A 56,064-nucleotide genomic window follows, 5' to 3' on the forward strand; every position below is an offset into this window, starting at 1 on the left:
GGGTTGGTCACCGGTGACCACGACACTGCGACGATCGGGGCCTGACCGGCGTAGAGCTGCTCGCTGGCCTGCCGCATCTTCTCCCCGCCACTTCGGGCCAGCAGCTCGATGACCTGATCGTCGCGGGCCTCCTCGGCGGCGTAAACGGCGATCGGGTCGGCGAATACCGCGAAGCCGACCTTCGACGGCAGGTCCTCCGGGCGGGGCGCGAACGCGGGCATGGACGGGTGCGCGGCGTTGAGCAGCGCGCACAGGTCCTCGTCGACGTACCACAGGTCCCCGTCGCGCAGCCGGGTCGTCTCCGCGGCGGCGAGAAGGTGCGCGACCTTGTCCGGAGGGCCGGGCGGACGGATCGGCTGCCGGCCGAGCTGGATGGCCTGCAGGTAGAAGTTCACGCCCTGCGCGCTGCCGTACCAGTCAGCCAGCCCTCGGCGCAGGGCCGGCACATCGGTGGCGTCGTAGCGGGCACGTCCGGTGTCGGTTGCGGGGCTCATGTGTGGCGCGTTCCCTTCGGTCGACGGGGGCGGGTGATGGCCCGGTGGCAGTGTCCGGCTCTACCGCAGAGGACGATCACTCCCTCGTGACGGTGAGAACCCGGCCGATGGCCAGTGCGGCGGCGGCGGCCTGGGCGACGTCGTCGGCGACGATCCGCACCCTGATCACGGCCCGGCCACCAGGTCGACGAATGCCTGCGCCCGCGCGTACTTCGCCGTGGTGCTGTGCCCGTCCCAGCCGGCCGGGTGGGCGGGCAGGTGCCAGGACACCTGGCCGGTGGGCAGCTCCAGGTAGACCACGACCGGGCGGGGGTCGGTCGGGTCGTGGCCGACGCCGGCCAAAACGCCGGCCTCGTGAGCGAGTGCGAGGGCGGTCCAGATCAGGGCGTTGCGCTGCGCGTAGACGGCAGTGATCTCCGGGGTGTCCGGCCCGGCGTGGCCGTGTCGGGACGGGTCGAGCGCGGCGATCGCGGCCAGGGTGCGGGCGAGGCGAACCTCGGCCGGCTCGGCGGCACGCAGCGCGGTGTGGAGGTGATCGAGCTGGGCGCCCCCTGGAGTCAGCCGGCCGAGTCGACGTCGTCGACAGGCGGCGGACTCACTTCTACGACGTCGAAGTCCTCGGGCTTGATCGCCAGGGGCACTCCCGAGCTTTCGAGCGCGTCAACGATCTGCTCCACGAGGCGGTCCTCCAGGGCCCACCGGCGCTCGCGCTCTTCGCCTTCCAACTGTTCGGTGACTCGGGCGGCCAGCACCTCACGCAGGACCGTTACCTCGGGGGACAACTCCAGCCATCCGCCGGCGCGGCGTTCCGCCCACCCGACCTGCATACCGGCGTCCTGGGCCGCCTTGACGGCGAACGCGAGTTGAATCAGTGCGTCCATCTGCGCGGCGGCGGCGGCCCGGGTTTGCTCGGCCAACTCGTGCGCTCGGCGCCGCCACCGATCGAGCGTCGTCGCGGCGTCGAACGTGGCGGGCTTGGTGGTCAGCTCGGTCCAGCTCCACAGATCGAGCGCGGCGCCGATGGCGACGGCCTCGGTGAGTTTGGGCTCGCGGTGACCCTGCTCCAGCTTCCAGATCGTCGCCTGGGTGCAGGAGTGGCCGAGGTCCTTGATCCGCTGCGCCAGCTCGGCTTGGGACAGACCCTTCTCTTCACGGATCTTGCGCAGGTTGATCGCGAAGTACTCCCCGACCGACCTGTCAGCGTCCAGCGTCGCCACACACGCCCCCTTCTTCTCGCCGACTCCCAAAGCGAGTCGTCCACGACTTCGAACCATAGTGTACGGTGCCGTGGAGTCAAGACCCAATCCGAATTGGAGTCAAACGTGGCGAAGGAGTCGCGGACCGTCGGGCGTCCGTATCTGCTCAGCGTGCGGGCGAGTCTCGTCCTGGCGCTGAGCGTTCTGGTCGGCGGCGTGACTGCCGGGCTGACTGTCGCGTCTGGCGGTGGCTGGGCGAGCGCCTTGCTCGCCGGTGGCGCGGCGGCCGGTGGGGCGATCGCGTTGTTCAACCAGATCATCGACGACAGCGATGGTGCTCGGTGACGCGCGCGTTGACCCGGAGGCGGGCCGGCCGACGCAGGTCGCGCCGGCCGGCAATCCACCCCTGGTCGGTCAGCTCTCGTACCAGCGGGTCACCGAAAAGCGCCCGGGGCGTCGGCCGGCGCCAGCTCCAGGCACCACTCCTGCTCCGGGCCGGCGACGATGTCGCCGGTGCTGGCCGCGCACGACCCACCGGTGCCGCCACTCCCGGCCGCCCCGGTCGGCCTCGGAGTCTCGGTCGGCGCTCAAGGCGCGGCGCAGCCGGGCCATCCGCACTTCGCGGGGCGGCAGGCCGGCGCGTTCGGTCCGGCGGCGCCCGGCCATCGGCCAGTAGCCCTGCGGCTGGCCCGGCGATGTTCTGCCCCTGAGCTATCGCAGCATCTGACGGTGCAGCAGATTAGCCGGTGCAGCCCCGACAAACACACCGACCCCGGCCGCTGCCCGTGGAACCTGCGCCGCCGGAGGTGCTCAGCGCACTCCCCGACCTTCTCACCGCACCAGGGTCCTTTCCACCAGGGGTCAATCGATCAAGATCAGTTAGAATCTACTCGTGCGTCCTCCCCTCCATCATCTACGTTGCGGCGAGGAGGCGTTGGTTCGTTTCACCCGGGGGCCGTACCTGGGAGAGGCCCGGCCCACCAGGGTGATTGCCGCCTCTGGCTCGACGGTCATGGTCTGGGTAGCACCTGAGACACCAGTCATGCGCAGCAAGGCGCACGACGGCAGATCCGGACACCAGATCCCACTGGCAGAGCGCGACGAGCTCAGCTTCGAGATAGTTCCCGACACTTGGCGTGGGCCGGGAATCGTAATGATGCTTCAGGCTCGAGCCACGTCATCCACCTGGTGGTTCTATCGCGGTGACGGGTCCTTCTCACACTGGTACATCAACCTTCAGACACCGCCGGTGTGGTGGCGAGATGGAACGATCCTGGGAGCTGACATCGAGGACCACTGCCTCGACGTAGTGGTCGCTCCTGACCGCAGTTGGCAGCTCAAGGACGAGCAGGAGTTCAACGAGCGGATCGGGCACCGGCTCTACTGGAGCCCCGACCAGGCCCGGGAAATCCGAGCTGAAGCAGATCGAATGACACAGCTTGTGAGGGAGGGGCATTTTCCGTTCGACGGCTCCTGGTGCAGCTTCAGGCCCGACGCCTCGTGGGCCGTTCCGCAGATCCCCACCGGGTGGGACCGCCCATCGGCCACCGCTAGTGACGAGAACAGGGTGAGGTTCGTATGAATCCTGCTGACATGAAGCGATCGCCTGAGCAAATGGCGACGGACCTGGCTCAGCTTCGGAGCATGAACTGGACCGAGGTTTGGGCCGGCGACGGCAACTCTTCGACGGCACAAGACTGGGCCCAGTCCCTGGGTTGGTGCCTCACGGACCTCGACCCGGATAACAACCCCACCATCGCTCTTCCCAGCGGTGGCTCACTGACACTGTTCCGCCGCCAGTACGGCACGCAGTTCGAGCAGGCCCTCACCGTGGCCTGGAAGATGCGCGCGCGCCGCGCCACCGAGAACTCGGCCGTCATTGAACAGGCGCTCGCCGCGTGGACGGGCTACTACAAGGCGGCAGTCGGGGTCCTGGGCTCCCCCGAACGTGAGCCCCGCGTCGACGCGGTCGGCGATACCGGACCGGTGGCGCTGTTCAAGCTCGCGGACATTTCGGCTCTGTTCGAGCTGCGGGTCAACCTTGCCTCAAGCATGACCGAGGGCACGCATCCGGGCAGCGCTTCCATACGAATGCTGATCTACCCCGCATGACGTTCTCGAACCGGCCCGCTGTGCCGATTACCGCTCAGATCTGGGACCGCGCGGCAGAGCTTCAACGCGAGCGAGAGGCACGGAGGCCGGACGACGCTGGCATTCGCCGTTGCGCCGAACGATTGTATGAACTCGCCGGCGAGATGGACGTGCTGGAGTATCTGCGTCAACGCGTGGAGGAAATGGACCTCACCTCACCCCCCGGTGGGTCGACCCTGTGGGCTTGGCGAATCCAGCATCCGGCCACCGGTGAATTCGTAGGAAACCGATACCTCGCGCACGCCTGGGCCGAAGCCGTCAACCGTACGACTCCTGAGGATTCGGTCACGGTTATCCACCTGACCCCCGGCGGGTCCGAAATGGACCTGCACTGGCTCAATGACCGTAGAACTGTAGCCGCGCTGGACCTTGACCCCGACGACGTGAAGACCATCTGGAAGCGCCTCTCGGAACGCTACGCCGAGCACATCACCGGCGAGACGCTCGTCTTCTCGGACATGGGACACAGCCAGGCACTCCTGCACACGACCGAGCTACCTGTCGTACGTCAATCGCCCGAGGCCAGCGTCAACAAGATCCGCTTCGTGCATCCGCCCGCGCCGCACCTGCCCGAGGCGGTACGCCGCCTCCTCTACCCAGACGCCGTCCGGGCCCGGGTCCAGATCGACGACTCGAATCGGCCTCACTACCTCGACACCACAACCCTCCTCAAGCTGTCGCCACCGAAGCAGGCCACCTACATCAAGCAGGTGCTTGACCAAGTCGATCTTGACGACCGGAACTCGGCACGGCCCCAGTCCCCTACAGCGGGCCCGCCCATTCCCTCGCCGTGGGGTCCTTCAACCGTGCCAGGAACGGAGGCGGCACGCCGAGCCGCACTGGCGTTCCCGGTGAACACCGCGAGAGCCGTACACGGGGGAAGTATGGGCAAGCCTTCATCCCAGCGCCCACCATCTCAGCAGGGCCACAGCGAAGACCGCGGTCATGGCCGCTAGACGCCGGCGTGAGTGCTTTCCAGGTTGCCGTTCGGTCCGAAACGAACGGCAACCTGGTTATCGGGTGACTCGGGCCGATGAGGGGCCTTTGCCGCGTCGCCAGTCGGATGGCTTCTGCGAGGCGAAGGTTTCGCCGCGCAGGATCCGGTCGCGTTCGCGGACCGCGGCGGCGCAGGCCGCGTGCGCCCAGCCAGCGAGCACCTTGCCGAGCGGCGTTCCGGACCGGTAGCCGCGTTCGCACGCCACGCAGGTACCCGCGAAGCTGGCCGTGACGCCGGCGGGCTTGCTCGCGCGCGGCTGGGCACCGCCTCGGCGTTTCCCGGCGGCTGCGATCGTCTTGCCGGTGCTCTTCTTCGGGCGGGACTTGCGCGAGGGCTTGCCGGAGCCGGAGGCGCCCGTGGCACCGGCTAAGCCGAGCTGCATGGGCACCTCACCGCTCTTTGGCTGGTTGCGCGCCTTGCGGTACGTGGTGTCGGCAGCCTGCCGCCGGGCGCGGGACTTGGTCACGTCCGAACCGTACGTCGCCTCGCCACATAGACCTGGCAGCCACGCCAGATGGAGCGTCCTCCATGGATTGAGTCGGGGTGCCGTGCAGACGAGTCCACCTCGCAGAACTGGAGCGGCCCGCCTAACGATGTCGGGGTCGATCCCGATAGCCGTGGCACTCATTCCGCCAGTTCCCCGACAGGCAGAGACGCACGGCGCCTGAGGGTTTGGCCATCCGTCCAGCCGCCGCCGACCGGGATCACCCTTCCGCGTCCGCAGTTTGTGGGCCGTCTCAGCGAGATGGGCCCGGGCGCGGATGCCTGGTCCAGCGTGGTGGATGACGGTGCCGAGGATGGTGACGTCGAGGTCGAGCTGGACGGTCTTGCTTGCCGGCGCCAAGAATGTGCGGGCGCACCAGTAGTGCGGTGATGACCGCCGTTACGCGTCGGAGTCTGACTCGGTACTGCACTCTGTCACCGCCATGTCGCATCATGTATAGAAGGGCGGATGCTCCGCGCTGATCAGGCGGCCAACCGAGCCGCGCGGAGCACCCTGACCGATCAGACAGTCAGCACCGATCGGCACGGAACACTCTCCCCGGCGTCCCTAATGTCGGGAAAGAGGAGCCGGCAGACTCCCGACAACAACGACCGTTGTCGGGTCACCTCTCGTGCCTCAAGGACGATCAGCATGAGCACCGCCAAGCGCCCATCACGGCGCACCACACGCCCATCCGTGGACGAGGCCATCATCCGCGAGCGGTGCACGACCCCCGAGGCCGCCGACTACACCCTCTACGTACGCCGTTTGATCGACAATTACCTGGGCGAGGGCGGGCAGGCCCAAATCCTGCGCATCGCGAAGACGCGTGGGCTGGACTTTCCCGGCTTGAACCGGAAGAAGCTTTCCGAGCAGCTCAGCCGCTACACCAACGGTCCCACCTGGGACATGGTTGAGCTGATCGTCGCCTGCCTGCCCACGGACGAGAGCGAGACCACGGGTATCCGGGCCCTGGCCGCTGGTTGGTACCAATGTGCCAGGGGTCGGCTGCCCGAGGGCTACACCGGCCCGGTCAGCCGGCCTGAGGGACAGCCGGAGCTGGACAATGTTCCAGATAGCTCGCCAACGATCCCCGCCCTGCAGCGCAAGATCGCTCACCTGCAGATGCGGATGCGGGACGACACCGATCAGTACCTGAAGAACCTGCGCCAGTCGGAGAACAGCCGGCTGCGCGAGTCACGCCGCGCCGATGAGATGGAGTGGCAGTTCCATCAGGCTCGGGAGGCGCTGCTCAACGTCCGGACGATCGCGGCGCAGGTCGCGACGGTTCAGGAGGAGTACGCGCGCCAGTGCGTGATGCTCGAGCTCATCGCGGCACCGAGCCTGCGTGCCATGGCGGTCATCGACCTACCCGCGCCGCCAGACAACCGCAGCCGGATCCGTTTCGGGCACCTGGTCGCCACCATCAACTCTCAGGCCCCGCCTGGCCGACGAGCGCTGGCCCGCTACCTGTGCGCCTACGCAGAACTCGCTGGCGTGTCCCCTACCGAGCTGGCCGCCCGCACGCACATCCCTACCACCGAGGTCATGGACATCCTCGCCGGCCGGCTCCTTCCCAACATCACCCAGGCTGCCCACCTGACCACCGTGCTTGGCTGCGTCCCCGACACTGTGAACCAGCTCACCACCGCCGCCGCAGCCGGTGGCACAAGCGCCCTCGACGAGAGCTTCTGGCGCATCGCCGCCGCCGTTGATGCCCCGGCCCTCACACCGGGTCTGATCGAGGATGTCGGGACTGATCCCGACAACCCTGCAACACACCCACCTGCCGTCCCGACAACCCCTGGGACTGCCGCGATCACGGACCGGCTCCACCAACTGGCTGCCCTGCTGCAGCACGGGCAGATCAGCGACGACGAGTACGCCCAGCAGCGCACCCGCATCCTCGGCGAGCTGTAGAGCCGACGCGGCGTGTCGTTGGAGCCGACCGGCGTCGGAGCAGGGACTGACCTGCGCAAGCTCGGCACCGCCCTGGCGCGGAACGTGGAAGTTGGCCAGTGCCCCACCCGACCGTCAGTCGAAGACCTGTTCACCGTGACCCGGATGCGATCGGGGTAGCTGTCGACCACGAGGAACCAGTGGTCGTCGTAGGGCACCTCCAAGACCACGGGGGTGAGGTCGTAGAAGCCGCCGAAGTACTCGTACTCCTCGTCGTCGAGATACGCCTGGTACTCGTCGTCGTCCATGAGGCAGACCCGGGCGGTCGAGCCACGCAACCCGACCTCGAACACGGCGCCGCCCGCGCACGCGCCGAGGTTCCAGTAGAGGTGATCCACACTCTATGTGTAGTGGATGGTGACGCCCGGTAGGAAGGCTGCCGGGAGCACGGTCACAGCGGTGGTGCCGGTCTTGCGTGCGGCGGAGATACGGAGGTCGACCTGGCCGGTCCTCGAAGAGCTCACTCGAAGATCGCTCCACCACGGCGGCTTGCTCCGCCATGCCTGCGCGAAAGTAGCGGGCGGTGGTGTCGAGCGAGGCGTGCCCGAGCAGCGCCTGGACCTGCGCAGAGTCCGCGCCGCCCTGGCGCAACCGGGTGGCGTAGGTGTGGCGCAGGCGGTGCGGGCGCAGGCCGGACAGGCCGGCGGCGTCGCCGACGGTGAGCACCACCTGGGTGATGCCGGAGGTGGTCAGCCGGCCCCGCTGCCCGGTCCACAGCGGTCCCGCCTCGGCGCCGCGGTGGCGGATCCAGGCGCTGAGCCGTTCGCGCGCCGGTGCCGGGACCGGAACCTGACGGACCTCGTCCTTGCCGTGCAGGCGGATGGTGCCGGTGCGGGCGGTGAGGGCGAGGTCGTCGACATCGAGGCGGGCGCCACTCCTGCGCCCGGGCACCGGTGTAGAGCAGCACGGCGACGATGGCGGCGTCGCGGGCACCACGGCGGTTGGCGGCCCGCTCGACGGCGCCTTGCTCTTTGGGGGTGAGGGCGTCGGGTTCGCCGGGTCGGGGCACGCGGGCCCGCTTGACCTTCAGCCGGAGCCCGGCTCCTGCGCCCAGGCCGTCAGCTGGGCGTGTCCGGCCGCGGTGCTCGGCACGCTGGTCGTGCCGAGCAGTCGGCCCTGCTGTCGTGCGCCATCGACTCGGACCCGCAGTACGCATGTTGGCGTGGTCTCACGCTACCTCTACCAGGAGAAACGCATCCATGATCACTGAGTGAACACTCAGTGGCACCCTGTAGCGACGGGCGTTGGAACGCCTGTTTTAATCAGGAGCTACGGACTTGAAGGGGAGGCGCGTATGGACACCGGGTTCGCCGCCGCGACCGGGGCCGCTCCGGGCGGGCCCGGACGCGGCGGCGCTTGCGGGACAGGCATGTCGACATCCGCAGAGTCGTTCGGGCTCTCCGCGGCTGGCGACCCCTGTTGCGGGCGCTGCCCCTATTGCTCTGACCGACTGGTACCAGCAGCCGATCACGGTGCGCTCATCCAGCTCCCTCGGATAGACCCCTGTCGTTGACTGGCGGCGCCACGAGCGCCCGTCTCTGGCACGAGTCCGCGCATCGCCATTCTTAAGCCCTTCGCTGTGCCTGGGGAAGTGGGTGTGACGTTCGGATCGGCTGTTCCGAACGTCATCTGTCACTCATCCCCGGTTCAGATCACACGTTCCGCCTGTTCAGCCCCTCGCGTTCCTCGCTTAACCATCCCAAAAGGACATAGGCGACTTTCCGTCTCGACGGGCGCGGGACAAGGATTGGCAACACCACTCCCTTGGGCCGGCGGCTCACATCTCGCGATGCTGAGGATGGTCACCTCGCACGGGGTGGCGCGACGGAGTACCAGCCCGTCGTGTCGAAGCGTCCCCGTGCGGGCGTGGCCTGCTCATCGCTCCCTGCCGGTTAGATCAGCGTTGATCAAGGAGTAAACGTGTCTGTCTCTGGTTCCACCCTGTCCGTGGTCCCCACGCAGATCACCACTTTGGTGATCTGCGGGTTGATCGCCGCCGTCGCCTTCGCCGTCCTCGGGCGGCGTCGTCGGCGATACCCGGTCGTCGTGACGGTGCTCGTGGTGATCCTGGTCTTCGTCACCGTCCTCGTCCTGGTCGGTGTCGACCCGTTCATCGCGACCGCCCTCGTCGGGGCCGCGGCGACGGCGACCGTCCGGCTGAGCTCCCGCGTCCGCGAGAGCTGAGTCCGCGTGCTGGACGCGGCCCCGACGGGGCCGCGTCCAGGTGCGGTCGGAGACCACCATGCCGAAGCGAATCACTCCGCCAGCGGACCCGCAGTCCGGTCCAGTGGCCCAGTTCGGGTACGAGCTGCGCCAGTTGCGCCAGGGAGCACAGTTGACCTACGCCGCGATCGCCCAGAGCGGCTACTACTCCCGCAGCGCGTTGCACGCGGTCGACCAGGGCCACCAGCTGCCTGGCGAGAAGCTGCTCACCAAGTTTGTCGAGGCGTGCGGCGAGCAACCGGGCCTGTGGCTCGCGCGACGCGCGAAGATCCACAGCCAGCTCACCGCCGAGAAGCAGGCAGTCCAGAAGACCTCCTCGCGGGAACTGGGCCTGCCGCCACCGGACCCCACCACCTCCAGCGGCAAGCTGGAGTACAACGACGCGCTCAAGCGGCTGAGGGAGTGGTCGGGCAAGACCTTTCGGGAGATCGCCGAGATCACCAAGACCTATCCGCGCAGGGCGCCCGCATCCACGCTGTGCGCCGCGTTTCAGCGCGGCACCCTCCCGGCCCGTGACCTGACCGAGAGCTTCCTGCGGGCGACCGGCCTCGACGAGTCCCAGGTCGCGCTCTGGCTGAAGGTGTGGGATGACCTCGCCGCCGGTCGGACGGTCAAGCCGGAACCCACCTGGCGGCGGTGGCGAACCGGAGCCCAGACCGTCCTGGCGATGCCGCACGTGCCTACCCCAACGGTCATGCCGGTCACGCCCTACTCGCCGACCAACGATGTGCGGGACTGGGTTCTTGTGGAAGGGGAGTGGCGCGCCACCGACGAGAACGGCAACGTGACCGACAAACGCGTCCCGGGTCTCCTGCTACCGGGAATCGGCGTCGTGAGCGTCATGGGGCTGCTGATCATCCTCTGGGTGGTGCTGTCCAACTGATACGAGCGGGGCCGGGCGGCGCTTTCCGGATCGCCGTCCCGGCCACCGTCGGGCTCCGGCCCACCTTCGGGCGGCATCGGTTGTCAACGGGTCTGGTAGTAGGTGCTCAGCGGCTTCTCCGACCACGAGCAGTCCACGTGGGACTCTCCGGTGTTCTTCCACGGTCCGTACATCCACCGAGAGCCCTGAGTGAAGTAGTTCTGGCACAGGCCCACAACGCGGTACTGGACCGTAGTGGGACCACCATTGCAGACCGCGGTGAAGCCACCGCCCGGCTGCCCGGTGGACGTGATCCAGGCATGGCAGTCAGCTCGATAGGGACCCGCGGCCGCCGGGCCGCCGGTGATCGCGAGCGCGCTGACGGTCACGGCAAGAGTCACTGTCGCGGTCGCGGCCGCACGTTTGAACATGGACATCTCCCTGGTCTTGGCCATGTTGCTCAGCCCACCTGCTCAGACGCAGCAGCCCATTGGACGCGGGTAACCTTAGCGTTACCTTGGGTGATGGATTGTCGGCTGGCTGACAGCTTCCACCAGGACTCGAGCGATCGTGCAGTGCGCGGGCCCCCGCCCGCCGGCGATGCCGCCTACCTCCTGCGGCTGCTCCCCCGCCGCCTCGACGGCCTGACCGAACGCGGCGCGGATCTCGTCCGGGCCAGTGGCATCGAGGTTCACCGTCAGCACTCCCGGTCAGATCGGCCACGTACTCGAGGGCCGCGTTGCCGCCAGCGCGGGTGGTCCAGCCGTGGCGGACGACGCCCGCCTCGGCCAGCACACCGGTGGCCCACTGGCACGCCTGCTCGGTGTCCGTGGCGGCCAGGCCGTCGTGGTCGGCGTGCGGCTTGTCGTCGGCCAACAGCAGCCAGGCGTCGTCGACCGTGTCGTGCAATAGCCGGCACTCCCCCACCGCCGGAGACTCGGTGCTGGCGACCGGGTCTCCGGCGTGCACGGCGATACGCGCAGGCTGGCCGGGCAGCCGATGACCGTCGGTCCAGCCGGCCACATCGATGCCGTGGCGGTCGGCGAGCAGCTCGGCCGCCCACTTCTGGGCGTCGTCGCCATCGTCGGGCTCGGTGAGCTGTTCGAGCTATGCGGCGGGGCTAGCAGACTCCTCCATGGATGCTTGTGAGGCAGGTCGACCCGGGCTCCCTGGACAAGGGGCCATAGGCAGTTAACCGCGGTTAATCAGCGACACGAGCTGACCGGGCTACTGGGCAGGACGAGGCCGGCCCTAGCATGACGGGCATCCGAAGTACCGCGGCCACACCAGGCCCGGGAAGCACACGGAATGGAGCCCGCATGACCCAGGTGCATGTCATCGCCAACCAGAAGGGCGGCGTCGGCAAGACGACGCTCGCTGTGAACCTCGGGGCGGTGACCTACGACGTCCTGGTCAATCCCGAGCCGATCCTGCAGAAGACCGCTGAGGCCATCGGCGATCCGGAGAGCCCGGTCATGGTCGCCTCTACCGACCCGCAGGCTTCGTCGGTGTGGTGGTCCCGACGGGTGGAACGACAGGGTGGCCTACCGTTCGACTTCGCTCAGGTCGAAGATCCTCGCGATCTCCGAAAGCTGCGGAACCTGCATTACGAGCACATCTTCGTGGACACCCCGGGCTCCCTCGAAGACGAGCGGATCCTTCAAGCCGCGCTCGACGAGTGCGACGACGTCCTGGTGCCGATGGTGCCCGAGCCACTCTGCTACGACCCGACCGCCCGGACGATCGAGTCCGTCATCGCGCCACGCGGAATTCCTTACCGGGTGGTCGTCAACAGCTGGGATCCGCGCGATGGGCTCCCCGATCTCCAGCAGACCGCGCAGTTCATCCAGCGCAAGGGCTGGCCGATGTGCAACACAGTTGTCAGGCGGTACAAGCTGCACTCCCGCGCCTCTGCCGAAGGCTTGGTAGTCACGCAGTACCCCAAGAACCGGACCGCGATGGAGGCTCGCGAGGACTTCTTCCGCCTGGCTCTGGAGATGGGCTACGGGGGAGCTGCGGCAATCCCGAGCCAGTCTGGTGCGCCGAACCTGCAGGAGGTCTGAGGTGGCGGGCAGGCGAGTCAACCTTTCAGACCTCGCGGATGAGGCGGCGCTTCCCGAAGCCCGGGTGCCGGCCTTTGTCGAGTCCGCGCCGCGTACCGCTCGCGTCCATCAGGTCGCCGCGAATCCGCTCAACACTCGGGACTTGGCATCCGATCGCGCCAAGATCGAAAGCATCGCGGAGTCTATGCGGACGCACGGCCAACTGCAGCCGTGTGCAGTAGTAGCGCGAGAGGCGTTCCTGCGGATCTACCCCGAACATGCAACGGCGATCGGTAGCGCCATCTGGGTTCAGGTCACCGGCGGCCGGCGTCGCGCGGCGGCTCTGATGGCGGAACAGCCGAACCTCGACATCGTGGTCAAGAACGGCCTGGCCGACAGCAGAGAGGCGTGGGTCAGCGCCACCGCCGCCGAGAACCTCGATCGCGAGAACCTGGACCCCATCGAAGAGGCCCGGGCCGTGCAACTACTGGCGCAGGAGTGCGGAACGGCCAAGGCGGCCGCCGCTCGTCTCTCTCGCACTCCTCCCTGGGTAACGCAACGACTCAACCTGCTAAAGCTGGCACCGGAGGTTCAGTCGATGCTCAGGGCTGGCGAGGTGCCGTTGCGAGATGTGCGAGATCTCCATCAGCTACCGCCTGAGAAGCAGCTCGATGAGTTGCGGCAGCGGCAGCGGCCCGCCAGTGAGCCCGAGTTAACCGCGGTTAACGAGCCTGAAGTTGGGGATGACGTCAACCCGCGCAGCGCGCCTTTGCGAAGGTCTCCTGCCTCATCTGCCATCCGACGCCTCGGTGGCACCCCGGACAAGATCGCGGAGTCGCTGCGAGCAGAACTGGAGCCAGACGCCCTGCGGGCCTTGGCTGAGCTCCTACTGCATGGACCAGCGGCAGACACCGACGCATAGAACGTCAACCGGGCCCACAAGCGGGGCGGCACCTGAGGCCTCAGGTGCCGCCCCGCGCATTCGGAGACCGAGGGAAGTAGCCAAACCCCTCTTCTGACCATCCAGATAGGCGGAGACCAGCGCCGGGTCGAGCGACCTCGGGTCACTCCCGCCGCCGACGCTCAGCACCAGTGCGTGCCGGGGGCGCGGGCATCGCTGGGCGTCGGGTCAGCAACGTTCCGGCATGATGCCTGATCCGGGCTGGGCGACGTCGGGCCAGCCGCCTTCGAGGGCCGCCGCGAGGGTGCCGGCTGCGACATGGTCGCTGCGGCCAGCGCCCCGGCGGCGGGGCTCCACGGTGGGCTCGCCCGCGCCGGAGCAGCGGGGGCAGGCCACGATCTGGTCGTGGTCGTTGACCTCGACTCGGCGGTGCCGGTCGCAGCGTCCGCACCAGGACGCGCGGTTGGCCCGCCGGGTCTCGGCGTCGGTGGTCACGGCCGTGCGGCGGTGGACGGCGTGCCGGGCGGCCGGGTTCGGCGGTGCGTCGGGGCCGGTGAGGACATCTTCGAGGATCGCCTTGAGGTAGGCGACCGGATCACGGGGGGCGGACAGCAGGGGCCGGGGACGCTGCCGGCTGGCCCAGGTGGTCAGCACCTCGGCGGTCCATTCGCGGCTGAGCGCGGCACCCAGGGTGGCAGCCACGCGCGGCAGGGGAACGTTGGTCAGCCAACGCCAGTGGCCTCGTAGGGCCCGTGCCAGGTCGTACGCCCACTCTGCCCACTCAGGACGTGGGCGAGACCGCCGTGGGCGCTCAGACACCGTCTGGACCGGCCTAGGACGCCCTACAGGACGTGACCTGGCAACACCGGAGTTTTGCCCGCTTGGCATCGGTGAGCGCGAAGCGCCAATCTTCCTCCGGCTTTGCCGGCCTGCCACGACGTGAGAGTGGGTGATCGGCGGTGGAATCAGCAGACCCCGAGACAAGCTGGAGTAAACACTCATACCTTGAGACACCGTGTGGGGGGTGCGGAAATTCACGGCCTGGTCACGGGCGTGATCACGGGCGTTGGCCACTGCTTGGCGCATCCGGCGGCGGCGCACGCGCTCGTGGTGGTCGACCCAGCCGCCAGCGCGGGCGTCCAGCTCGTCGGCGCGGTCCTGTGCCTCGGTGAGCAGCGTGCGGGCGTGGTCGAGCAGCTCGGCCAGGATGGTCAGCGCGGCCGGCACGTGCGCCGTCTGGGCGGCGGTGTCGCCTCGGTGGAGCGGGGTGATGTCGAAGACGGCCCGCGCCTGGGCGCGGCCGGTGGCGCACCGCTCGGCGTAGCTGAGGCGGCGGCCCTGCTCGACGCGGGTGTGCCAGCCCAGGGCCTCGGCGCGGCGCCAGGCATCCGTCACCGGGCGGGTGGAGTCGCACCCGGCGAGCAGGGCGGTCTTGGCGCGGCCGGGCATGGCGCGGCGGCCGGAGCGGCGGTCCGCGTCGACGGCCAGCACCGCGCCCACCCGGCCCAGCGCGGAGCGCCGGCCCCGGCGGCTGGCACGGCTGGCGGCGTCGCGGGCGAGAAGGTCGGCCAGCATCCACACCGGCCGGCCCCAGCTATCGCCGGCGTCGAAGGCGCTCAGCGTCTCCATCAGGCGCTGGATCCACGCGGTCAGCTCGTCGACCCGCTCGCGGGCGTCGGTCATCTCGGCGAGCTGCGCGAAGTGCTCGTCGACGGCGGCGGCCTCCAGCGCCTGCGCGTGGGCGTGATCGGCGCGGGCCTGCTCCAGGTAGGAGTACCCACACAGCCAGCAGGTCGGCACCGGCTCGGGCTCACCGCAGGCGGCGCAACCGGCCTCGACGACGTCCTGGACGTCGTCGAGGCGATCGCGCAGAGCGGCGACCAGGTGCTGCCGCTGTGCGGCGTCTCGCCGGTCGGTGCGTCCCCGCCAGCAGGACATGCACAGCGGATCCGACCCGGCGCCGTCGCGCGGCAGGCCTTGCTTGTCCCGGCCAGCAGCGGCACAGGACACACATGACACCTGCACACCGGTCGGGTAGACCGGACGGCGGCGGGCCCCAGGAGGGGTCACCAGGCGGGCCTGCCCGGCGGCGGTGGTCTCGACCAGCAGACGCTGATCGATCAGGTGCGCCCGGCAGCGGTGCTGCCCGGGTACGACGAGTACGGCCGCGCCGGTGGCGTAGCAGTCGGGGCAGTACCCGAGCGCCGCCACACGATCCGAGTCCAATGCCCGGGTAGCTGCCGTGATCATCGCGGCACCGTTGCGGACCCAACAGGCTTACGTCCTGGGCCAGGATCCGCCGCAGTCCGTTGGCAGCGCAATCGGCCCCGCGAAGACTCTGTGTGATGGTGCGCCGAGCGTGGGGTTACAAATCCACCCCAGTCGGGACGCGAAATGGGGGAGGCTGGGCGCAGGCAGGCATCGCTGCGACACGCGGTAACCGTGTCGAGAGACAAAGATGCACCCAGCCCGGAGGTGGATGCTATGGTGTCCTCCGAGCTTGTTGAGAGCCTCAGACCCTTCCCGCGGCCAAACGATCGGGGTCTGGGGCTCTGTTTTTTTATGCAGTTAGCGGTTGAGCGCTGGCGCTCCCTCAAGATCAATTCAGTCGCATGACCCGGCGATCTTACGGCGACTCTCCCCGCCGGAGGCACCCCAACACGCTCCGAAACCACCGGACGCTCACGGTCCTGTGTGGATACAGATTCAAAATCGGTACATACCTCCGCGAGTCCGGCGGCTTTACGGGGTAAGGAGATTCGGCTACATGTGGCCGGATCGGCGGCCCGGCAATTCGGACCGCCTATCAGCGCGCAATGATTGATCACTCGGGAAGATGAATGGTGTCGAAGTGGACGGCACCGCCGTCGCGGTCGTGGGCGTACAGCTCGCCGTAGCGGTCGTCGGGGCCGTCGACGGCGGCGAGTAGCCGCTGCGCCTGGCGGCTCGCGGCCTCGGGGTCGCTGGCGGTGAAGTAGCTGACGGCCTGAGGGCTGTCAGGTTCGGGGTCAGTGACGATGTCGAGCCGGTATTCGTCGGTGGCACCGAGGGCGTCGGTGGCGAACTGCGGGCGGGTCATCGTGTTCACCGCCCCCAGATCGCGAGGGCCGCAGTGATGGCCGCGCCGACGTACCCGGCAAGCAGCAGCGGCACCGCGCGGGCGATCGCCACGTACTTGGCGCGTACGGCGCGGGAGAGCCACCGCAGCTCGCGTGCGCGGGTCAGTGGCGTCATCTGCGGGACCTGGTCGGCGTCGCCGCCGGCGATGCGGGCGAGCACGTCCTGGGCGGCGTCGGCGTCGGCGTAGGCCATGAATCCGAAGTCGCCGCCGAGGCGGGGGCGAGAGGCCAGCAGGAGCAGGACGACGGCGATGAGGACCACCACGGCGGTGGCCACGCCGGCCCGCAGCGCGGACGGAGGGAGGTGGCCGCCGGCTCCGGCCCCGCCGAGCACCGCCAGGCCGGCGCCGAGCAGCACCCCGGCCATCTGCAGGTAGCCGCCGGCCTTGGGGTCGATGCGGGTCAGTTCGGTGCGGACGGTGGCGATCTCGGCGTCCAGGGCGGCGGTGACGGTGCCTCGCCCGCACGCGGAAGCGTGCGCGCCAGCGCGGGCGAGGATCTCCAGCTCGGAGAAGTCGCTGTCGGTGTGACCGCAGCCGGTGCAGCGGGAGGTGCTCTCGGCAAGGCTGGTGGGAATCTCCACCAGCACCGCGTGGGCGCCGGCGGTGGGGATCTGAAACAGACGGCGCTGGCCACGCGGATCGTGGTCGCTGGCGTAGGCCGCGCCGAGGTAGGTCAGGTCACTCGGATCGGGCACGATGGAGGTACTCCTTCTCTGCTGGATGGGGGAGTGGCGGGCGGCCCCGGGCTTGGTAGGCGGTGGGGCCGCCCGCGTGCATGTGGTGCTCAGCGTTGTGCGGGCCAGATGGTGGTCTTGTGCTGGTGCGAGCCGTCGTGGCCTCGGGTCAGATCGCAGCGGTGGCTGCTGGCGGGGTTCTGGGAGACGCATCGGGTGCGGAAGTCGTACGTGGGGGCGACGTAGATGGGGGAGTCGGGGCGGGGGTACGCCTCGGCGCGGCAGAAGGCGTCGTAGCCGCACCAGTCCCAGGTGGTGTATCCGGGGCGCAACGGCGCCGTGCGCTCGTCGGCGATGACCTGCTCGGCGTCGTCGGTCCAGTCGATGCCGGTCGCCATCGCGGCCACGGCGGCCAGGTCGACGTGGCGGGCGCAGAGCATCCTCGCGATGGCCAGGCCGCTGGGCAGGTGGGCGAGGTTGTAGCGGCCGTCGAGGCGCTGCCCGTCCTGCATGGTGATGTGCACGGCCAGGCCAGGCGCGATCGGCCAGCCGGCCACGATCAGGTGGTCGACGTGGGGTCCGCTGGCGGTGGTGTCGGTGGTCTGGATCCGTACCGGGATCGTCGCCACGGCGGGCGATGCCGGGCTGCCGGCGTGCGTGGTGCTGGTGATCCTGGAGGTCGTCATGCGGGGTTTCCTCCTGCTCGGAATACCGCTGAGAGGGCAGCGGTGTGGCGTCGGTGCTGGTCAGTAGGTGGTGTCGGTGACCGTGCGGCGGGCCCGCCGGTCGGTGAGGCTGTCCAGGACGTCGCCGAGCGAGGGGCCGCTGGTGGCGGCGTAGGCGGGCAGGGACAGGGTCAGCCAGACCGCGGCGGTCAGCCCGGCGGCGGTTGGGCCGGCGCCGGCCGGGGCGCCGAGGTAGACGGCGGCCGCGGTGAGCGCGCCGATGGCGGCCCAGCCGATGCGGGCGTAGGTGGAACCGGTCAGCGCGCCGAGGTAGAGCACGCCGACCGCGATCAGCCAGGTGATCCACAGGTCGCGGGCGGTGGCGGGTAGGCCGCCGGTGTGGGTGTCGAGGTAGGCGCGCATCGGGTCGGAGATGCTGTGGGTGATGGGCCCGTCGGTGATCCAGGCGCCGGTCGCGTCGAGGCCGGCGTCCATGACGTCGACGAGCTTGGTGACGATGACCCAGATGGCCCACAGCAGCACGCTGAGCACGGCGAGGACGGCCAGTGCGACCACGCCGAGCAGCCAGTTGTCGCGCAGGAACAGCGCGGTTCGGTTGTCGCGCCACCAGGCGGCCAGCGACCGTCGCCGGCCTTCGCCGGTCTCGCTGGTGGTGATGTGGTCGATGGGGGAGAGGTGCTGCTCGCCGGAGGCGGGGGAGGTGTGCATGGGGCTCTCCTTCGTCTGGCGGATCGGGGTGGGCGGGGTTGGTCAGCGGCGGGTGCCGTTGCGGGGGAACGTCAGCACGGTCGCGCCGGCGTCGTCGGAGTCGGCGGGGGAGTCGCCACCGAGAGCGGCGAGCAGGGCGGGCAGCTCGTCGACGTGCAGGAGCACGTCGCGGGCTTTGGAGCCCTCGGAGGGGCCGACGACGCGCAGGTCGGCGAGGCTGTCCATGAGCCGGCCGGCTTTGGCGAAGCCGATGCGCAGCTTGCGCTGCAGCATCGAGGTCGACCCGAACTGACTGGTGACGATCAGCTCGGCGGCCTCGCGCAGCAGGGCCCGCTCGTCGTCGCCGAGCCCGTCTACCACCGTCGTGTCAACAACCGGGCCGGCCGGGACCTCGGCGGCCGGCGCCGCGGCGGCGGCCGGGGTGGTGGGCTGCCCGCCGGTGGCGACTTGGCGGCGCCAGTGCTCGACCACGGCGGCGACCTCGGCGTCGGATACCCACGCGCCCTGGATCCGGACCGGCGTCGAGGCGCCCGTGGGCAGGAACAGGCCGTCGCCCTGGCCGAGCAGCTTCTCCGCGCCGGGCTGGTCGAGGATGACCCGGGAGTCGGTCAGGGAGCTGGTGGCGAACGCGAGCCTTGACGGCACGTTGGCCTTGATCAGCCCGGTCACCACGTCCACGCTGGGGCGCTGGGTGGCCAGCACGAGGTGGATGCCGGCGGCGCGGGCGAGTTGGGTGATCCGCACGACCGCGTCCTCGACGTCGCGGGGGGCGACCATCATCAGGTCGGCCAGCTCGTCGACGATGACCACCAGGTACGGGTACGGCTCCAGCTTTCGCTCGCTGCCGGCCGGGGCGGTGAATTCACCGGCGCGGACCTTGCGGTTGTACTCGTCGACGTGGCGCACCCCGTGGGCGGCCATGTCGTCGTAGCGCATGTCCATCTCCCGCACGACCCAGTCGAGGGCGTCGGCCGCCTTGCGCGCGTTGGTGACGATTGGGGTGACCAGGTGGGGGATGCCGGCGTAGGCGGTCAGCTCGACGCGCTTGGGGTCAATCAGCAGCAGCCGTACCTCGTCCGGCGTCGCCCGGGTCAGGATCGACACGAGCAGGGTGTTGAGGCAGCCACTCTTGCCGGATCCGGTGGCGCCGCCCAGGAGCAGGTGCGGCATGGTCGCCAGGTTCGCGGTGACGGCCTTGCCGTCGATGTCCTTGCCCAGGCCGACGAGCAGCCGGTGCCCGTCGCGGGCGGCGCGGGAGCGGATGACGTCGCCGAGGGTCACCGTCTCCCGGTCGGGGTTGGGGACCTCCACGCCGACGGCGCTCTTACCGGGGATCGGGGACAGCAGCCGCACCTCGGGCTGGCCGACGACGTAGGCGAAGTTGCGCGCCAGGCCGATGACCTTCTCGACCTTCACGCCGGCGCCGATGGTGATCTCGTAGCGGGTGACGGTCGGCCCGCGGTGCGCGCCGGACACCTTCGCCGGGACCTTGAAGTCGTCCAGAACACCCTGCAGGGCCTTCTTGCCGGTTTCCGTGGCTGCGGTGCGCCGCTGCGGGGGGTCGCCGGCGGCGAGCAGGCTCAGCGGCGGCAACTGGTGGCCGCCCGCCGTCACGGATGCCGCAGCGGCGGCCGTCGCCGGCGTGGCCACCAGGGCCGGCTCGGTCGGCTCGCGGCGTGGGCGCGGCGGCCGGGGTGCCGATTCCACGGAATCCGCCGGCGCCGCCGCAGCGGCGGTAGGCGGGTGTGGGGCGGCCGGCACCTCGGCCGCGTCGTCGCGGTCGACGTCGTCGACGTCGTCGATCAGCCGGTCCAGGTCCTCGTCGGTGTCGGCCAGCAGGGCGCGGCGGGATCGCGCGGCAGCGAGGGTGGCCACCACGGCGACGGGGCTGATGCCGGTGGTGGCGGTGAGCCCGGCGGCGATCAGGCCGAGCAGGACCGGGACCGCCCCCCAGATGCTGAGCACCGCGTCGAGCGCGCCGGTGATCTCACCGAGCAGCCCTCCGGCACCGGCGGCGGGCAGGTCCAGCAGCCCGGCGACGCCGGCGGCGGTGAGCAGGGTGCCAGCGGCCTGGGCGAGGATCCGCACCGTGTGGCTGCCGGCGGGGTGGCGCATCGCCTGGATGGCGAGCCAGACCAGGGGCAGCGGCACGAGGACGGCGAGGTGGCCAAGCAGGCCCTCGGTGATGCTGGCCGGCACACCCAGGAGCCGGCCGGGCACGCCGGCGGGGTGGGTCCACACGGCGGCCGCGGTGACCACGCCGGTGAGCAGCAGCACGAGGCCGGCGGTGTCGTGGCCGGGCAGGTCGACGCCCGAGGTGCGGTGCGGGCTGGGCAGCTTGCGGGCGAGGCGGCCGCCGCTGGCCGCTGTGGCGTCCCAGGCAGCGCGGGCGCCCCGGCCGGCGCGTCGGGCGAACTCGGCGCCGTGGTCGACCTCGGGCTGCTTCTTGCTGCGGCGGGCGCTGGCCATGGGAGTCTCCTTGTCCGGGGTGAGCGGCAGGGCGGGGTGGGCGTGGCGGCCACCGCGAGAGCCGACCCGGGCGGTGCGGTCGGCTGTCACGGAGGCGGTCAGCTCGCGATGGTGAACGGGCCGCCGCGCTGGGCGGGCGGGGTGATGCGGCCGGCGTCCTTGAGCCGGCCCAGCAGCGCGTAGAGCTGGGACTGGTTGACCGGGCAGTCCGGGCGGTCCAGCAGCGCCTGCGCGGAGGCGGGCCCGCGTCGCAGGCACGCCAGGACCCACTCGGCGGGGGTCAGCGGCGCGTCCTGCTCCACCACGGTGGTCGAGCTCTTGCGGGCGCCGCCGGCACCGAACGCGGCGCGCAGCCGGTCCACCGCGCTGCCACCGCCTGCGGTCGTGGCCGCCTTGGCGGGAGCGCGGTGCCCCGGCAGCACGATCGGGCTCTTGGGGTCGACCTCGGGCACGTTCCACCGCACCGGCACACGCGGGGCCGCAGCGGCGGCGGCGGTCTCGTCGAGGTTCGGGACGCGGCAGAGCATCCCGACGCGGTTGCTGTGACGCAGGTAGCCCATGCCGGCGGTGGACTTCCCGTCGATCTCCGGCTGCAGGGCGAACGGGTCACCGACGAAGTCGTCGGGCAGGATCGTGGTGCCGGAACCTCGGTTGGACAGCCGCAGGATCAGGGCGTTGCCGGCGACCAGGGCGTCACGCAGGCGCACCGACCCGCCCAGCGACCGCATCTGCGGCAGTTGGGTGGCCAGGACGATGCCGACGCCGGTCTTGCGCATCGTCTCGGCGGACTGCTCCACCAGCGCCACGATCGGGGTGTTCGGGATCAGGATCAGCTGGCACTCGTCGATGATCATGATGAAACGGCTCAGGCCGAGGGCCTTGACCCGGGGGTCGTTCTCGTCGAAGGCCTCGACGCCGGCGTCGGCGAGCAACTGGGACCGGCGCATGATCTCGGCGTGCACGCGGCGGGCCAGCAGCGTGGTCTTGTCGATGCCGGGGTAGTAGTCGACGGTGTCCTTCCACGCGGGCAGGCTCTGGCCGTTCTGCGGGTCGCCGACGGCGACCTGGACGCCACCTTCGAGTAGGTTCGCGATCAGTGCGCCCAACGCCCGGCTCTTGCCGGCGCCGGTGGAGCCGACGACCAGGCCGCCGAGCACGCCGTACTTCGGCCGGGACGCCACCCAATGGCCGGGCGAGCCGTCGGCGAACCGGGCGATCTCGAAGCGACCGTTGTCGTAGGTGGGGCCGGTCCACGGCACGCCGGTGGCGATGTAGGAGTTCTCGACGAGAACGACCCGCAGCCACGCCCGCTTGCCGGTTGAGCGCCAGCCGACCGCGCCCTCGTTGAGGTCCAGGGCGACCTCCACGTCCACCCCGGACTTGAACAGCGGTCCGGGCTTGGTGCCGGGAGCCAGACGCACGAGGGCTTCGGTGATCCCGGGGCGGGGCTCGACCGCCTTGACGAGGGTGGTGCCGGCGCACACGCCCTGCCCGACCACCTCGTGCTGCCAGCGCTGCTCCCAGTACGCGGTCAGTGGGTCGACCACCTCGACCGGCTCGTCGATCACCGCCGGCTCCGGCGCCGATGGCGGGGTCAGGTGGCGCAGGTGGTGCCACCACGGCCAGCCCAGCGCCGCGCCGAGCGCGGTTGGCACCGCGATCGTGAGTGTGGGGTGCGCCGCCATCGCGGCCGGTCCGCCCCCGGCGACCGTGGCCACGGCGGCGCCGCCGAGCACGACCGCGATCGCGGCCCGCCAGGCGCGCACGGTGCGCGAGCGGGCCCGCCAGCAGGCCGCCGTCGCGGTGATGGCCAGGGCGAGGATCCCCACGGTCTGCCACGACAGGCCCAGCGGGCCGGCGATCCAGGCCACGGCCAGCTCGGCGGCGACCCAGTACGCGGGCAGCAGGCGTCGCCAACTGCGCTTGACCAGCCAGGCAACCGCGTAGGCGGTGACGGCGAGCAGGGCGGTCAGGGCGCGGCCGAGCGCGGCGGTGCGGTCCGCGCGGATCTCGTCACTGGTCCGGGTCGACATCGCGGGCTCCTCAAAGGTCAGGGCTGGGCGGGGGCGGTTCGAGAGGGGGAGGGCCCCGGGGCGGTGCTCGCCCCGGGGCCCGGGGTGGGGTCGGGTCAGCCGACCAGGACTTCCTTGCTGGCGACGTTGCCGCCGGCGTCGGCGACGGCCTCGGCGACCTGGCCGTCCTTCGCGTTGAAGTCGGCCAGGGCGGCCTGCAGCTCCTCCTGAGCGGTGTTCAGCGAGCCCTGGGCGGCGGCGAACGCCTCCGCGGCGTCGCGCAGGTGCCCGACGGTGGACGCCGACATGTCCAGCGACTCGTACCGGTCGGCGGCGTCGGTCAGGACGCCGGCGACACCGGCGACCTCTTCGGCGCGCTCCCCGGCAGCCTCGGCGGCCTGGGTGAACGCGGCCCGGATCTCCTCGGGGCCAGTGGCTTCCAGGTTCACGGTCATCTCCTTCAGATCGGTGTAGCTGTTGGTCATGGGGCTGGGCCGGGTGCCCGTCCCCTGGTCGTCGTCGACCCCCTCCGAACGGCACATGGCCAGGGGGCGGCCGAACGGGCCCACGACGATGTCGTGGACGTCGAGGTCCTTGCCGCACGACGAGCAGAGCTCGAACTCGAAGCCGTTGCGGATCACCTCGATATCGCCGGCGAGGTCGTTCGCCGGGTGGAGCTGGTCGTCCCCGGCCCCGCAGCGGGGGCAGTGGAACGGCCACATCTGGGTCGGCCCGTTGACCAGGCCGCAGGCCGCGCACCGGGTGTAGTGCTGCGCGACCGGCTGGTCCGTCTCGGCCGTCGGCTTGGGCGCGGCCGGCGCGGCGCTCGCCTCGTTCGTGGGCTCCGACGCGGCTTCCTGGTGGTCGGGGCAGTACGGGCCGTGCTTGCCGTCGACCGGGGCGTCGCACCACTGATCGGGCAGGCCCTCACGGACCTCGCGGTAGGCGCACTTGCCGTACAGCTCGGTGCGCAGCCGCTCCCGATCGGCCTGGTTGGTCGGCGCGGGGGTGTCGGTCGCTGCAGGGGGGTCGGTCGGCGTGGTCGGCGCCGGGGTGTCGGTCGGCGTGCTCGGCGCAGGTGTCTCGGTCGCCGTCACGCAGGTGTGCTGGGCGCCCACTGCCTCAGCGCCGGCCTTTGAGGCGAAACCCGACCCGTAGGCGCGGCACTTCGGGCACCGCCAGTAGTACGTGGGGACATCGCGCGCGGCGCAGGTGTGCTTGGCCGCTGCGGCGTCGGCGGCAGGGCGGGTGGCGAACCCGGTCTCGGTGGCGTCGCATGTCGGGCACCGCCACCGGAACGTGGGGATGTCGGGTGCCGGGGCGGGGTCGGGAACCTCCCGCAGCCGGCTGTCGTCGGCACCGCAGCTCGGGCAGCGGCTCGGCATCTCGTCGGTGACGCTGGTCTTCCCGCACCGGTCGCACTTGGTGTGGTGGAACCGCTGCGGCCACTCTTTGGTGGTCAACTTTGACATCGGGGGCACCGGGGCACTGGCCATCGGCTGCGGTGCCGCTGCCGGCTGCTGGCTTGCCGGCGATGCGGGCTCCTGGGCGCCGCCGGGAATGACCCTCAGCACCGGCCGGCGCGGCGTCTGCTCGCCCGCACCGTCGTCGGCCGATTCGGCGGAATCAGCGCCGGCGCCGCTGCCTTGGGCGTCCCCCGGCTCACCGGTGTACTGCTCGGGGTGCTCGGTGCGGGTGTGCTCCCGGCCGGCGGCCAGCGCGTTGGCCTCGATCCGGTACGGGCGGCTGGCCCACCCGCAGTGGTCGCAGTCGGCGTACCAGCGGCCGTCCTCGTCGACGTCGACCACGACCCCGTCGACCGCTTGGGTGCCCCGCTTGCGGGCGGCGGCGCGGCGGCGGCGGGCCCGGGACCGCTCGGTGGCGTCCTCGATCAGTCCGGCGAAGTAGCCGTTGGCGGCAGCAACCGTGCTTCCGCTTCCGGTCCGGCCGGCGCCGGCCGGGGCGCTCGCCCCGGCCGGGCCGTCAGCGGCGGCCTTCTGCGCGGCGGCCTGCTGGCGGGCGCGGGCCTGCCGGCGCGGGGACTGCTTGCCCCGCACCGCGTAGGAGGCGTCCTCCAGCAGCAGCACGGCGATCTTCGCCACCGCCAGGTAGACCAGGATGTCGAAGAAGATCACTGGATCACGTCCCGGATCGTCGCGCCGAGACCGCCGATGACCATCGGCAACAGCAGCGCGCAGGTCAGCGCGGCGTGGGCCAGCTTGGCCTTGCCACCCCCGCCGCCGCCCTTGCCGACCGCGCCCTTGCCGGCGCCGGCGGACTTGCCGCCGCCCTTGCCGCGCAGGAACACGGCCACGACGATCGCCAGCCCGATACCGAGGGCGGTGGGGATGGCCAGGGCGACGTCCTTGGTGTCCTGGCCGATCCAGTCGCCGATCGGCTCGGCGATCGCGGTGATGCCCTTGGCGAGCCACTTGTTGACCTGCGAGACGACGTCGCCAGCGAGCAGCGCGCCGACGCCCAGGCCGGCCATGACCCGCAGGCGAGGGGTGAAGTGGAAGACGAGCGACAGAACGATGTAGACGAGGCCGGCGAGCACGAACAGGGCGCTGGTCATGGGTGGTGCCTCCTCTCAGAGGGTTGCGATGAAGACGGCGGCCACCGCAGCGACGGCCACCGTGCGTAGGGGGTGAGCAAGGACCCACGACGCCAGGTGCAGCAGCCCGCGCGGGATGAGCACGAGCACGGCCCAGCAGGCCATCGCGATCGCGTGGGCGTCCTGGCCCTCGCGGGCCCGGCCGGCCTGCCCGACCATGTCGGACAGTGGCTCCGGGGAGCCGGTCCACACGGCGGTGACGCTCTCCCATTCGCCCGGAATGTCACGCAGAGTAATTCCGGTGCCGGAGTTGGGGCCAGAAGAGGCCGGCTCGGTTCGTGTGGTTTCGTCCTGGTTGGATTCCGGTAGGGGAGGGGCCGACGGGGCCTCCTGCCTCTGCGGCACCAGGGAAACCACGTCCGCCGGACGCCGGAATGGAATTCGCGGCGTCGGTGACGGACGGTAGTTGTCCTCGGCGGGTAGGGCGCTCACCAGATCACCTCCATCAGTCCTGAGTGGTGCGGGGTCGGCATGTGCGTCATCAGGTCGGGTTCTCCTCCTGCCGAGGGATGGGGCCACGGCACTCGACCCGACGTCGTCGGCGGATCGAGCACCGTGGTCTCACTCCTGCCGGCGGTCCGAGCCGGCGGCGGCGACCGCGCTGAGCACCGTGCGGACGGTCCGCTCGGAGGTCTTGACCTGCGCGGCAATGTCCTTCTGCTTGGCGTCGGGGTGGTCCTTGCGGGCCTGCAAGACCGCGCGGACGGTCTCCGGGCTGACCCGGTCGACGTGGGGGACCGGCTTGCCCTCGAACAGCACCGGCTCGGCCGGGGCACTCGTCGACCCGCCCGCCGGGCGGCGGGGTCGACGTCCGGCCTCGGCGGCGACCTGGCTCAGGGCCGCCCGCAGGTCAGCGGCCTCCTGAGTCACGGCCTCGACCCGGCCCTCCGCACGGTGGCGGGCCTCCTGCTGCTCACCCAGCTCGCGGCGGGCCTGCCCGAGCGCCGTCTCGGCGACCTGGAGCCGGCGCTGCCACTCGCCCTGAGCGGCATCAAGCTGCCCCTGCGTCCGCGCGGCTCGGCCGGTCTCCACCCGGGCCTCAACTCGGGCTGCTTCCGCTTCCTCCAGTGCCCGCCGCAGTGAGGCCCGTGCTTCCGCATCCGCCTGACGGGCGAGTGCGGCGGCGTGTGCTTCCGCTTCCGCCCGACGCATCGCCGTCGCGGCGGCTGCTTCCGCTTCCGCCCTGCGGGCCGCTTCCGCTTCCGCCCGCTCGACGGCCGCGCGTGCTTCCGCATCCGCCTCCGCCCGGCGGGCCGCTTCCGCTTCCGCCCGCTCGACGGCCGTCGCGGCGAGTGCTTCCGCTTCCGCCAGTGCCCGCCGCGCGTCGACCGCATCGGCGCGTGCCGCCTCGGCCTCGACCCGCCCCGGCGACGGCAGCGCCAGCAACGGTGCCGGGGTGCCGGTGGCCGCAAGCCGGGACAGGGCCGCCAGGACAGCGCCAGAGTCCTTGCCGGTGGCCTTGCGCAGCGCCTTGCGAGCGCCGGCGGTCACCTCGGCGACCACCGCGTTCTGCCGCTCGCGCTCGGCGGTGACATCCTCCAGGCGACGCTGCTCGGCCCGGCGGGCCTCAGCACGGGCAATCAGCTCGGCCGCGCCAGGGCTGAGCCGGTCGCGCACGTCGACGCGCCACGCCGCGAACGTCAGCCGGGGGTAGGTCGTCCACCGGCGCCACCCGAACCGCTCCGGCGGCTCCGGGATCATCCCCAGCTCACGCAGCGCCTTGCGGTGCTTGGCCCCCGAACGGACCTCGTACACGATGATCCCGAGCGCGCTCAGAGCGCTGAGCCCGATGGCCTTGATCGGGTCGGCGTGGTGCCCGATCGCGTTGATGGCCACCGCCGCCGCCGTGCAGATCCAGATCAGCGACCGGGCGGCGACCGCGCGCTCACCGTTGAGCCGCTGATGCTGCGCGGTCAGCGCCATCGCCAGGCCCGTGCCCTCGATCGCCACCGCGGCGATCACCCCGATCGGAGTGGGCAGGCCGTTGGCCCTCGCGGCGTCGACCTGCCCGTACACCGCGCCGGACACGGCCAGCCCGTAGATCAGGCCGGAGTACACCGCTGCGGCGTTGTCGCGGACGTAGGCGACCCGGCCGGCATACCACGCGGCCAGCTCCTGGCGGCGAGCCTGACGGCGAGCCTTGTGCTTTGCCCGCTCGGCCTCGCGCTGCTTGCGGCGCCGCTCGGCCCGGTCGTCGCGGACCTTGTCCTTCTCGGCGGCCAGGCGCAGCTCGCCCGCCTGCATCCGCAGCCGCCGTTCGGCGGCGGCGTCCTCGGACTCGATACGCGTGAGTGCCGCCTGACGATCCACCTCGGCCGACGCCAGGTTGCGGGCGACCTTGTGGTCGGCTGCGGCGAGCTGGGCCAGGTCCGGCCCGTTCTGCAGGGTCGTCACCGCGCCACCTCCAGGGATCGAGCCGGTGCCGGCACCCGCTCGTCGGCGATCAGCGCCTTACCGGCACCGAGCAGCTCGCGGGCGATCTCGTCCTCGGCACAGGACTGGTGGCACGCCGCGCCCTGGGAGTCGCGCATCTTGGTGTTGGTCGCACAGACCCGGCAGGGCAGCGACCGGCCGTTCTCGTAGTGACCCGGCGCGGTCCAATCGAGGTGCACCCGCACCACCAGCAGCGCGGCCATCAGGACGCCTCCCCGCGGCGGGCTCGGACCTGCGCGAGCAGCTCCTTGCCGAGGGGGTTGAGGTCGGCCTCGTCGACGTCGACCGCGAGGGGGTGGCGGTGCTCGCCGACCCAGCGGGCGATCCGCCGGCCAGCCAGCACCACGCCGACCAGGCCGACAGCGACGGCGGGGGAGTAGACGAGCTGCTCCGGCACCGCGCTGGCGTGCTCGGTGTACCGGTGGGCGAGGGTCACCGTGCCGGCCGCCCCTGCCGCAGCCCCGACGGCGACCGCGACACGAGTCAGGCGACCCGAGGTGGCCTGGTCGGCGCCCTGGTCGGCCAGCTCTACGAGCTGGGCAACGACCGACCACCGGCCGTCACGGCCCATGTCGTTCCAGGCGGCACCGCAACCTGGGCAGTGCCACCCGCCGGGCTGCTTGATGAGCAGCACGTCATCGAGCGGGCAGAACGCGCCGACGTCGTCCATGCGCAGCGACGGCGGGACCTCGAACACCTCGCGCAGTTCGGGGCCGGTCAGCGGCGGCCGGCACGCGCTCGGACGGTCGGTGCCGCCCGGGGGAGTGGTCAACGTGGTCATGCGGTCACCCCCAGCGTGTTCATGGCGGCGGCAAGCTCCCGCATGCGCAGCAGTGGACGCTGCTCCGCGTCGGGCAGCTCGGTGAGCACGCAGTGCTCGACCAGGCCGTCACCGCCGCGCAACTTGACCTCGTACGCGGCGGCGTCCGCCGCCGCCATGACCCGAGCCCGGTCCTCTCCGGGGGTTGCGTGGACCGCGCCGACGCTGGCCGTCACCGTCACCGTGATGCCGTCGGCGACCTCGATCGGCGCGGCCAACGCCTGGATGACCTCCGCGCCGAGGATCTGCGCCAGCGGCGCCGGCGCCGGCGACGCGAGCACCAACTCGTCACCGCCGATGCGGGCGACGACTGCGCCGTCGATGCCGTCCAGCGGCTCTCGCAACCGGCGGGCGATCTCGACCAGCAGCGCGTCGCCGGCGGCGTGGCCGTAGGTGTCGTTGACCAGCTTGAACCGGTCGAGGTCGACCAGGACCAGGTCGTAGGACTCGCCGTCCAGCTCGTCGAGCGCGGCGGTCAGCCCGGCGCGGTTCGCCAGGCCAGTGAGCGGGTCCGTGGTCGCGCCCCGGTGGGCCTCGATCAGCCGGGTCCGCTGCGACCGGGCCACCTGCGCGGCCCACACGTGCCCGACCAGCGACAACGCGCCGATGGCCGGGAGTAGCACCCGCAGCGACTTCACCGGGTCACCTCCGACCCAGTCGCGGTCGCCCACGCCTGCAGAACATTCCGTGGAATCCGGCCGCGCTCGGCCACCTCGTAGCCGTTGGCCTGCGCCCACTGGCGGATCGCTGCACGCTGCGCGGTGCCAACCGAACCGGTGCCCATCTTCTGACGCACTGCGGCCAGCTCGGCGGCCAGCTCGGCCTCCTTCGCGGCGAGCTGGCGCGCCACGGCGGCCAGTTCGGCCTCCAGCCGGCCGGTCAGCTCGTCAACGAGGCCGGTGATCTTCTCCGCGAGCTGGCGGGTCCGCGTGTTCTCGCTGCCCTGCGCGAGGGTCAGCAATTGATCCAGCGTCCGCGGCGGCCGAGCGGCCGGCGCGGAGGAAACATCGGCCCGAGCGGCCGGGGTGGTGCCGGGGCCGGAAATGACCCGGATGCCCATCGGCACCCGCTGCGTCGAGGTTGCCGGCTTGCCCTGAGCGGCGCGCAGTAGCGAGGCCGGGACAGCGCCGTTGGCCGGCGTGATCGTCGGTGCGCTCATGCCGGCATCACCACCCCGGCCGGGAGCAGCCCGCGCAGCGCGGCGAGCGCCTTGTGCTGCAGACCCTTGATGGCCTTCGGGGTCTTGCCCATCGCCTGGGCGGTCTCGTCGATCGACAGCTCCCGCCAATAACGCAGCACGATGCACTGCCGCTGCGGCGCGCTGAGCTGGTCGACGCCGGCGATCAGCGCGGCGTGGGCCAGGCGGTCCACCGCCGTCGCCGCCGGGTCGCTCGCCGGCTCGGCCTGGAGGTACACCTCGGCCACGGGGAACTCGACGCCGTGCGACTCGTGGCCGCCCGCCAGGTTCTGAGCGATGGCGGTGAGCCAGGTGCCGAAGTCGCCGCCCGGACGGAACGCGCTGAGGTTGTGCAGCGCCCGCAGGAACGTCTCCGAGGTGAGATCCTCGGCCGTCTGGCGGTTGCGCACCCGGGTCGACACGAACCGGTACAGCTGGTCGACGTGGCGGTCGTAGAGCAGACCGAACGCCTCAACGTCACCAGCCTGCGCCCGCGCTACCAGCGCAGACACCTCATTGGCCGTCGATCCAGAAGGAGCCTGCGCCGGTTCGGCCGGGACAGGACGTACCCTCATTGCTGGCATCTGAGCCTCCTTGGGGTGGATGCCGCTTGGGGCCTCGGCGGGCTGCTATCCCGCCGGGGCTTCCGTCTTTCATCCCCCTTTACTCCCGTGTTTAGGGGGGTGGACTTAGGACACCACGGCCCATACCTTTGGTCAAGCCCCCTGAATCACTCAATCTCGAAAGGCCCCTAGACCGGCTGACTCATGGCCCCTGGGTTGACCAACTAGGCTCTGGTTAGCCCCCTCACCGGAGTGGAGTACGCCGTGCCGGACCCGCAAGACGTGACGGCCGCACAAGATCCTCTTGAGCGCGCTCGCCAGATCAACGCCCTCATCGATGACCACCAAATGGCCATCGCGGAACTCTCACGCGAGCGGCGTGAGCTCTTCGAGGGGTTGCTGCACGACGGGAAGATGACCCAGCTGCAGATTGCCGAGAAGCTGGGGATGTCCCGGTCGCGGGTCTCGCAGGTGCTATCCGCCGGCGTTCGGCCCGAGCGTGCGCTCCTTGGCTCGGGCCGCCTGACCGTCGCGATCGGCGGGAAGCACGAAACCGGCCGGCCCGACGGCAAACCCTTGGCCCTGCTGTCCGCCGAGGCCCTGGCCGCATACGACCGCCTCGCCGAACTGACTCGGTCTGTCGGCCTCAGCGCGGACCATGAAATCGTGCCGCCACCCGGCATGGTGAAGCTGAACCGACCGAATCTGATCGTCCTGACAAGCCCGCGGCTGCTGCCATTCGTGGGTCAGGTTCTGGAGGCAGACGAGCACCTGGGATTCGCCGTTGACGAGCGCGGCTGGTACCTGATCGACAAAAATGCCGGCAAGGAGTACCGGTCACCGAGCGACAGCGGCGAGTCCGTCGACTATGCCTACATCGGCCGGCTCCCTCGCCCCGACGGCAAGGGAACGTTCTTGTATCTCGCTGGCATTCACGGTCCCGGCACGGCTGGGGCGGCCCATTACCTTGAGGGTCACCTGTCCGAGATCTACCGCGAGGTGCGAGGGCGCCGTTGGTCCGCGCTGATCACCTGCAGCTTCGATCCCGCCACCCGCCAGATCACCTCCAGCGAGCTGCTGACGCCGATCTACCGGCCCGACGGTGCATGACCGCATGCGAATACTGGTCAACAGTGAGCCGGGCAGCGTGGATCGCGACAACGAGGACTGGCTCCACGCCGACGAGGACCTGGTGGCCGTGTTGGACGGCGCAACCGCGCGAACGGATACCGGCTGCCTACATGGCGTGACCTGGTATGCCCGGCGGTTGGGCGAGAACCTCGTCGAGTTGGCGCGAGACCTGTCCACGCCCCTGCCAACAGCGCTCGCTCAAGCGATCAGCCGAGTTGCAGAGGAGCACCGGGGCACCTGCGACCTGGAGCACCCAGGAACCCCTTCGGCCGCTGTCGGCCTGGTGCGCTTCCACCCGACCAGCCTTGAGTACCTGGTGCTCGGAGATGTCTCGCTGGTCGTCGATCAGGGCGGCCGACTGAGCGTGGTCACCGATAACCGGGTGAGCCGTACGGCTACTGCAGAGCGGGTGGAAGCGGACCGACATCCGATCGGTTCACCGAGCAAGACCGCTGCCCTGCTCGCCATGAAACACACCGAGCTAGCCGCTCGGAACGTGCCCGGTGGGTACTGGATCGCCGAGACCGACCCGACGGCCGCGCAGCACGCCCTGATCGGCACCGCCCCCGTCGATAGTCGAACACGATTGGCTGTCTTGAGCGACGGCGCTGCTCGTGCAGTCACGCTCGGCCTGCTCGACTGGCCCGGCGCACTGAACCTGCTCTGCTCCGAAGGGCCAGCAAAACTGATCTCCCGTGTACGGCAGGCTGAGACCGAAGACCCGCACGGAACGCGGTGGCGACGCAACAAGCGCTCCGACGACGCCACCGCCGTGTACGTCGACGGCTTCGCTGGTACGCCATAGCCGAGCCGGTACGCTCAGGCCCAGCTCGACCCGCGAACGCGGCCCCCAATCTGACACGGGTTGGGGGCCGCACCGCGTTCGCGCTCGCCGGACAGAGGGCTGGGTCGTTGAGCAGGGCATGACGAGTCAGCCTGCCAGTGAGTGGCATCAGCCGGAGCGGTACTTCGAGGCGCTGGGCCGCGTCATGCACGCCCTGGACCTCATCGGTGTCCTCGCCGAGATGACGGCGCTCCGGTGGTGGAGCGCGGACCAGACCTGGAAGATCGAGTGGCGCACGGGCCCTGATCCGCACCAGGTCGCGGCCATGCTGTGGCAGGCCGCAGCGGACCTCCAACACCCGGCCTGCCGCGCACTGAGAGGCATGACCTCACTCGACCGGTCGAACGGCAGCCCGCACTACGCGTACCTGCAGGTGCTGGATGTGCCGGTGATGCTGCGTGCGCTGGACCCAGCCGCCTCGGACACAGGGCTGGCCGCCGCCTCCGCGTAGGGCCTTGGACAAGTCAAAACCCCGGCTGCATACCCGCGAGGGGCAGAGGCTGGCCGGGGTCTTCCGGGCAAGCATAGCGCGTTTGCCCAGCTCGGTCGGCGAAAGAGGAGTTTCGGTGGGCGCGTCTGAGCTGGCGATGTTGGAACGGCGATGGTCGCCGGAGCGCCTGGCGCCGTACCGGGCGGCGGGCGGCGGGGACCTGGCCGCCGCTATGGCGCTGTACGAGTGGAACGCCGAGATATCGGCCGCGCTCGGCACGACGCTGGGGCATCTGGAGATCCTGCTGCGCAACGCTCTGCATGAGGAGCTGACGGCATGGTCGCGACGGCGTTTTGCCGAGCCCTGCTGGTATCTCGATCCGGGCGCGGTGCTGACCGACGAGGCCCGCCGGGACGTCGCCAAGGCGCGTAGCCGTGCGACCCGCGACGGCCGCTCGGAGGCACCCGGGCGGGTGATTGCCGAACTGAACCTCGGCTTCTGGCGGTTCCTCCTGGCCACCCGCTACGACGCCACGCTGTGGCGTGGGTGCATGCACCGGGTTTTTCCTGGTCACTGTCGTCGCACGGTGCACAGCGCGGTGGGTCGACTCCATGAGGCCCGCAATCGGATGGCCCACCACGAGCCCATGTTCAACCGGCCGGTCGCCGACCTACGCGCTACCGCGATCGAGGTGGCCGGCTGGTTGTGCCCGGTCACCCGAGACTGGATCGACGGGCGCTGCCGGGTTCTTCCATTGCTGGTCGCCAGGCCGGGTGCGGTGATCAATCAGGCTCGCCGCTGATCACACCTGACACGGCAGCCTCACGAAGTTCTGGGTGCCTGCTGGTCTGGCCATGGGTATCTGGCCTGGCCAGGGGTAATCTGTAAAGATGGCCGACCAGGATCCGGACACCGCCACCGACACCACGGCGATGCTCGCTGCTGCCGGCATCGTGGTCACCGACGAAGGTCGTGCGCGTGCCCGGCACCGCCTGGACGACGCCCGCGCCCGGTGGACGCCTGCGCTTGAGGCCGAGGCCCGCGAGCAGCTGGGCCTGCCGGCCCGCGCCGCGTGACCGACCCGGCCGTCAGGGTCATCCTCGACGCATCCGCGATCATCGCGTTCTGCCGTGAGTCGATCGACGTCGGCGAGGTCATCGCCGAGGTCGCCGACGAAGAGGGCTCCGTCTTCGGTCTGCCGGTGCTGTGCCTCGCTGAGGCGGCCCGGGTCGTCGCCGACCAGGACCGCCTGGTGCTGCTCGTCACCCACCGCGCCGCCGAGGTACTCAGCCCGGATCCAGACAGTTGGCGCGCTCTCGCGGTCACCCTCGACACCGTAGGCCGGGTCGACGCGGCCAGCGCGGTGCTGGCCGCGATCGACCTGGGCTGTCACGTCCTGACCGGTCAGCCTGGGCTTTACGGCGGCATCGCCGGCGGCGGCCCGGTCATCGCGATCTGACTCCGACAGCCGGACGCGCTGCTGACCATGCCTCAGATGGTGAGGGCGAACAGGTCGAGCTGCTCACAGGGGTTGGCCGGCCGGCACGCTGTCCACACGGCCTCTCCGGCTCGGGAGCAGCCGTCGACGACGTCGTTCCAGCCGGCACCACGGAATCCGCCTGGGTGGTCGCGCCAGGCGATGACGGCCTGCTCGCAGCGCCAGATCAGCTCGTCGGTGACCTGGCCGCTGTCGAGGACGTGGCCCAGGTCGGTCCAGGCCAACCGCAACGGTTGGTGGAGGTTACCGTCGGTGACCTCGATCCGTGCCTTGGTGAGCCGGAGCATCCGGCCGGCGGGCAGCGTCTGTCCGGTGTAGTCAGGGGCGATTCGGCGGGCGTCTCGGGTGCGCCAGTAGGTCAGGGGGTCGATGGCGTGCCCGCAGGCGGTGATCCCGACGGCCCAGGCCAGCAGTGGGCGGTGGGTGGCCGGGGTGGCGGTGGCGAGGATGGTGTAGGCGTCGGTCTGGTGGCTGCTGGTCATGGTGATCTCCCGCGTTGACTGTGGTCCGGTGTCGGCTCGGTGCCCGTGCTCACCGAGGGCGCACCGCTGGCCAGCGGCGGGGGTGCTCGATGACGGGCGAGAGTTGACGGCGGGCCGACCCACGTTCGGGGTCGGCCCGCTTCGCGTCTACGCCGGGAGAGCGGCGAAGTCCTCGGTCGCGTCGAAGTCGCTGCCGTCGTATCGGGCCGCAGCGGCGTACAGGGCAACGGTGATGGTGCGCAGGAGAGCGCACTGGCCGTACCAGGTGATCAACTCCCCGCCGCTCATCTGCTGGAACGCCGGGTCTGCCTGCTCGGTGAGGTGGTCCCCGAGCAGGCTGATGGTCGCCTCGGCGAGGTCGTAGCAGCGAGGGCTGCCAGTGAGGTGCCGGGCAGCGGCACGGATCGCGCTACGAACCAGGTAGCCGATCTTGCCGGGGTGCTGCGTCAGGCGGCCGGCAGCGGCGCGCAGGATGACGGCCGGACCGAACGTGCCGGTGAGGAAGGGGCAGGTCGAATCACACGGCTCGTCCTGGGTGGCGCTGCCGCAGCCGACGCACTCGTTGTTGTGGTCAAACTCTGCGGCCGGGATGACGTGCCGCTGGTCTGCCGCCTCGTACTCGCGAACCAGGGCACCGAGCACGTCCCGGACGTTGAGGGCCTTCCCGGCGGCGGTGCGGCAGTCCGCCGCGAAGCCGGCGAGGTCGGTGGTGTCGATCCAGGTACGGCCGACGGGCTGGAAGTGCACCCCGCTGCTGATGTAGCCGATGAAGTGCTCGCCGAGCATGAGCCGGGCGCGGGTCCCGCCGGTGCCGGGGACGTGGCGGACGTCGGTGACGCGCAGCTCGGTGTGGGGGACGACGAGGCCGGTGTGGGGCAGGGTGGTGGGCTCGCCGGTCAGGCTGGCGTTGATCAGCTCGATGGGGCGCGGCTGGGTGCGGAGGCAGGTGCGGCAGTTGATGGGGTCGGTGATGGCCTCGCCGGCGCGGACGTCGTCGCCTCGACCGCTGGCACCGCACCAGGAGGCGACGTAGCGAGGGCTGCCGTCGGGGCCGGTGATGCTGCTCAGGGTGCCCAGGTGCACGGCCTTCCCGCGACCGACACGGACGGGGGCGAGCTGGGCGGGGCGGCTGATCGTCATCGTGGTTCTCCTTCTGCGCGCCCACTGGCGGCCGTGAGGCACGGGTGGGGTGTTGCGCGGCCGATTGGCGTGGTGGCGGCCCGTCCGCCACGCTTTTCGGCGCCGTCGCGGCCCCCGAGGCTCGCGGTCAAGGGGCGAAGAGCAAAAGATCTTGGCGTCCCTCAGCCAAGATCTTTTGCGTCCCCTTGACCGGGAGTGGGGCCGTGGCAAGCTGAGGCCGCGCTTAGAGGAGATGGCGCGTAGCGCCTTCCTGATCGCCGGCTTGCCGGCGGCCTTTCAGCCCGTGAGGGCTGTCGGGAACCCGCGAGCCCGGCTGCGGCGCTGCGGTGCCTGCTCTCGACGCGGCCCCGGATGTCTCTCGACGGCGCGTGCCGGGGCTGACTACCGTGAGCTCGTGCTGATCGTGACCGGCACGCTGATCTGGCTCGGCTACGACCCGCTCGCCGCGGTCGGCGCCACAGTCACCATCTTCGTGGTCGCCGGCCACGCGGTCGGTTGGATCATCAACGACCGCAACACCGCCCCGCCCCCTCCCCTGGTGACCTTCATCCCGCCCGCCGAACCGGCGCCCGCAGTGGACGGCCCGCTCGTTGATGGCCCGCCCGAAACTGAGCGGCCTACGAACGGGCGTGGGGTAGCGGCATGAGCACCACGGCGAAGTCCGACCCCGGGAAGCGGGAGACGACGGCGATGATCGAGGCCGCCAGGTCCACCGATCCTCACCACGAAGAGCTGCGTGACATCGCCAGGCAGCTCCGCTTCCGGCAGGGCAACCCCTCGGTCCGGCGGCTCGCTGCGCAGACAGGTCTCAGCGCAGCCACCGTGTCGCGGGTCTTCGCCGGGCCCAGCTTGCCCGGCTGGGACTCGGTGCAGTACGTGATCAACGCGCTCAACGGATCGGACGCCGACCTTCGACGCTGCCGCATTGCCTGGGTGGCCGCGAACCACAACGCCATGGTCGCCCGCAAAGCCCGTCGGGCGCCTATGGACCTGTCGGCTGTCGCAGACGAGATCGTGGTCAACGACGGCATCGTCCATATCGGCTCCGCCGCCATCACCACCGGCAAGGGCGTCGTGGTCAACGGCGGCACCGTCCATCTCAGCGTGGCCGCCGCCAAGGCAGCTGCCCGGATCGTCATCAACGCCGGGGTGGTCCACCTGGGCGAGGAAGAGCTTGGTGTACTCGACGCCGGCCAGGGCGCACACCCAGAGCCCACCAGCAACGCAGGGGCGGCGAGTCCCGCCGGTCGCCTACGCCGAGTTCAGTAACAAGGTCTGGTGCGTCCGCTTCACGGTCAGGAAGCTCAACGTCACCATGCCGGTCCTCACCGGACTCGGGGCATCTCCGGGTCCGGTGAGACTGTCACTGGCGACGGCTCGGCCGATGCGGTGGGCCGACGACCGGTGTTGATCGAGCGGGATAGCAGCTCAGCGGCGTCGCCAGCCTCATGAAGGGTGGCGCCCGCCGCAGGTGGTGCTCAACCGAACCACTGCCTCCACTGATCCCCAGCGGTGGGGTTGTTCAGGACTCGGTCGATGGTGGTTACGGCCGGCTGCTCCAGCGCGGTGTCGACGATGGTGAAGTGCGTCGGCATGACCTCGCGCTTCGTCCAGCGGGCGCCGAAGTCGCTGATCCTGCCGTTCTGGGTGTCGCGTTCTGCATCAAGGACGCGGTCTACCAGGCCGTAGGTGTGCAGCTCGCGAGCGCTGCGCCAGGTGTTGTCCTTCAACCCGAACTGGCCGCGGTGCTTCTGCAGCACGTACACGCCGGAGGTGGCGTGAGCGCTCGGGAAGGCCCTGCGCCGCGCCGAGAGGGCGAGGAACACGGCGATCTCGGTGTTCGTGAGTGCGAACACCCACAGGCTGGTGAAGAAGTGACGCGAGACGTACACGCCGCCGGTCGGCACGGTGTACCTGGGCCGGTTGACCGGGGTGCTCGCCTCGGACAGCAGCGTGATCCGGTTGAGGTCACGCCGGCCCGGGCGGCTCTTGTCCGGGCCGATGTCCACCAGGTGCTGCTTGTCGAGCACGCGCAGCGCTTCTTTGATCTGCCGGCCCCGCAGTGCGCCGGCCTCCCGGTAAGCGGAGTTGGTGTCGGAGAGCACTACCTTCTGCCAGCTCTTGATCGGCGCGTTCGTCTCCACGTCCTCGAACGAGCGGTTGATGCGGACCCGGTCCCCGGAGCTGTACCGGCACTGCGCGTCGAAGAGCATGAGCAGCTCCAGGCGAAGCGGCAGTCCTTTGGCGGGGACCAGGCGGGCCAGGGCTGGGCCGTGATCGGCGCCGGGTTGCTGCATCACAAACGCCGGATGGATGAAGATCCAGTCGGGGCGGGGCCCGGGGGTCTTGCCGTCGCGGTTGCCGCCGAACTGCCACAGGTGCTCCAGGTTCCGCCCGACCTCGTCGTGCAGGAGGGTGCTCCCTGCGGGTCCATCGCAGGCGCTGAGCAGCCGGGTGTTGATGGCCGCGCGGTCCGGGCGGGCCGCCCGAGGGCTGCCCGGCGGCAGCGGCGAGACGACGCTCATCGCCTACTCCGCAGCACACCGACGTACCGGGTGAGCTGAACGAGAACGTCAATGCAGTGGCGGCGAGTCCGCGGGTGGCGGGCGGCCAGAGCCAGGACCGCCACCAGGACGACGCCGAGCGACACCACCGCGGTGGGGAAGGTGATCAGCAGGACGGCGGCGACCCAACCGTGCTGGTCATCAAGGCCGAGCATGTGTCATTCTCCGATCGGTACGGGCTCCCGCCCGCCGTCCAACTTCCTACGGTCGATGGCGGGCGGGAGGCCCTTCTCCGGCCTGCCGAACAGCAGCGCCAGGTGCAACAGTGACCGCTCCGGGGCGGGTTGTCTCGTTGCCGATCTTGGACGCTGTGTGCCCACTGACCGCACCAGAAGTGCGTCGGCGACTCGTATCGGTTCTGGTGCGGTCAGCGGGTAGAGGCGAACGGGCACACAGATTCTTCATGATTCTCAGCCGACGACGTTCGTCCGAGACGGAAGCCGGTGAAACTCCACGTCGAGCGTTGATCACGGCCACGCGCTCGGCCAAGCCGGGATGTCGGTGTGACCGCATACTCTCCCGCCATGCAGGGAGATGCCTCGACCGTGCCGGCGCGAGTGCCGATGGTCATCGTGCGGTGGAAGTTCGGCAAGAAGCACGTCAGTCAGGACGGGATCAAGTCCTGGTGTGGTGCCCTGGTGCCTGCTACCGCAACCCGCACCCTTCCGACGGTCGACTGGCACCGCCACACCGACTGCTACAACTGCGCCTACCGCCTCTGGTCCCTGCACGCCCCACCCGGGTACCTGCGCCCCGCCGACGGCAAGGACTTCCCGATCCGTCGCGCTTGTCCCCACGGCGGCGACCCCCGAGCGTGCACCACGTGCGCGCCGCGCCCGCCACGGAACTGGCCCTGTCCACGAGGGTGCACCGACCCGCGCGATCACCAGAGCAGCGGCACCTACCTCAAGTGCACTGTCTTTCCGCCCCGCCAAGCCACCGGGCCGGACGGACGCTGCGTCGGCCAATGCGAGTCAACTGACCGGGTGATGCACCGCGCCAACCCCGGCACGTTCTTCGACCTGGCCGACAGCGCGTCCATCACTTGCTACCACTGCGGCCAGTACGTCTGCGTCGGCTGTGAAACCGCCCCTGTCGGCGCCACCCTGACCTTCTGCGCCGGCTGCCCTTGACGCCCGTTCGACGCTACCGGCCCGGAACCTCAGGGGTACTTCCCGGTGCGACGGGCCTCGCCGGCTGCTGGAGCCCCGCTTTCCGGCCCGCATCCGCACTCGCGACGGCGGACCCGGTCGACGCCGGGAATGCACGGGCGGCCACTTGAGCACCGCGCACCTCGCTCACACCCGCTGCGCCCGCGCCGTCCGCGTCGACCCCGCCGGGGCGAGCTTCGGTGGAGCGGTCCCTGGTTTCCCGCCACTCGCCGTCCAGGGTGACCGAAGCGCTCCCGTCGGAGCGTTGCGGGTCGTCAGCCGCGCGGTTCTCGCCGGTGTGCTCCGCGTCGGTGGCGTAGTCGTCGACGACTCGGATCGCGTACGCGGCGGGGGTGTGGGCGCGGTCGACGAAGCCGGGCACCTGCCGCAGCAGATCACGGACGTCGTGCCCGGCCTGCTTCAACTGGTTCAGCTTGTAGGCCAGGGCTGGCCACGCCGGGGAGCCGATGACACGCTCGGCCCGCTCCGGTGACCACACCGCCCTGACGTGGATCGCCATCTCCTCTTGGCGCTGCCGCGCGGTGTGCCGCTGTTCACCGCCCGCCGGATCCGACCGGCCTTCAGTCGGATCCGGCCGGGACCCTGGGGCGTCATCGACGGCGGCACGGTCCAGTTGGTCGGACAGCCACGCCGTGTCCTCCGGCCGTCCGCCTGCTTCCGGGTCGACGCGCACACCGCGCTCGGCCAACCGCTCGGCGATGACCTGCTGGGCGCGGCGGGCACGTGGATCGACCACCGCCCACCCGGAACTGGCCCGCCAGGCGCGGGCGATGTCGTCGGGTGATGCCTGCCGCCACCACGCCGGGCGCGTCGCCGGCCGCCACACCGCCGCATCGGCCTGCTGTGCCGCGCGGGCCTGCGCCCGGATCTGGCGGGCCTGTTCCTCGCTCACCCGGGCGGCCCGCTGCAGCTGAGCGATGCGCGCGTCGATGAGCACCTGCGCCAGTTGACCGGCGGCCTGGATCGCCGCCGTCACCGCCGAGGTCGCCCGCTGGTGGAACTCGGCTATCTCGTTGTCGGCCACGATCTCTCCCGTCTGTTCACCGCTGAGCCTCCCGCTCCACCACCGGGTCGACACGCACCCGCGCCGGCAGCACCGCCGACTCCGCACGACCGGTTACCGACGGCGGCTGGCCCCGCTCGATCTGCGGGACGACGCCCTGCAGCAGGGGCATCAGGTGAGCTGCGGCAGCCGCCGCCGCACCCGCCGCGTGGGCCTGTTGCTCGGCTGCGCGCAGCTCGGCCAGCGCCACGACCAGGCGGGCGGCCTGGAGGACCACGGCGAGCAGGACGGCCGCTTCCCCGCCGTCGCGGGCGTGCCCGGCGACCAGTAGCGCGTCAGCGACCCGGCCCAGCTCGGTGGCCACCGTCGACGCCGGCGACGCCGGTGCTCGCCGCGGTGGCGCTGCCGCGCGGGCCAGGCTATTCGCCGCCCGGGTCACCGGTCCCTGCCCCGAAGGCTCGGCCGCCGCCGCGACCCGCGCGAGCAGCTCCGCGCTGGCCCTGGCCACCGTCGGCCATTGTGGTGAGCCCGGCGCGACGCTCGCCAACCGGGCGCTGATCGCCTCCAACGCGATCGCGGACGACCGCCACACCGTCATCCGGTCCTCACCCCGCAGCCGCGATTCCGCAGAATCCGCCGCCTTCCACTGACCCGCCGAGGGCCGCTCCGTGTCGGTCCACCGCTTGCGAATCTGGGTCAAACTCAGGTCGCCGTCCAGGCTGCGGCCGGCGTACCAGCGTGGCTCACCGACCCCCGAGGGCCGCAGCGCGACGGCGTACCCGACCACTCGGTCGCGGTCCTTCGCCGCGGTGCGGGCAGCGACCAGCAGCCCGGCGCCCTTCATCCGAGCCACCCACTCGACTTCGTCGTCGGCGCCCGCAAGAGCTGCCCGGACCTGCCGGCGCAGCAGCTCCCGGTCCGGCGCCTGCCCGCCGCGCCGGGCCCGGTCGACCTCGGGGCGGGTCAGCTCCGGACGGCGGGTCGCGCCGGCGCGGCCGGGCGTCCACTTGCCCAGCCCGAACTCGTCCTCGATGAGGTCGGCGACCTGTTGACTGCGCCGCTTGTCCTGACGCAGCCACACCGGCGCCCCGTCCTCGGTGGCCAGGGTGACGACCAGGTGCACGTGGTCGTTGCCCTTGGCCGACAGGCCGTGGCGCACCGCGACCCACCGGCACCCGGCCCGTTCCGCGTCGCCGGTGAAGCCCATCTCGGCCACGAACCGGCCAGCGATGCGGCCCCACGTCTCGTCGTCGAGCTGCCCCTCCTGGGCCGGCAGGCTCAGCGAGCACTGCCAGACGTACTGCTTCACCCCGCGCTCACCGGCGGCGATCTGCGGCGCGTCCAGCCGTGCCGCCAACTGCTCCATCGACCATCCGCCGTCGTGTTCGCGCTGCTGCGGAGCGAGCAGCACCACGTCGTCATACCCGGCGACCAGGTGCGGGTTGACGTGTTCCTCGGCCTTCCCGGGACCCCACAGGTACTCCAGCAGCCCGCGCAGCCGAGCGCCGTAGGTGACCTTCGGGATCATCAGCGCCGGCCCGTTTGGGCGGCGGCGATCGCGGTCACCAGTTCGTCGACGCGCGCCGCGACCCGGGTCAGGTACGCCGCCGTGGCGGCCAGGTCCCCGGCCGGTTCACCGGTGGAGTGCAGTCGGGCTACGGCCTGGTTCAGGTTGTGCGCCGCGCCGCGGACCTGCCGGTGCGCGCCCATCAGTTCGACCAGCAGCGGCCCCACCTCGGCCCCGTCCGGGTCGGCCGGGGCAGGTACGAGCGGTGCCGATCCAGCCTCCGCCAGGTATGCCGAGGTGACCATCCGGGCCGCCGCCGCGTTCGCCTCGACCGCCGCCAGCTCCGCCTCAGACAGCCGCACGGTCACCCGGTGCACGCGCGGATCATCGTCGTTGTGGGCACGCCGCCGGCGCTCGCTGGCACCGAAGCGGACCACACCGACCTGTGGTAAATCAGCCACGTCGACCACCCTCCCGACGGGAGCCACCCGCCGCGTTCCGGCCGGCCGCCGCGCGGCCCGTCTGACGAAAAGTCAGACTTTTACTCCAACTTGCTCCGACGAAGGAGGGTGATCGTGTGTGCGCGGCCTGTGTCGTAGGTCGTGCCGAGCGCACCTGACGGCGCGCACCAGGAACCCACCCCGTGGGGGCCAGAGACGATAGCCGGACGCCGCCCAGCATCAAGGGCGCGATGCGTCGCTGCGCGATGGGCCTGCGGCCCACCCTTGACCCTGGTCGACGTCCTCGGCTGGCACTGATGGCGCCCCCACCGTCCGGCCGGAAGGGTGGAAAAGCGGTACCGCACGCATCGATCTTGGCGGCTAAGCTCGGCGTCCACAGCCACCAGAGCACAGTCATCCGGGGGAGGATTCCATGGCCGAACTGAGCGCCAAAGCCGTTCGCGGCGAGACCGAGAAGGCGGCACTGCAACTGCTGCGCGAGCGCGCCAACCTGGTCGGTGAGGCCGCCACCGCGCGGCACGAACGCGACCAGCTCGCCGGGGCGCTGCGCGAGGCCAACGCCCGCTACGGCGAGCGGTACGCCGCTGCCGTTCAGGGCGGATGGACTGAGGATGAGCTGGCCCGGCTCGGCCTGGACGCACCGGAGCCAGGACCAAGCCGGCGTCGACGCGCACCGCGACCGGCGATACCCGCCACGACCGGTGAGCACGTCGCGGTCCCCGAGGCTGACCAGCCGTAGCGACAGCACCCGCTGTGGCACGACGGCGGCCTCCTGCGCTGCGGCGGGGTAGGCCGCCATCGTGTGTGCGCGGCTCACGTGCTGGATCCCAACGGCGCGTTCTGGGCGCGCATGAATGGCACCGGGTCGACGGCGTTGCTGCCTTTGGCGTGAAACGGCCCCGGAGGGACGTTGAGGTGCACCTCGAAGTGCAGGTGTGGGCCGGAGCTGCCACCGCTGCTGCCCACGAACCCGATGACCGTGCCGGCCGCCACCCGGTCACCGATGGACACCGCGGGGCGATGGATCATGTGGCAGTAGCGGGTGACGACGTTGCCCGGGTGACGGATGTCGACGTACCAGCCGCAGCCACGGTCACTGGTGTTCCCGTCCCGGTCGCACGTGGTGTACCAATCGCACTTGACCTGCTCCACCACCCCGGTCGCCGCCGCGCGGATCGCGTCCTCGCGAATGTCGAGTTTCGACAGATCCACGCCGGCGTGCAGTCGGCCGCCCCGTGGCCCGAACGGGCTCACGATCCCGGCGCGGATCGGCTGTACCCAGCCACCCGGACCGACCGGCACCGGGCCGAGGTCGTCGACGCCGCACGGGGCAGTCGGCGCGCCCCCGCCGATGTCGTCGATGTTCGGCAGGCCGAGCACCAGAGCGGCGAGCCGCTCGGCGTCGCCCTCCCACTTCTGGTATGCCTCCGGCAGGCCGGAGCGTTGCACGGCCTGCGCCGCGTCGGTCAGCCGCATCTGCTGCCAGCCGTCGACTCTCGCTAGCGCCTCGTAGAACTTCCCGGCCGCGTAGGTAGGCGTCATCCGCTCCCGCACGCTGCCCCACCCGGGGCGCTGCTGGAACAGCCCGACGGAGTCATGGTCGCGGCCCACGCCCTCGTGTGGCAGGGCCAGCGACTCGGGCACTTTCGCGTTGGCAAGGTTGCGCAGCGTCGACTCCTGCATCGCGGTCGCCAGCGCGATCACGTACCCACGCGGCGGCACCTGGCGCTGCCGGCCGACCGCGACAATCGTGGCCGCGTTCGTCGTCGCCGCCCCGTCCCACCGTCCCGCCCCCGGCACCGGTGATGACTCCGGCAGGGAGGGCACCTCACACGCGGCGGCTTCCGCCTCCGCCTGGCCGAACATCAGCATCGGTAACCCGACCGTGGCGCCGCACAGCACCATTACCACCGCCAGCACCCCGACGCCCAGCGCGACAGCCTTACGGTCCATCAGCTCACCGCTCGAACGAAGTCGTTGCCAGTGACCCTCCACCGGCCGCCGACCGCCGCGAGCGTGACCGTCAGCGTGCCGGCGTCCGTGGCCACCTCGTACACCGCCGCGCCCTCGGTGGGCCCTTGCGCAGCCACCGGCCGGCCCGTCACCCGTGTCGCCGGCACCCGCGCCGGATCCACAGTGCGCAGCGCGTCGGCGAAGCCGTCGTCACACATCGGTGCCACCCCGCGCCGCCACTCCTGCGCCGGGAGATCCGGGCGCGCCCACGCTGCGGCGAATGCCGCAACGACCGGTGCTGCCTGTGCCGGCGGTGGCGGCTTCACCGGAGGCGGCTCCTGGTCGTGATCGTCGGTCCCTGGCCGCTCTGCCGGCGCTGACGGTGAGGTGCCGCCGGCAACGGCCGTCGGGGAGACGGGACCACGGCGCTGCGGGTCTGCTGTGCCCGGCTCAGCCGCGCTCGCGCAGCCGCCCATCACCAACCCCGTGAGAACGAGGCCACCAGCGACACGTCCGCACCAACGAAGATGATCGACGTACACAAATGCGTTTCGTCTGCGTGCCACTCGACGCCTCCCCCCGTGGTGCCTTTCGCGTCCTATCGCGGCAGAGCCAACACCATAGATCCATTCACAAACGCAGTGCTACTGTCTGGTACTCGTCGGTGACCTTGACACATGGGGGAGGCGTCGCATGACGGGGAGTGTCGGCGTGCGCCGGCGGAATCGCCGGTGAGAACCCCTGCCGTCGTCGCATCTCGTACGCGTCCTGGGATCGCACCCTCGATGCCCTTCGCGCTGATTCCGCCGAATCTCGACGCCTGGCCACCGGTGTGGTGGCTCGGGTGTCATGGCGGCGCCGGCGCGAGCACCGTCGCCCGACTGGTCGGCTTCGGGCTGGACTTCGGCCAGGGCTGGCCCATGCTGACGCCGGAGATGCCGGCAACCCAAGTGGTGCTGGTCTGCCGCGCGTCTGCGGCCGGCACCTGGGCGGCGACCGGCGCAATCGAGCAGTGGCGCCGACGCGCGGGCATGCCCGCCTCGATGACGCTGCTCGGTGTCGTCGCGGTCGCCGCATCACCACGGCGGCCACCACGCATCGCCACCGAGCGGCTGCAACTGCTGCGCGGATGGACACCGCAGATCTGGCGCGTCGGCTGGGTCGACGCGCTACTCGCCGCCGACGACCCGCGCGACGTTGGCACTCCCCCGGACGTCGAGGCGTTGCGCAGCGCAATCTGGCAGATGATCGCACCCCGGGAAGGCAGACGATGACCCTGATAGACCACCTGGATCAGCTTCAGACGCTGGCGGCCGCCGTACCAGACCCGGGAAGCGGTGAAGCACCGCCTGGTGTCGGCGACAAGGTCCTCACGCTCCTGAAGTGGATCGCAAACCTCGCCGTCGCCGCGTGCGTGGGTGGGGTGCTCGTCACCGCCGGAAAGATGGCGCTGGCGCACCGCCGCGGCGACGACACCAACGTCTCGGCGCTCGGCTGGGTCTTCGCCGCCTGCATCCTCATCGGAAGCGCGTCCGCGGTGGTCTCCGCGCTGATCTAGGAGGAACGTCGTGCCGCGCTCGTCTGCAACCCAGGACTTCGCCGATCGTCCCCCGTGGACGCGGCCCGGCTTCATCGCCTCCGCGGCGCTCGTGCTGATCGTCGTCATCGCCGGCGTGGTGGTCGCCATCGCCTCGGGCGACGATGACGACGGCACCGCCGGCACCCCGCCGCCAGCGACCCCCGCCCCAAGCGGGGCGACACCGCCGCAGGACCTGCCCACCGCCGTACCGACCACCGCACCGGCCGGCGTGCGATGGGAACTGGTCGGTCAGACCGCCGTACCCGTCAGCTCGACGGCCGGCCCCAACGTCATCTCCGGCGGGACCGCCGCCGGCTACGCCCACACCCCCGAGGGCGCTCTCATGGCGGCGGCGCAGCTCATGGTGCGATCGGCCCCCTCCGCAGGTCGCGACTCCTGGCAGCCCACCGTCCTGGGTCAGTTCGTTTCCAGCAGCGACCGCGAGCAGCTCCTGGCCGCGTTGCGCGACAACCCCGACGACTCGTCCGATCCCGGTGAGCTGAGCCAGATCGCCGGCTACCAGTACCAGTCCTACACCCCCGACACCGCCGTGATCGGCCTGGTGCTGCGCGCCCCGTCAGCAGGCACGCCGCGCTACCACGTGCTGACGCTGACCCTGCTCTGGCGCGATGGTGACTGGCGTATGCAGGCCCCTCCCGGTGGGGCGTGGATCTCGCTCAACCGGGTGACCACCGACCTCACCGGCGTCGTCGAATGGGGTGCCCGGTAGTGGCCTGCAACATCATCAATCCGCTCTGCGTCCCCGGTCAGGCAATCCTCGACAGCACCGCCGGCCAATTCCTCGACCAGATCGCCGAAGAGTCATCCCAGGCAGCCGCCGAGATGCTCAAGACACTGGTCACCGGGTGGCTGGCCATCCCCACCCCGGTGGTGTCGCAGACCGAAGGAGCGGTCCAACATCTACGCGCCTACACCAACTGGGCGGTCGCGGCGATCGCCGTAGGCACGGTGCTGTTCGCCGCGCTCAAGATCGCGTGGCAACGCAACGGCCAGGAGGCCGGCACGCTCACCAAGAACCTGGTAACGCTGGTCGTACTCGCCGGCGCCGGCGTGCCGGCAGTGCAGATCCTCATCGAAATCGGCGACGCCTACGCCGACTGGATCCTCAGCGCCTCCGCGAACGGCGACCTCGGCAAACGGCTCCTCCTGCTCGCCCCCGCCACCGCCACCGGTGGAATGCCGGCCATCGTGGTGATCGGCGTCTCGATCATGGTGTTCCTGTCCTCGATGGTGCAACTGCTGTTGCTGCTGGCCCGCAACGCCGGCCTGGTCCTGCTCGCCGGGCTACTCCCCGCCGCCGCCGCAGTCGGCGGCTCCGTACGCAACCGCTACCTCACCTGGCTGCTCGCTCTCGTGCTCTACAAGCCGGCCGCCGCCACGATCTACGCCACGGTGTTCTGGCTCGGCCAGGGCAAGACCCTGACCGACGTGCTCACCGGCATGGTCATGTTCTGCATGGCCATCATGGCGTTGCCCGCCCTGATGCGGCTCATCGCCCCAGCGGTGTCAGTGCTGTCGGCCGGCGGCGGGTCCAGCGGCGTCGCGATCGCCGCTACATCCGCCGCCGGGCAGCTCGCCTCCGGTGCCATGCGACTGGCCAACTCAAGTGGCGGTGGCGGTGGCGGTGGCGGTGGTGGAGGGGGAGGCAAGAAGTCTGGCGGCGGTCAGGGGCGCCCTGCCGGCGCGGATCCCAGCGACCCCCCGTACCCGCCCTCCCGGCCCTCCGGTGGCGGCACGGGCACGGCGAGCGCAGCCAATTCCAGCGGCGGCACAGCGGCAGCGCCCAGCACCGCAGGCGCGGGCGCGGGCGCGGGCGCCTCCAGCGGGGCGGCCAACGCCGGGGCCGGGGCTGCGGGGGCAGGAGCCGCCGCTGGACCAGTCGGGCTAGCGGTCGGCGGGGGCGTCGTTGCCGCGAAGGCCGGGTCAGCGGCGGTACGCAAGGTCGGTGGAACCGCGTCCGGAGCGACGAATGGTGAGGGCGAGTGAGCACCGGAGTGCGGGAGCGGCCCAGCGAGCAACGCACCTACGGCAACTGGCGGCTCGGCCGTGGCGCTGGCCTGTTCGGGCTCGGGCCAGCCGGGACCATCGCCGCGTTCCTGGTCATGGTCCTCGCCGCAGCGATGCTGACAGTCTCACCGCCGGCCGCGCTGATCACTGCCGTCACCGGCCTGCTCGTTCTCACCCCCCTGGCGATCCGAGTCAACGGGCGCAGCGGATTTCAGGTCATCACCGCCCGTGTGGTGTGGTGGCTCGCCCGGTCGCGCCGCCACCACATCTACGTCTCCGGCGTCGCCTCCCGGGTCGCCGCCGACCACCAACTGCCCGGGGTGCTGGCCCGATCCGAGGTGTACGAGGTCGAGACCGGCCGCTCCGGACTGGTGGCCGTGGTCGTGGTCCCGCAGAGCCGGCACTACACCGTCACCCTGCGCTGCGCCCCCGAGGGCATGGACCTGGTCGACCAGGCCGTCATCGACGCCCGCGTCGGGCACCTGGCCTCGTGGCTGGCCGCGCTGTCGCGCGAACCGCAGCTCGTGCAGGCGCAAGTCACCATCGAAACGACGCCGGACCCGGGCACCCGGCTCGCCACCGAAGTCGCGGCGACCTCCCGGCCCGACGCGCCGGCGCTGGCCCTGCAGGTCCTCAACGAGGTAGTCGAGTCGTCCCCGGCCGGATCCGCGACCGTCGACACCCGGGTGTCGCTGACCTACACCACCCCACCCGGGCGATCGATGACGCCCGAGGACGTCTGCCGGGAGGTCGCCGCCCGTCTGCCGCACCTGCACTCCGGGCTGACCGGCGCCACCGGCGCCGGCATCACGCCGATGTCTGCTCGGGGACTCGCCGCGGTGGTACGCGCCGCCTACGACCCGGCCGCCGCCCTGGACCTCGCCCGCGATCCGCAGCTCACCCCCGACTGGACCCAGGCCGGGCCCGTGGCCACCCGGGAGAGCTGGGACTTCTATCGGCACGACTCCGGGATCTCCCGCACCTGGTGCATGGTCGAGGCCCCACGCGGGGTGGTGTACTCCCGGCTGTTCAGCAGGCTGACCGACCCCGACCCGCAACTGCTGCGCAAGCGCGTGACGATGATCTACCGGCCGTACTCCCCCGGTGAGGCAGCCCGACTCGTCGAGTCCGACAAGCGCGACGCGAGGTTCCTGGCCTCCAAGAAGCACCGCGCCAGCGCCCGCGACCTCACCGACCTGGCCGCCGCCGAACAGGCCGCTGAAGAAGAGGCCACCGGCGCTGGGGTCGTCCGGTTCAGCGTGCTGGTCACCGCCACCGTCGCTGACGAGAAGCAGCTCGACGAGGCCAGCGGCGTCATCCAGGCCCGCGCCGGGGAAGCCCGCCTGGTGCTGCGCCCGATGTACGGGTGCCAGGCCGCCGGGTTCGCCGCCGGCCTGCCCGCTGGCGTGGTGCTGCCCACCCACACCACCATCCCCTTCTAGGACGCCAGCATGACCAAGAGCACCCGCGAGGCCGCCCCTGCCCCGCCACGGCGACCAGCCGGCCGCCGCCCCGGCCGACTCGGCTACACGGGGCCGGGCGGCGGTGCCTGGTCGTACATCGAAGCGCCCACCGAGTACCGGGGCACCACCGTGCAAGTCTGCGGCCTGTTCCCCTTCGGCACCGGCGCGTCGACGCCGATGATCGGCGTCCCGATCGGCCGGCACCTCTACACCGGCAGCGCCGTCTGCTTCGACCCGATCTCCTGGTACACCCGCGCCCGCCTGATCAACAACCCGTCGGTGTGGATCGAGGGCGAACCCGGCATGGGCAAGAGCACGGCCGTGCGGCGGATGGTCCTCGGCCTCACCGCCCAGGGCGTCACTCCGCTGATCCTCGGCGACCTCAAGCCCGACTACGCCGAACTGGTCCGCGCCCTCGGTGGGCAGGTCCTGCGCATCGGGCCCGGCCTCGACCGGATCAACCCCCTCGACGCCGGCCCGTGGCGCCAGGTCCTCGACCGGGTCGACGAGCGCACCGGCGCCGTCGTGCGCGCGGCCGTCACCGACCGGCGGCTGAACATGCTGGTCGCCCTGGCCACCCTGATCCGGCGCGGGCCCGTCAGCTCGGATGAGACCACCGTCCTCGCCGCCGCGCTGCGCTACCTCGCCGAACGCGAAACCGACACCCCGCCGGTGCTCTCCGACGTCCTGCGCATCCTGCGCGACGCCCCCGCCGACGTCCGCGCCGTCACCCTCTGGCAGGAAGAGCAGGATCTGCCGCGCTTCCGGGAAGAGACCAACGGGTTGCATCGCACCCTGTTGGCGCTGCTGCACGGTCCGCTCGGCGACACCTTCGAGGGTCAGACCACCACGGCGATCCGCCTCGATACCCCCGCCGTGTGCGTGGACATCTCCAGCATCGACGACACCGACGAACTGCGTACCGCCGCGACCCTGCTGTCGACCTGGTCCTATGGCTTCGCTCAGGTCGAGGCCGCGCACCTGATGGCCGACCTCGGCCTCGCCCCGGCCCGCACGTTCTTCACCGTCCTTGACGAGCTGTGGCGGGCGCTGCGCGTCGGGCACGGCCTGGTCGACCGCGCCGACGGCCTGACCCGCCTCAACCGGCAGAAGGGCACCGGGACCGCGTTCATCACCCACTCCCTGGCAGACCTGGAAGCGCTACCCACCGCTCACGACCGGGCCAAAGCCCGCGGCTTCGCCGAGAGAAGTGCCGTGCTGATGATCGGCCCCTGCTCGGAGCAGGAGCTGGACTCCGTCTCCCGGGTCCGACCGTTGTCGCAGGCCGAACGCCGTGAGGTGCTGTCGTGGTCGGCGCCGCCGTCCTGGACGGCCGCCGAGGGCAGCGGCACCGTCGGCCGGGGCAACTTCCTGATCAAGGTCGGATCCCGGCCGGGCATACCGGTGCACCTGGAACCCACCGAGACGGAGATGAGGCTCGGCAACACCGACTTCCGCTGGACGATGGCGTGAGCCGCCGCCCCGCCGGGCCGCGCGGTGGCCAGGACGACGCCGGCTTGCTCGCCGGTGGCATCGCTGCCCTGGCCCTGGTCGCCGCCAGCGGGGTATGGCTGCCAGTCGCGCTCACCCACCCGCCCGGATACACCGGCGGCAGCCCGATCCGGGTGGCCACCGCCGTGCTGAACGGTGAGATCTCCTGGACCACCGCATGCACGCTCGTCGTGGCCATCGAGGTCGGCGCCCTGGCGCTGCTGACCACCACGGCAGTGGCTTTCTGGCGATGGTCACGCCGACGGCGCACCCGCGTCGACTCCGCCGCCCGGCGGATGGCCAGCCGCACCGATCTCGCCCACCTCAGCCCGAAGGGCGTCGCCGACAGCGGTCGCCGGCTGCGGCCCAGCCTCGCCGACGTCGTCCGGCCCGACCCCGACCAGCTCGGCGTGCTGATCGCCTACACCGTCGCCGGCGGGATGCCGCTGCGCCAGTCCTGGGAGGACATGGCCGTCGACATCTGGGGACCCCGCACCGGCAAGACGACCAGCCGGGCCATCCCCGCGATCGTCGCCGCCCCCGGGCCCACGCTGGTCACCAGCGTCAAGGGCGACATCGTCGACGCCACCCGCGACCTGCGCGCCGAACGCGGAACGGTGTGGGCGTTCGACCCGCAGCACATCCTCGGCACCGACCAGGGCATGTGGTTCAACCCGCTGCGCGCCGTGGCCACCATCACCGACGCCCGCCGCCTCGGCGAGCACTTCGCCGCCGCCGAACGCGAGCCCGGCGTCAGCCGCGACGCCTTCTTCGACCCCTCCAGCGAGGAACTGGTGGCGAACCTGCTGCTGGCCGCCGCCTGCTCGGGTCGGGACATCCTCGCCGCGTACCGGTGGGCGGTCAGCCCTCGCGACGACGAGCCAGCGATGCTGCTGCGCGAGCACGGCTTCGCGCTGCCCGCCGACGCGGTCTCCGGCGTGGTCAACATGCCCGACAAGACCCGCGGCGGCATCTACGCCGGCGCCCAGAAGATGCTCATGTGCCTCACCGAGCCCGCGGTCACCGCGTGGGTCACCCCACCGACCCGTGGCGGGGTCCTCGAGTTCGACCCGGCCGCGTTCGTGGTGAGCACTGATGTGCTGTACCTGCTCTCCCAGGGCGGTCCCGGTTCCCCCGCCCCGCTGGTCGCCGCCCTCACCGACGCCGTCCTGCGCGCCGGCGAGCTGCGCGCCCGCGCCTCAGCCGGACGCCGCCTGGACCCGCCGCTGCTGAGCATCCTCGACGAGGCCGCGAACATCTGCCGCCTGCGGCAACTGCCCAACCTCTACTCCTACTACGGCTCCCACGGCCTGCCGATCATCACCATCCTGCAGTCCTACCCCCAGGGCGTCGACGTGTGGGGACGCGAGGGCATGCGCAAGCTCTGGTCGGCGGCGAACGTGCGTACCTACGGCGGCGGCGTCGCCGATCCGGACTGGCTGGAAGAGCTGTCGAAGCTGATCGGCGAGCACGACGTCGCCACCCGGTCGACCAGCAGCAGCGGATCCGGGTGGGGCCAGCGGTCCGTCTCGCACGCCACCCGCCGCCAGCGCATCCTCGACGTCTCCGACCTGCACGCCCTGCCCCGTGGCCGGATGGTCGTCTACGCCTCCGGTGCCCCGCCCGCGCTCGCCCGCACCGCTCCCTGGCAGGACGGCCCGTACGCGGCGGCGATCCGCGCGTCGATCGCGCACTGGGATCCCACCGGCCGCACCGACTGGACCCTCTCCCCCGACGTCTCACCGGAGCCAACCTCATGACCACGCCCACCGCCGGGCCGGCCGCCGACGCCGTCGCCGACCTCAGCGCGCTACTCGGCCAACTCGCCGGTGACCCGGGCGCGACCCCGCCGCCCCCCGAGCCCTCGGCGGCCGAGCCGGCCGCGCCGGAGCCGCTCTACCGCAACGTGGAGGCGTTCGTGGGCGACTACCTCGCCTACGTCGTCGAGCGGCGCCTCGCCTCCGGCCCGACCAGCGGCATCAACTGGTGCCCACGGTGGTGGGCGCACCCCGAGGCGATCTCCCGCCTGTACGCGCTCTGGCGTGCGTGGGAGACGCTGCGGGTCAGCGACCCGCAGACTGGCATGAGCATCTGGTGGCGTGACCACCTCGACCCGCACCTCGCCGCGCTGGCCGCCGAGTACGGGCCGTTCAGCCGGTGCGGGCCGGACAAGCACACCGAGCCCCGACCTCTGCCGGTCGAGCCGGCCCCGCCGGAAGTGCTGGCCCAGCTTCCCGACGCCGGTAACCCCTGATTCCACGGCATCGCTCGCCGGTCAGGTCGCCGCCAACGCGGGGTGGTAGGTCGTCGACGGGCATCGACGACACGTCCATCTGTGGTGGCCGCGGTGCGTGTCCGGTGGCGGGCACGGGCACGGCGTCCATCCCACCATCACCTCTCCCGGGCCCAGGGGATGCCGACCGGGTCCAGAGCAGTACGCGGGAGCGGGTGCGACGAATTGGCGCGTGCCGGACCTGTCGACCCGCACCTGGTGGGCGAGTGCGTCGCAGCGTGGACAGGCGGGGACGACGCCGCCGGTGACCGGGCGGATGCGTCCGTGCGTGAGGCAGGTCCACTCCCCTACCCGCAGCGTCGGCGTCAGCCGCCCCCAGTCCACGGTCACCCTCGGACCGTACGGCACCTGCGCACCGCACTGCCCCTGAGCAGCAAGAGGGCGGGTGCCGTGTGGCACCCGCCCTCTTCACCCGCTCGGTCGTCAGAGCACGTACTGGCCGTAGCCCAGCACGACCAGCACCACCACCAGGACGTAGATCACCACGGCCCGGGGAGCGCGCAGCGAGAAGCGCAACTCGGTCAAGTTCATCACCTCCTCGGCCTACCTCAGCGCAGCGATGGCCAAATGGTGGCCCCTCGGGCAGCGGATCTGACCTTCCGCGTTCCGAGCCGGCGGAAAACCACCGTGGACCGCCGCCGATCCTACCGGTACTGCCCATTGACGCCAAGTCGCGTACGGGTGCACGTGTAAATCCACTTTGAACTTGAAGTCGAATCTAAGGGTTCGCGATAGCCATCCCGATAGCCATCCCGGTAGCCATCCCAGATAACCCCAGCAGGGACCCTTGCAGGATTTTCCAGGTCCCGTGTTATTACGTTTGACGGCGACAATCGTCAACGCCAGTCACACCGGAGCCGACCGGAGTAGCGCGAGCCGGCGTGCGCAGAGTTGCAGGTCAGCGCGGGGGCGGACCGTCGTACGCCTGTGGTATAGTCCCCCACTTTTGCCCTCGACCCGGCGCCCAGGTGATTCCGTAGTCGTGTAAGCACGGACAGTGTTGAGCCATTCCATATGTGTTAGTAGAGCCGGACTGCTCCGAATTCTTTGGCCGAATCAATAGCGCACGCCGTTCCGGTGAGCGTCAAGCGAAGGCGAAGAGGTTTAGACGCATTGACGCCCACTTGAAAAAAACCTCTCGACCGGAACTCGTAGCAATAGCCCATTGATAAGCTCGCCTGAGCCAATACGAATTCGGACTTAATTTTTCGAGGTAACCGAGATTTTTGGGCCATTGCGTGTTGCAATGCTGACACGCCCTGTGCAAGACTTGCACGGTCGCAGCGGGGCCCTACAGTGCTCGTGACCTGCGACGCAGCTCCCCGACGGTCTATCTCACGCAGCGATGGCCAAAGGGTTGTGGCCTCTCCGACTGACCTCGGAGGGGCCACTTTTTTGGTTGATCGGCGCTAGGGTGCAGACGTCCGTACCGGGGCCAGTAGTACGCCTGTCCGGTGGGCTCACGCAGGGTTACTAGAGATGACAGATGGTCAATTCGGCTGGCTGGTGGGCCTGACCGGTTCCATCAAATCTGGATTGGGCGAGTTGCCCGCACCGCACCCCCCACCCACCTGAAAACCTCCGTTTTCACGCCTGCTATAACCCCCTGTCGCATCCACGACAGTCGCACCCCGTAACCCCCAGCCGACCGGAACGGTGCGCCTCGGCCGTGCTACCCATGAGCAGAGAGTCAACCTGAACAGGGTCGACCGCGCGTCAGCATCGCGGCGGGAGGCACCACCTAGGACAACCTGGGCGTGTCCAGTCCCGGCGGGACAACACGGAAGGTGAGCACCGTGCACGGGAGGGGCTCCTCTGGTGTTTCGCCGTGGGGCTCGCGGCGCGGGGGCCAACGGGGCGACCAGCCGCGCGCAGGCCGGGTCAGGCGGTGACCATCGAGTCTCACGCAGGATGGACATGGTCGTGACCGGGACTGCCGACGTCGGCGCCGGCGAAGTCGCCGACCGGGGATGCAGCGTGGCTGAGCAGCAGTTCCACGGGTGTGGTCGGGGCATCCGCTGCGGGAAGTAGTCAACTCCAGGTACACGGCTTCACGACGAATAAGTAGACCGCCACACGGCGTTGCGTGCTTCTGCGCCTGACCGGCGTGTCGTACCGTCGTGCTCGTGCCTCATTTGGTTGGGCATTCGGCCAACCAGACGAGACGAAGAGAGGGGCGGGAAGCAAGCTTCCCACCCCTCGGCGGACATCAGCGACTTCTAGGGCCTTCAAACCATGTCGTCGCCCACTGTCCTAGCACTGCGAGGGCCTTTGCCGTCATGGCGAGGTCCTCGCGCTGTTGTTGGGCCGCCACGAAGGCGACCAGCTCCAGCGTGAGGCTCACGCAACGCCAGCCCCGCGTGGTTCGCGGGGCTGGCCGCGTTGGCTCAGGCTCCTGCTCCTTGACCACCGCTCCTCCACATCCGTGCTCGCGTCCGG

58 protein-coding genes and 2 pseudogenes are annotated in these 56,064 nt (G+C 70.8%); 28 read left to right on the plus strand and 32 right to left on the minus strand.

All coding sequences use genetic code 11. The features are described 5' to 3' along the window. From AB0K10_RS31780 to AB0K10_RS31790, 3 genes are all read right to left on the minus strand, one after another. The coding region (locus AB0K10_RS31780) for a hypothetical protein (protein WP_363689688.1) at positions 1–494 on the minus strand (494 nt) is incomplete at its 3' end. Positions 495–659: 165 nt separating this feature from the next. Then, the gene (locus AB0K10_RS31785) at positions 660–836 is read right to left on the minus strand and encodes a hypothetical protein (RefSeq protein ID WP_363689690.1); all 177 of its coding nucleotides are present in this window, start codon (positions 834–836) and stop codon (positions 660–662) included. Between the two features lie 215 nt (positions 837–1,051). Continuing rightward, positions 1,052–1,711: a helix-turn-helix transcriptional regulator gene (locus tag AB0K10_RS31790; protein ID WP_363689692.1), complete on the minus strand. Its 660-nt coding sequence runs from the start codon at positions 1,709–1,711 to the stop codon at positions 1,052–1,054. Between the two features lie 105 nt (positions 1,712–1,816). On the opposite strand from AB0K10_RS31790, the gene AB0K10_RS31795 reads away from it, so the two are divergent. From AB0K10_RS31795 to AB0K10_RS31810, 4 genes are all read left to right on the plus strand, one after another. Next, positions 1,817–2,035 (plus strand): hypothetical protein, encoded by a 219-nt coding sequence (locus AB0K10_RS31795; protein ID WP_363689694.1) that lies wholly within the window; start codon positions 1,817–1,819, stop codon positions 2,033–2,035. A gap of 547 nt (positions 2,036–2,582) precedes the next feature. Further along, entirely contained in the window at positions 2,583–3,272 is a 690-nt protein-coding gene (locus AB0K10_RS31800; protein WP_363689695.1) for a DUF402 domain-containing protein, read from the plus strand. Positions 3,273–3,334: 62 nt separating this feature from the next. Then, complete coding sequence (locus tag AB0K10_RS31805) at positions 3,335–3,802, plus strand: hypothetical protein (RefSeq protein WP_363689697.1); 468 nt, start codon at positions 3,335–3,337, stop codon at positions 3,800–3,802. Further along, on the plus strand, positions 3,799–4,797 hold the full coding sequence (locus tag AB0K10_RS31810; RefSeq protein WP_363689699.1) for a hypothetical protein: 999 nt from the start codon (positions 3,799–3,801) through the stop codon (positions 4,795–4,797). Before AB0K10_RS31805 ends, AB0K10_RS31810 begins: the two co-directional genes overlap by 4 nt. 57 nt (positions 4,798–4,854) lie before the next feature. Here AB0K10_RS31810 and AB0K10_RS31815 read toward each other — a convergent pair whose 3' ends face one another. After that, entirely contained in the window at positions 4,855–5,304 is a 450-nt protein-coding gene (locus AB0K10_RS31815; protein ID WP_363689701.1) for a hypothetical protein, read from the minus strand. A gap of 669 nt (positions 5,305–5,973) precedes the next feature. Here AB0K10_RS31815 and AB0K10_RS31820 point away from each other — a divergent pair. Next, a complete protein-coding gene (locus AB0K10_RS31820) occupies positions 5,974–7,242 on the plus strand; it encodes an SHOCT domain-containing protein (RefSeq protein ID WP_363689703.1) in 1,269 nt (422 codons plus the stop codon). 167 nt (positions 7,243–7,409) lie between these two features. Here AB0K10_RS31820 and AB0K10_RS31825 read toward each other — a convergent pair. Then, a pseudogene (locus AB0K10_RS31825) lies at positions 7,410–7,619 on the minus strand (DUF1883 domain-containing protein); the annotation flags it as partial. A 178-nt stretch (positions 7,620–7,797) separates the two neighbouring features. Further along, positions 7,798–8,217, minus strand: a pseudogene (locus AB0K10_RS31830) (tyrosine-type recombinase/integrase); the annotation flags it as partial. A gap of 984 nt (positions 8,218–9,201) precedes the next feature. Between AB0K10_RS31830 and AB0K10_RS31835 the strand changes: the two are divergent. Next, a complete protein-coding gene (locus AB0K10_RS31835) occupies positions 9,202–9,465 on the plus strand; it encodes a hypothetical protein (RefSeq protein ID WP_363689705.1) in 264 nt (87 codons plus the stop codon). A gap of 58 nt (positions 9,466–9,523) precedes the next feature. Further along, positions 9,524–10,387, plus strand: a complete 864-nt coding sequence (locus tag AB0K10_RS31840) for a helix-turn-helix transcriptional regulator (RefSeq protein WP_363689707.1) — start codon at positions 9,524–9,526, stop codon at positions 10,385–10,387. A gap of 83 nt (positions 10,388–10,470) precedes the next feature. Here the strand turns inward: AB0K10_RS31840 and AB0K10_RS31845 are convergent, their stop codons facing one another. After that, a complete protein-coding gene (locus tag AB0K10_RS31845; RefSeq protein ID WP_363689709.1) occupies positions 10,471–10,797 on the minus strand; it encodes a hypothetical protein in 327 nt (108 codons plus the stop codon). Positions 10,798–11,131: 334 nt separating this feature from the next. Here AB0K10_RS31845 and AB0K10_RS31850 point away from each other — a divergent pair, with 334 nt between their 5' ends. The 3 genes from AB0K10_RS31850 to AB0K10_RS31860 all read left to right on the plus strand — a co-directional run bounded on the left by AB0K10_RS31850 (position 11,132) and on the right by AB0K10_RS31860 (position 13,330). Further along, on the plus strand, positions 11,132–11,278 hold the full coding sequence (locus tag AB0K10_RS31850; protein ID WP_363689711.1) for a hypothetical protein: 147 nt from the start codon (positions 11,132–11,134) through the stop codon (positions 11,276–11,278). A gap of 407 nt (positions 11,279–11,685) precedes the next feature. Continuing rightward, a complete protein-coding gene (locus AB0K10_RS31855) occupies positions 11,686–12,429 on the plus strand; it encodes a ParA family protein (protein ID WP_112583584.1) in 744 nt (247 codons plus the stop codon). Between the two features lies 1 nt (position 12,430). Further along, positions 12,431–13,330: a ParB/RepB/Spo0J family partition protein gene (locus tag AB0K10_RS31860; protein WP_363689713.1), complete on the plus strand. Its 900-nt coding sequence runs from the start codon at positions 12,431–12,433 to the stop codon at positions 13,328–13,330. A gap of 207 nt (positions 13,331–13,537) precedes the next feature. On the opposite strand, the gene AB0K10_RS31865 is transcribed toward AB0K10_RS31860, so the two are convergent. The 16 genes from AB0K10_RS31865 to AB0K10_RS31940 form a co-directional block, all read right to left on the minus strand. After that, a complete protein-coding gene (locus AB0K10_RS31865; RefSeq protein WP_363689715.1) occupies positions 13,538–15,559 on the minus strand; it encodes a hypothetical protein in 2,022 nt (673 codons plus the stop codon). A 574-nt stretch (positions 15,560–16,133) separates the two neighbouring features. Next, positions 16,134–16,388 (minus strand): hypothetical protein, encoded by a 255-nt coding sequence (locus AB0K10_RS31870; protein ID WP_363689717.1) that lies wholly within the window; start codon positions 16,386–16,388, stop codon positions 16,134–16,136. A 5-nt stretch (positions 16,389–16,393) separates the two neighbouring features. Further along, complete coding sequence (locus AB0K10_RS31875) at positions 16,394–17,125, minus strand: Pycsar system effector family protein (protein ID WP_363689719.1); 732 nt, start codon at positions 17,123–17,125, stop codon at positions 16,394–16,396. An 89-nt stretch (positions 17,126–17,214) separates the two neighbouring features. After that, the gene (locus AB0K10_RS31880; protein ID WP_363689721.1) at positions 17,215–17,790 is read right to left on the minus strand and encodes a hypothetical protein; all 576 of its coding nucleotides are present in this window, start codon (positions 17,788–17,790) and stop codon (positions 17,215–17,217) included. A gap of 60 nt (positions 17,791–17,850) precedes the next feature. Further along, complete coding sequence (locus AB0K10_RS31885) at positions 17,851–18,498, minus strand: hypothetical protein (protein ID WP_363689723.1); 648 nt, start codon at positions 18,496–18,498, stop codon at positions 17,851–17,853. Between the two features lie 42 nt (positions 18,499–18,540). Further along, the gene (locus tag AB0K10_RS31890; RefSeq protein WP_363689725.1) at positions 18,541–21,057 is read right to left on the minus strand and encodes a DNA translocase FtsK; all 2,517 of its coding nucleotides are present in this window, start codon (positions 21,055–21,057) and stop codon (positions 18,541–18,543) included. An 8-nt stretch (positions 21,058–21,065) separates the two neighbouring features. Beyond that, the gene (locus AB0K10_RS31895; protein WP_363689727.1) at positions 21,066–23,000 is read right to left on the minus strand and encodes an ATP-binding protein; all 1,935 of its coding nucleotides are present in this window, start codon (positions 22,998–23,000) and stop codon (positions 21,066–21,068) included. Between the two features lie 95 nt (positions 23,001–23,095). Next, positions 23,096–25,114, minus strand: coding sequence for a hypothetical protein (locus AB0K10_RS31900; RefSeq protein WP_363689729.1), 2,019 nt, complete (start codon positions 25,112–25,114; stop codon positions 23,096–23,098). Further along, positions 25,111–25,554, minus strand: coding sequence for a hypothetical protein (locus AB0K10_RS31905; protein ID WP_112583578.1), 444 nt, complete (start codon positions 25,552–25,554; stop codon positions 25,111–25,113). The genes AB0K10_RS31900 and AB0K10_RS31905 overlap by 4 nt, the downstream gene beginning before the upstream one ends. 15 nt (positions 25,555–25,569) lie before the next feature. Then, positions 25,570–26,025, minus strand: a complete 456-nt coding sequence (locus AB0K10_RS31910; RefSeq protein ID WP_363689731.1) for a hypothetical protein — start codon at positions 26,023–26,025, stop codon at positions 25,570–25,572. A gap of 129 nt (positions 26,026–26,154) precedes the next feature. Next, positions 26,155–27,987 (minus strand): DUF2637 domain-containing protein, encoded by a 1,833-nt coding sequence (locus AB0K10_RS31915; protein WP_363689733.1) that lies wholly within the window; start codon positions 27,985–27,987, stop codon positions 26,155–26,157. After that, the gene (locus tag AB0K10_RS31920) at positions 27,984–28,229 is read right to left on the minus strand and encodes a hypothetical protein (protein ID WP_363689735.1); all 246 of its coding nucleotides are present in this window, start codon (positions 28,227–28,229) and stop codon (positions 27,984–27,986) included. Before AB0K10_RS31920 ends, AB0K10_RS31915 begins: the two co-directional genes overlap by 4 nt. Next, positions 28,229–28,807: a hypothetical protein gene (locus tag AB0K10_RS31925; protein WP_363689737.1), complete on the minus strand. Its 579-nt coding sequence runs from the start codon at positions 28,805–28,807 to the stop codon at positions 28,229–28,231. The genes AB0K10_RS31920 and AB0K10_RS31925 overlap by 1 nt, the downstream gene beginning before the upstream one ends. Then, positions 28,804–29,484, minus strand: coding sequence for a GGDEF domain-containing protein (locus AB0K10_RS31930; RefSeq protein WP_363689739.1), 681 nt, complete (start codon positions 29,482–29,484; stop codon positions 28,804–28,806). Before AB0K10_RS31930 ends, AB0K10_RS31925 begins: the two co-directional genes overlap by 4 nt. Then, complete coding sequence (locus AB0K10_RS31935; RefSeq protein ID WP_363689741.1) at positions 29,481–30,005, minus strand: histone-like nucleoid-structuring protein Lsr2; 525 nt, start codon at positions 30,003–30,005, stop codon at positions 29,481–29,483. Before AB0K10_RS31935 ends, AB0K10_RS31930 begins: the two co-directional genes overlap by 4 nt. Then, positions 30,002–30,535, minus strand: coding sequence for an RNA polymerase sigma factor (locus AB0K10_RS31940; RefSeq protein ID WP_363689743.1), 534 nt, complete (start codon positions 30,533–30,535; stop codon positions 30,002–30,004). The genes AB0K10_RS31935 and AB0K10_RS31940 overlap by 4 nt, the downstream gene beginning before the upstream one ends. 303 nt (positions 30,536–30,838) lie before the next feature. On the opposite strand from AB0K10_RS31940, the gene AB0K10_RS31945 reads away from it, so the two are divergent. From AB0K10_RS31945 to AB0K10_RS31970, 6 genes are all read left to right on the plus strand, one after another. Continuing rightward, positions 30,839–31,696 carry a sigma factor-like helix-turn-helix DNA-binding protein gene (locus AB0K10_RS31945; RefSeq protein ID WP_363689744.1) on the plus strand — a complete coding sequence of 286 codons (858 nt, stop codon included), beginning with the start codon at positions 30,839–30,841 and terminating at the stop codon, positions 31,694–31,696. 4 nt (positions 31,697–31,700) lie between these two features. Continuing rightward, positions 31,701–32,522 (plus strand): protein phosphatase 2C domain-containing protein, encoded by an 822-nt coding sequence (locus AB0K10_RS31950; protein ID WP_363689746.1) that lies wholly within the window; start codon positions 31,701–31,703, stop codon positions 32,520–32,522. A gap of 118 nt (positions 32,523–32,640) precedes the next feature. After that, complete coding sequence (locus tag AB0K10_RS31955; RefSeq protein ID WP_363689748.1) at positions 32,641–33,012, plus strand: hypothetical protein; 372 nt, start codon at positions 32,641–32,643, stop codon at positions 33,010–33,012. A 115-nt stretch (positions 33,013–33,127) separates the two neighbouring features. Beyond that, entirely contained in the window at positions 33,128–33,793 is a 666-nt protein-coding gene (locus AB0K10_RS31960; RefSeq protein WP_363689750.1) for a hypothetical protein, read from the plus strand. Positions 33,794–33,881: 88 nt separating this feature from the next. Next, a complete protein-coding gene (locus AB0K10_RS31965) occupies positions 33,882–34,067 on the plus strand; it encodes a hypothetical protein (RefSeq protein ID WP_139584833.1) in 186 nt (61 codons plus the stop codon). Beyond that, positions 34,064–34,450, plus strand: a complete 387-nt coding sequence (locus AB0K10_RS31970; protein ID WP_363689752.1) for a hypothetical protein — start codon at positions 34,064–34,066, stop codon at positions 34,448–34,450. The genes AB0K10_RS31965 and AB0K10_RS31970 overlap by 4 nt, the downstream gene beginning before the upstream one ends. Before the next feature lie 32 nt (positions 34,451–34,482). On the opposite strand, the gene AB0K10_RS31975 is transcribed toward AB0K10_RS31970, so the two are convergent. Continuing rightward, the gene (locus AB0K10_RS31975; RefSeq protein ID WP_363689754.1) at positions 34,483–34,971 is read right to left on the minus strand and encodes a hypothetical protein; all 489 of its coding nucleotides are present in this window, start codon (positions 34,969–34,971) and stop codon (positions 34,483–34,485) included. Positions 34,972–35,118: 147 nt separating this feature from the next. Next, complete coding sequence (locus tag AB0K10_RS31980; protein WP_363689755.1) at positions 35,119–36,111, minus strand: hypothetical protein; 993 nt, start codon at positions 36,109–36,111, stop codon at positions 35,119–35,121. 394 nt (positions 36,112–36,505) lie between these two features. On the opposite strand from AB0K10_RS31980, the gene AB0K10_RS31985 reads away from it, so the two are divergent. After that, the gene (locus AB0K10_RS31985) at positions 36,506–36,757 is read left to right on the plus strand and encodes a hypothetical protein (RefSeq protein WP_363689757.1); all 252 of its coding nucleotides are present in this window, start codon (positions 36,506–36,508) and stop codon (positions 36,755–36,757) included. Positions 36,758–36,801: 44 nt separating this feature from the next. Further along, positions 36,802–37,380, plus strand: coding sequence for a hypothetical protein (locus AB0K10_RS31990; RefSeq protein ID WP_363689759.1), 579 nt, complete (start codon positions 36,802–36,804; stop codon positions 37,378–37,380). Between the two features lie 209 nt (positions 37,381–37,589). On the opposite strand, the gene AB0K10_RS31995 is transcribed toward AB0K10_RS31990, so the two are convergent. Then, a complete protein-coding gene (locus tag AB0K10_RS31995; RefSeq protein WP_363689761.1) occupies positions 37,590–38,636 on the minus strand; it encodes a hypothetical protein in 1,047 nt (348 codons plus the stop codon). Further along, complete coding sequence (locus AB0K10_RS32000) at positions 38,633–38,830, minus strand: hypothetical protein (RefSeq protein WP_363689763.1); 198 nt, start codon at positions 38,828–38,830, stop codon at positions 38,633–38,635. The genes AB0K10_RS31995 and AB0K10_RS32000 overlap by 4 nt, the downstream gene beginning before the upstream one ends. Positions 38,831–39,199: 369 nt before the next feature. Here AB0K10_RS32000 and AB0K10_RS32005 point away from each other — a divergent pair, with 369 nt between their 5' ends. Next, positions 39,200–39,808 (plus strand): hypothetical protein, encoded by a 609-nt coding sequence (locus tag AB0K10_RS32005; RefSeq protein ID WP_363689764.1) that lies wholly within the window; start codon positions 39,200–39,202, stop codon positions 39,806–39,808. Between the two features lie 13 nt (positions 39,809–39,821). On the opposite strand, the gene AB0K10_RS32010 is transcribed toward AB0K10_RS32005, so the two are convergent. From AB0K10_RS32010 to AB0K10_RS32020, 3 genes are read right to left on the minus strand one after another with little or no spacing between them, the layout of a single operon-like run. Further along, positions 39,822–40,871, minus strand: a complete 1,050-nt coding sequence (locus AB0K10_RS32010; RefSeq protein WP_363689766.1) for a hypothetical protein — start codon at positions 40,869–40,871, stop codon at positions 39,822–39,824. A gap of 16 nt (positions 40,872–40,887) precedes the next feature. Next, positions 40,888–42,378, minus strand: a complete 1,491-nt coding sequence (locus AB0K10_RS32015) for a relaxase (protein ID WP_363689768.1) — start codon at positions 42,376–42,378, stop codon at positions 40,888–40,890. Continuing rightward, positions 42,378–42,818: a hypothetical protein gene (locus AB0K10_RS32020; RefSeq protein WP_363689770.1), complete on the minus strand. Its 441-nt coding sequence runs from the start codon at positions 42,816–42,818 to the stop codon at positions 42,378–42,380. The genes AB0K10_RS32015 and AB0K10_RS32020 overlap by 1 nt, the downstream gene beginning before the upstream one ends. Before the next feature lie 412 nt (positions 42,819–43,230). On the opposite strand from AB0K10_RS32020, the gene AB0K10_RS32025 reads away from it, so the two are divergent. Beyond that, positions 43,231–43,557, plus strand: coding sequence for a hypothetical protein (locus tag AB0K10_RS32025; protein ID WP_363689771.1), 327 nt, complete (start codon positions 43,231–43,233; stop codon positions 43,555–43,557). Positions 43,558–43,631: 74 nt separating this feature from the next. Here the strand turns inward: AB0K10_RS32025 and AB0K10_RS32030 are convergent, their stop codons facing one another. After that, entirely contained in the window at positions 43,632–44,771 is a 1,140-nt protein-coding gene (locus AB0K10_RS32030) for a M23 family metallopeptidase (protein ID WP_363689773.1), read from the minus strand. Beyond that, positions 44,771–44,989 (minus strand): hypothetical protein, encoded by a 219-nt coding sequence (locus AB0K10_RS32035; RefSeq protein WP_363689775.1) that lies wholly within the window; start codon positions 44,987–44,989, stop codon positions 44,771–44,773. The genes AB0K10_RS32030 and AB0K10_RS32035 overlap by 1 nt, the downstream gene beginning before the upstream one ends. 567 nt (positions 44,990–45,556) lie before the next feature. Here AB0K10_RS32035 and AB0K10_RS32040 point away from each other — a divergent pair. From AB0K10_RS32040 to AB0K10_RS32075, 8 genes are read left to right on the plus strand one after another with little or no spacing between them, the layout of a single operon-like run. Beyond that, a complete protein-coding gene (locus AB0K10_RS32040; protein ID WP_363689777.1) occupies positions 45,557–46,045 on the plus strand; it encodes a hypothetical protein in 489 nt (162 codons plus the stop codon). Continuing rightward, positions 46,042–46,329: a hypothetical protein gene (locus AB0K10_RS32045; protein ID WP_363689779.1), complete on the plus strand. Its 288-nt coding sequence runs from the start codon at positions 46,042–46,044 to the stop codon at positions 46,327–46,329. Before AB0K10_RS32040 ends, AB0K10_RS32045 begins: the two co-directional genes overlap by 4 nt. A gap of 10 nt (positions 46,330–46,339) precedes the next feature. Further along, on the plus strand, positions 46,340–47,080 hold the full coding sequence (locus AB0K10_RS32050) for a hypothetical protein (protein WP_363689781.1): 741 nt from the start codon (positions 46,340–46,342) through the stop codon (positions 47,078–47,080). Then, on the plus strand, positions 47,080–48,357 hold the full coding sequence (locus AB0K10_RS32055; RefSeq protein WP_363689782.1) for a hypothetical protein: 1,278 nt from the start codon (positions 47,080–47,082) through the stop codon (positions 48,355–48,357). The genes AB0K10_RS32050 and AB0K10_RS32055 overlap by 1 nt, the downstream gene beginning before the upstream one ends. Next, the gene (locus AB0K10_RS32060; protein WP_363689784.1) at positions 48,354–49,820 is read left to right on the plus strand and encodes an SCO6880 family protein; all 1,467 of its coding nucleotides are present in this window, start codon (positions 48,354–48,356) and stop codon (positions 49,818–49,820) included. Before AB0K10_RS32055 ends, AB0K10_RS32060 begins: the two co-directional genes overlap by 4 nt. A 9-nt stretch (positions 49,821–49,829) precedes the next feature. Next, positions 49,830–51,314, plus strand: a complete 1,485-nt coding sequence (locus tag AB0K10_RS32065) for an ATP/GTP-binding protein (RefSeq protein WP_363689786.1) — start codon at positions 49,830–49,832, stop codon at positions 51,312–51,314. Continuing rightward, on the plus strand, positions 51,311–53,092 hold the full coding sequence (locus AB0K10_RS32070; protein WP_363689788.1) for a TraM recognition domain-containing protein: 1,782 nt from the start codon (positions 51,311–51,313) through the stop codon (positions 53,090–53,092). The genes AB0K10_RS32065 and AB0K10_RS32070 overlap by 4 nt, the downstream gene beginning before the upstream one ends. Next, complete coding sequence (locus AB0K10_RS32075; RefSeq protein ID WP_363689790.1) at positions 53,089–53,586, plus strand: DUF4913 domain-containing protein; 498 nt, start codon at positions 53,089–53,091, stop codon at positions 53,584–53,586. Before AB0K10_RS32070 ends, AB0K10_RS32075 begins: the two co-directional genes overlap by 4 nt. Positions 53,587–56,064 lie beyond the last annotated feature (2,478 nt).

The sequence above is a fragment of the Micromonospora sp. NPDC049274 genome (assembly GCF_040678875.1).
Taxonomy (GTDB): domain Bacteria; phylum Actinomycetota; class Actinomycetes; order Mycobacteriales; family Micromonosporaceae; genus Micromonospora.

Coding starts and splice junctions, on each gene's coding strand:
- AB0K10_RS31805 (WP_363689697.1), top strand. CDS start 3,335: ATGAACTGGACCGAGGTTTGGGCCGGCGACGGCAACTCTTCGACGGCA.
- AB0K10_RS31810 (WP_363689699.1), top strand. CDS start 3,799: ATGACGTTCTCGAACCGGCCCGCTGTGCCGATTACCGCTCAGATCTGG.
- AB0K10_RS31820 (WP_363689703.1), top strand. CDS start 5,974: ATGAGCACCGCCAAGCGCCCATCACGGCGCACCACACGCCCATCCGTG.
- AB0K10_RS31840 (WP_363689707.1), top strand. CDS start 9,524: ATGCCGAAGCGAATCACTCCGCCAGCGGACCCGCAGTCCGGTCCAGTG.
- AB0K10_RS31845 (WP_363689709.1), bottom strand. CDS start 10,797: ATGTTCAAACGTGCGGCCGCGACCGCGACAGTGACTCTTGCCGTGACC.
- AB0K10_RS31855 (WP_112583584.1), top strand. CDS start 11,686: ATGACCCAGGTGCATGTCATCGCCAACCAGAAGGGCGGCGTCGGCAAG.
- AB0K10_RS31865 (WP_363689715.1), bottom strand. CDS start 15,559: ATGATCACGGCAGCTACCCGGGCATTGGACTCGGATCGTGTGGCGGCG.
- AB0K10_RS31870 (WP_363689717.1), bottom strand. CDS start 16,388: ATGACCCGCCCGCAGTTCGCCACCGACGCCCTCGGTGCCACCGACGAA.
- AB0K10_RS31880 (WP_363689721.1), bottom strand. CDS start 17,790: ATGACGACCTCCAGGATCACCAGCACCACGCACGCCGGCAGCCCGGCA.
- AB0K10_RS31885 (WP_363689723.1), bottom strand. CDS start 18,498: ATGCACACCTCCCCCGCCTCCGGCGAGCAGCACCTCTCCCCCATCGAC.
- AB0K10_RS31895 (WP_363689727.1), bottom strand. CDS start 23,000: ATGTCGACCCGGACCAGTGACGAGATCCGCGCGGACCGCACCGCCGCG.
- AB0K10_RS31905 (WP_112583578.1), bottom strand. CDS start 25,554: ATGACCAGCGCCCTGTTCGTGCTCGCCGGCCTCGTCTACATCGTTCTG.
- AB0K10_RS31920 (WP_363689735.1), bottom strand. CDS start 28,229: ATGGCCGCGCTGCTGGTGGTGCGGGTGCACCTCGATTGGACCGCGCCG.
- AB0K10_RS31925 (WP_363689737.1), bottom strand. CDS start 28,807: ATGACCACGTTGACCACTCCCCCGGGCGGCACCGACCGTCCGAGCGCG.
- AB0K10_RS31935 (WP_363689741.1), bottom strand. CDS start 30,005: ATGAGCGCACCGACGATCACGCCGGCCAACGGCGCTGTCCCGGCCTCG.
- AB0K10_RS31950 (WP_363689746.1), top strand. CDS start 31,701: ATGCGAATACTGGTCAACAGTGAGCCGGGCAGCGTGGATCGCGACAAC.
- AB0K10_RS31955 (WP_363689748.1), top strand. CDS start 32,641: ATGACGAGTCAGCCTGCCAGTGAGTGGCATCAGCCGGAGCGGTACTTC.
- AB0K10_RS31965 (WP_139584833.1), top strand. CDS start 33,882: ATGGCCGACCAGGATCCGGACACCGCCACCGACACCACGGCGATGCTC.
- AB0K10_RS31975 (WP_363689754.1), bottom strand. CDS start 34,971: ATGACCAGCAGCCACCAGACCGACGCCTACACCATCCTCGCCACCGCC.
- AB0K10_RS31980 (WP_363689755.1), bottom strand. CDS start 36,111: ATGACGATCAGCCGCCCCGCCCAGCTCGCCCCCGTCCGTGTCGGTCGC.
- AB0K10_RS31990 (WP_363689759.1), top strand. CDS start 36,802: ATGATCGAGGCCGCCAGGTCCACCGATCCTCACCACGAAGAGCTGCGT.
- AB0K10_RS31995 (WP_363689761.1), bottom strand. CDS start 38,636: ATGAGCGTCGTCTCGCCGCTGCCGCCGGGCAGCCCTCGGGCGGCCCGC.
- AB0K10_RS32000 (WP_363689763.1), bottom strand. CDS start 38,830: ATGCTCGGCCTTGATGACCAGCACGGTTGGGTCGCCGCCGTCCTGCTG.
- AB0K10_RS32005 (WP_363689764.1), top strand. CDS start 39,200: ATGCAGGGAGATGCCTCGACCGTGCCGGCGCGAGTGCCGATGGTCATC.
- AB0K10_RS32015 (WP_363689768.1), bottom strand. CDS start 42,378: ATGATCCCGAAGGTCACCTACGGCGCTCGGCTGCGCGGGCTGCTGGAG.
- AB0K10_RS32025 (WP_363689771.1), top strand. CDS start 43,231: ATGGCCGAACTGAGCGCCAAAGCCGTTCGCGGCGAGACCGAGAAGGCG.
- AB0K10_RS32030 (WP_363689773.1), bottom strand. CDS start 44,771: ATGGACCGTAAGGCTGTCGCGCTGGGCGTCGGGGTGCTGGCGGTGGTA.
- AB0K10_RS32035 (WP_363689775.1), bottom strand. CDS start 44,989: ATGTGTGACGACGGCTTCGCCGACGCGCTGCGCACTGTGGATCCGGCG.
- AB0K10_RS32040 (WP_363689777.1), top strand. CDS start 45,557: ATGCCCTTCGCGCTGATTCCGCCGAATCTCGACGCCTGGCCACCGGTG.
- AB0K10_RS32045 (WP_363689779.1), top strand. CDS start 46,042: ATGACCCTGATAGACCACCTGGATCAGCTTCAGACGCTGGCGGCCGCC.
- AB0K10_RS32065 (WP_363689786.1), top strand. CDS start 49,830: ATGACCAAGAGCACCCGCGAGGCCGCCCCTGCCCCGCCACGGCGACCA.
- AB0K10_RS32075 (WP_363689790.1), top strand. CDS start 53,089: ATGACCACGCCCACCGCCGGGCCGGCCGCCGACGCCGTCGCCGACCTC.